This window comes from Nocardiopsis dassonvillei (genome assembly GCF_964273065.1).
GTDB lineage: Bacteria > Actinomycetota > Actinomycetes > Streptosporangiales > Streptosporangiaceae > Nocardiopsis > Nocardiopsis dassonvillei_B.
The window spans coordinates 4,607,571-4,663,218 of record NZ_OZ186815.1 but is presented as its reverse complement, the minus strand read 5'-3'; the positions used below and the strand labels follow the sequence as shown (position 1 = coordinate 4,663,218).

Here is a 55,648-nt window from a genome sequence, read left to right as displayed (position 1 = left end):
AAGTGCGCACCGCCGGAATCCTCCAGCGATGCGCACCGCACCTCTTGTGGCCTGCGGGGTCCGGGGGCGTCAGGCGGCCTGGCCGCCGTCCTTGCCCTCCCCGTCCTTCTTCTCGGCCTCGCGCTTCTTCTTGGCCTCCTCGGCCTTCTTGCGCTTGGCGATCTCGGCCTTGGTGTCCTCGTTGTAGGCGGCCAGCGCGGCCTCGATGTCGGTGTCCAGCGCCAGGGACCCGCCCTTGATGTACAGGCCGCGGTTGCAGAACCGGCGCAGGTCGCCCTCGTTGTGGGAGACCAGGACCATCGTGCGGTGGTTGGCCAGCATCCGCTCGATGGCCTCGTAGCACTTGCGCTTGAAGGCCTTGTCGCCCACCGCCAGCACCTCGTCGACCAGCATGATCGGGTGCTCCAGCTGGGAGATCAGGGCGAAGCCCAGCCGCACCTTCATGCCGCTGGAGTAGTGGCGCACCGGGGTGTCCACGAACTTCGGCTTGATCTCGGCGAAGTCGATGATCTCCTCGAAGCGCTCGTCGATCTGCTTCTCGGACATCCCGTGCAGGGAGCCCACCAGGTACACGTTCTCGCGGCCTGTGAGGTTGTCGTTGAAGCCCGCCCGCAGCTCCAGCAGCGGCGCGACCTTGCCCCGGACCTGCACCTCGCCCTCGTCGGGGATGAGCACCCCGGCGATCATCTTGAGCAGGGTCGACTTGCCCGTGCCGTTCTTGCCGACGATGCCGACGCAGTCGCCGCGGGCGACCTCGAAGGTCACGTCGCGCAGCGGCCAGAACTCGTCGCCCTCGGCGTTGGGGTCGCGCTTGGTGCCGTGGATGAACATCTCACGCAGGCTGCGCTTGCGACGGCGGTTGACCGCGAACTTGACACCGAGCCCCTTGGCCTCGATGACCGGGCCCTTCGCCAGGTCGGCGCCGTAGTCGGTCTGCGCCATCACAACTCCTTCAGGACGGACATCTCCAGACGGCGGAACGTCCAGTATCCGATGACGAGCAACAGCAGGGAACCGATCACCGCCGAAGCGATCGCGATCGGACCCGGGGTCAGCTCCTCGAAACCGGCGAACCACACCGCCCGGTGCATTTCGAAGATACCCAGCAGCGGGTTCATCTGGTAGGCGGCCTTGAGCCAGTCCGGCACACGGGCCGATTCCAGGACCATGGCCGCCGGGTACAGGATCGCCGATCCGTAGAACAGGATGCGGGAGGCGATGCGCACGAGCCGCTCGACGTCGCGCACCAGCACGTTGATCGAGGACAGCAGCAGCGTCAGGCCCAGGCCGATGGTGAACTGGAGCAGGATGGCCAGCGGCAGCCAGACCAGCACCCCCTCCCAGGAGGGGCGCCCGCCCAGGAAGACCACGAAGAGGATCAGCACCGGCCAGGTCAGCAGGTACTCGATGAACTTGGTGCCCACCGTGGCCATGGGGAAGATCTCCCGGGGCACCTTCATCGTGGTGATCAGCTTGGAGTGCGTGATCATCGCGCGCGGGGCCTCGCTGAGGATCGCGCCGAAGGTGTTCCACGGCAGGATGCCGGCCACCAGGAAGAGGAGGAAGCCGCCGTACTCCTTCGCGCCCTCGGGCATCCCGCGGTCGGCCCCGAGGATGACCCCGAAGACGAAGAAGTAGACCAGGGTCAGAGCCAGCGGCTCCAACATCGTCCAGGCGTATCCGAGAATCGACTGCTGGTACTTGACCTTCAGGTCGCGTCGGACCAGGAGGCCGACGACCTTCCGGTGCTCCCAGACGGCCAGCGCCCTTGACGCCACCGCCACCTCCAAGGATCGAAAGAATTGCCGTCCGGTCCACGCTCGCGCCACCGGACAGGTGGGTTCTCGTGCCTGCGCGCACCGGTCGACACGCGCGGTCCACGGTCCCGGACGGGCGACGACCGGGCTGACGGGGGAACGTGTCCGGGCGACCGGGGGATTGTCGCGGACCGCGCCCGGCTCGTCGACCGCTGTGAGGCGAGGTCGGACCGGGCACGTTGGTACAGGCGTGCATAGATTACCGCTGCGGCGGACGGGGCGCGCCCACCAACCTGCCGCGCATCCGTGTCCGGACCGTGACCGGGCGTCGCGGAACACGGTCGGCTAGCCTCGTCCCGTAGGAGCCGGGGGCACACGGACGGTACCCGGTACCCCGTGACCACGGACGTTGCCTCCCAGGGCTCGGAACCGTCGCTTGGTCGCGGTTTCACCTCCCGTTCCGTGTGCGGGTGATATCGGTTTCCCTTCAATCGGGGAACCGGGCCATGAGGAGAGAAGGGGAGCGGTGGACGAGGTGGACGGCGCCGGGCGCCCGCGGGTGATCGCGGCGGTCCTGGCCGGAGGGGTCGGGGCCCGCATGGGAGCGGACACCCCCAAGCAGTTCCTGCCGCTGGCCGGGCGGACGATCCTGGAGCACGCGGTCTCCGCGTTCGAGGAGTGCCCGGACGTGGACGAGATCGTCGTGCTCATGGTGGACGGGTACGTGGCCCGGGTCGAGAAGCTGCTGGCCGAGGCCGGGTTCGCCAAGGTGACCCGGGTCCTGCCGGGCGGCGCCACCCGCACCGACACCTCGGTGGCGGCGCTGGCCGCCGTGTCCGGGGCCCGCGACGACGACCTCGTGCTGCTGCACGACGCGGCCCGGCCGCTGGTCTCCCCCGCGACGGTCTCCGCGTGTGTGGCCGCGCTGGCCCGGGCGAACGCCGTGGGCGTGGCCGTGCCCAGCGCGGACACGGTGGTGCGCGTGGTCCCGGGGCCCGGGGGCGAGGCGGTCGCCGAGGTCCCCGCGCGCTCCTCGCTGCGCCGCATGCAGACCCCGCAGGGCTTCCGGCTGGGCACGGTGCGCCGCGCCTACGCCCTGGCGACCGCCGACCCGGACCTGGTCGCCACCGACGACTGCGGCGTGGTGCTCCGCTACCTGCCCGGCGAGGAGGTCCGGATCGTGCCCGGCGAGGAGACGAACATCAAGGTGACCAACCCCGGCGACGTGGAGGTGGCCGAAGCGCTGCTGCGCCGGTCCCGGGACGGTGCCGCGCCGGATGGGACTGCGCCGTGAGCGGGGTCTTCGGCGACGGGACCGAGGTCATCGGCCACCGCGGCGCGGGCCGCGGCGTGGTCGGCGGGGCTCGCGAGAACACCCCCGAATCCTTCGCCGCCGCGGTCGCGGCCGGGGCGGACTGGATCGAGATCGACGTGCGCCGCACCGCCGACGACGAGCTGGTGCTCCACCACAACGCCGCGCTGGACGACGGGCGCGCGGTGGTGGACCTGACGGCGGCCGAGTGCGCGCGGGCCGGGCTGGTGGGCCTGGCCGAGGGGTTGGCCGCCATCCCCGAGCGGGTGGGCCTGGACGTGGACGTCAAGACGGTGATGGAGGACGCGGTCGACGCCCCCGCCCGGCGGACCGCGTCGCTGCTGATGCCGTACCTGCGGCGGGAGGCCGGGCGCCGCCGGGTGTTCGTGTGCTCGTTCGACCCCGGTGTGCTGCTGGCCGTCCGCGAGGGCGCCCCGGAGGTGCCCACGGCGTGGATGCCGTTCGTGCGCAACCCGCTGGACCAGGCGGTGGCGGGCGCCGTGGGGCTGGGCTGCCCGATCGTCGCGGTGGACGTGCGCTCGTTCGGGACGGCCGGCGGCCCCCCGCCGCCGGGACGGCGGTCGGTGGAGTACACCGTGGACCTGGCCCACCGGGCGGGCCTGGAGGTGGCCGCCTGGTGCCCGGCCCCGGGGGACGCGGCGGCGCTGGCGGCCGCGGGGATGGACGCGGTCGTGGTGGACGACGTGCCCGGCGCGGTGGCCGCACTGCGGGAGGCGGAGCCCGGCGCCGCCTGAGCGCCCGCCGGCCGGGCCGCCCCGGTCAGATCCGGTCGAGGAGTTCGGCCTTCTTGGCGGTGAACTCCTCGTCGGTGAGCAGTCCCTTGGCGTGCAGCTCCCCCAGGCGTTCGATCTGGGCGAAGATCCACGCGGTGTCGGGGCCGCCGGCCCCCTCCTGCGGCCCGGCGGCCTGCGGGGCGTCGGCGCCGGGCTCGTCCCCGCCCCCGCGGAACGCCGGTGAGGAGGTCAGCGCGCGGAGGGTGCTGCCGGCGATCTCCCGCCAGCCGCCGCCTGCGGCGGCCCCCTCGGCCGGGCCGCCCCGCGCCCACACGTGCGCGGTGACCGTGGCGGCCATGAGGAAGACCTTGTAGATCTCCCCGTTGTCCTCGGAGGAGCGCAGGATGTTCAGGTCGTTCTTGGGCCGGGCGTCCCCGTGGGGGCCGCCTACGGTGACGACCCGCAGGAAGCCCCACCCCCAGCCGTCCGGGGGTCCCCAGTCCACGGCCGTGACCTCGGAGAGGTCGTACTCGCGGCGGCCCGCACGGCGCTTGGCCGCGCTCGCGTAGTCGCCGGACCACACCAGGCGCAGGGTGGACCCGTCCAGGGTGGCGGTGCCCTCCCGGGTCTTGATGTGCAGGGGCGTGGGGGGAACCAGGCGGGTGGGGGCCCACGGGTCCGGCTCGCCCTCGGCCTGCCCGGCGGCGAACCGGATCTGGTCGGCGAGGTACTCGGCGACCAGCTCGGTCTTGGCCGGGCCGGTGAGGCGGAAGGGCTGGAGGCGGTCCTCGAGCATGGCGCCGACCGCCGCGTAGGGGTCCATGCGCTCGCGCAGGGAGAGCCTGAGCAGCCACCCCTTGCGGCGCCCGCCGCCGGGGGTGAACTCGACCTCGGCGATCGCCCCCACCGGGACGCTCAGGCGGCCGAGCTCCTTGAGGAGTGGACTGCCCGTCCACGACTTCTTGTAGACGATGTCGATCGTCTCACCGTCGAAACCCCAATCCGCCTGATCTCCGCGCAATCCGTCCATGGGGACATCATGCCGGACCGGCGCCCGCTTCAGGAGGCCTCGGCGCCCCGGGAGGCCCGGGCGGTGCGCGAGTCCGCGCCGAGCCCGGGCGGGCTGGTGATGAAGCCCGCCCCCCACGACATGTGCATGGTGGCCAGGGCGACCGGGATGAGCGGGAGGGAGGCGGCGGGCAGTCCGCGGCCCAGGGGCAGCGACGCCGCGACCACCAGTGCCAGGTAGGCGGCGGGCACCAGCCACAGCGGCCACCACAGCAGGCCGCCGAGCAGGCCCAGGACGACGCCGGTCAGGGCGGCCGGCGGGGCCAGGTAGCGCAGGTTGATGGTGCCCTTGTGCTGGCGGGCGACCACGTGCCGCCAGCGGCCGTAGTGGAAGTACTGCTTGGCCAGGAGCCGGACGTTGCGCCGGGGGCGGTAGGAGACGCGCATGCGCGGCTGGAACCACACGACCCCGCCGCTCTCGCGGATGCGGTGGTTCATCTCCCAGTCCTGGGCGCGCAGGAAGGCCTCGTCGTAGCCGCCCACGCGCTCCAGCGCCGAACGCCGGAAGACGCCCAGGTAGACGGTGTCGGCGGGGCCGCCCGCACCGCCGGTGTGGAAGCGGGCGTTGCCCACGCCGACCTTGGAGGTCATGGCGGCGGCGACGGCCTTCTCCCAGGGGGTGGTGCCCTCGGCGGCCATGATGCCGCCGACGTTGTCGGCCCCCGTCTCCTCCAGGGTCTCCACGGCGACGCGCAGGTAGTCGGAGGGCATCATCGCGTGGCCGTCGATACGGGCGACGATGTCGTGCGAGGAGGCGCCGATGGCGGCGTTCAGGCCCGCGGGGGTCTTGCCGGTGGGGTTGTCCACGACCTTCACCCGGGGGTCGGCGGCGGCCAGCCCGTCGGCGACCTCGCGGGTGCGGTCCACGGAGGGCCCCACACCGAGCACGACCTCCAGTTCGCCCGGGTACTCCTGGGCGAGGACGTGCTCCACCGCGGCGGCGAGGTGGCGCTCTTCGTTGAGGACGGGCATGACGACGGAGACCGGCGGCCAGGACACGGGCACTTCCCAAGATCGGACGTGTCGGACGGCGCTGCGGATGCGTGGGGCATCAGCGCTCGCGCGCGTCCAAGGTACTGCACCGCGGACGACGGCCGCGCCGGTCTCCCGGCGCGGCCGACCGGGTCAGGCCTGGTTCTTGATCGGCAGGCCCTCGGAGTCCTCGAACTTGCCGAGCAGCACCATGATGAAGTCGATGAGGGCCCAGACGCCCACGCCGCCGCAGGTGATGAGCATCAGGATGCCCGTGCCGGTCTTGCCCGCGTAGAAGCGGTGGACGCCGAGGTAGCCGAGGAAGAAGGAGAGGAGAACGGTGGTGAGCCAGTTCTTGGGGGAGACGGGGGGATGCGTCATCGGTTTCTCCGGGACGTGAGGGGCGGCGGGCATGAAGGCGCGCGCACCCGGGAAGGGAACCGGTGGCGGGGGCCGGGCGCCGTTGCGACGGCTGTCCGGGACCGGTGAGATCGGCGACAAATTACCACAGAGCAGGGCCTACGGTCCTCAGTGGAAACCTTCACCCCTTTTCCTCCCCCATCCCGCAGGGGAGGAGCAAGCCGAGAACAACACGCCGAGGATCGACATCTCACACCGTGCGGGGGATCGGGTGACAACCTAAGAGATAAGGACACCGTTGACCGGGCTGGGACGGGGACGCCGATGAAGGACGACAACGGGGGACTGGACCGACCGGGCGGCGGGGAGTTCCGGCGCGAGCGGTCGCGGCCGGTCCCGCCCGAGGGCCGGCGCTCCCCGCGGTCCGGCCGGATCACCGTTCCCTCCCGTTCCGTCCGCCGGCGCCGGGCCGGCCTGGTCGTGATGGGCTTCCTGTCCGTCGTGGTCCTGCTGGCCTCGGGCACCTCCTGGGCGCTGACCGGCTGGATGTCGGGCAGCCTCAACCGGTTCGACGTCTTCGGCGACATGGCCGACGGGGACCGGCCCGAGGAGACCGGCGGGCTGACGTTCCTGGTCATCGGCTCGGACAGCCGCGACTCCCTGGCCGAGGAGGACCGCGCGGCGCTGAGCGTGGGCTCCACGCCCGGGCGCCGCTCCGACACGATGATGCTGGTGCGGCTCAACCACGAGCGCGACCGGGTCACCGTGGTGGGCCTGCCCCGCGACCTGTGGGTGGAGATCCCCGGTGAGGGCGAGGACAAGCTCAACGCCGCCTACGCCTACGGCGGACCGCAGCTGGCGGTGCGCACCGTGGAATCGGTCACCGACGTGCGGATCGACCACTACGTGGAGGTCGACTTCTCCGGGTTCGTCGGCGTGGTCGACGCGCTCGGCGGTATCGAGGTGTGCCTGCCCGAGGCGATCAACGACCCCAAGGCGCACCTGGACATGGCGGCGGGCACCCACCGGGTGGACGGCACCGAGGCGCTGGCCTTCGCCCGGACCCGGGCCACCCCGCGCGGCGACCTGGACCGCATCGACCGCCAGCAGCAGGTGCTGGCGGCCATGCTGGACCAGGCGCTCAGCAGCGAGACCCTGTCCGACCCCGGCAAGCTCACCGCGTTCCTGGACAGCGCCCTGTCGTCGGTGACCGTCGACGAGGGGCTGGACACCTCCACCATCAACCAGCTCGCGTACCAGATGCGGAACCTGGACCTGGGCGAGGTGACCTTCGCCCAGGTCCCGATCGCCGACATGGACTTCTGGACCCCGCGCGGCGACGTCGCCCTGGTCTGGGACGAGCCCGCCGCCCGCGACCTGTTCGCCGACATCAACGCCGACCGCCCCATCGCCGAGCCCCCGGCCGGGCCCTCCGAGGAGGAGGGGGAGGGGGAGCCGTCCCCCTCCGACATCCGGGTACGGGTGTTCAACGGGACCGGCACCCCCGGGCTGGGCGCCTCCCTGGACGGGGCCCTGGAGGGCGCGGGCTTCCAGGTGCCCGACGCGGCCTCCGACTGGAGCAGCCGGGACGTGGCCGCCACCCAGGTCCGGTACGGCGCCGACGACGCGGCGGCCGCGGAGTACGTGGCCGGGCTGGTGCCGGGCGCCGAGGCGGTGGAGGACACCACCCTGGACGGCGAGCTCCAGATCGTGATCGGCTTCAACTACACGACGTTCAACGCTCCGGAGGTCGAGGCCCCCGAGCCGGAGGAGTCCCCCTCGGCCGGGGACGCCCCGCTGACCACCTCGACCGCCCGGGACAACATCTGCGGGTGACCCCCGTGAAGGAAGGTGCCCCGTGCTCCGCCACCTGCTCGGCCTGCTGGTCGGCATCGCCCTCGCCCCCGTGCTGTGGATCGCCGTGTCCTGGTCGGCGGGCGGATTCCCCGAGTTGTCGGAGGGAGGGGTGTCGGTCGCGGGGGTCTCGGCCGCGGTGCTGCTGGTCGTCGTGGGCTTCGGCTGCGCGTATCTGGCCGCGGCCCGGGTCTCGCCGCTCACCGCCGGGGCCGCGGGGCTTCCGCTGGCGGGGCTGGCGCTGTGGCCCGCGGTCCACCCGGCGTCGCTGGCGTCGGCGATGTCCTGGCTCGACCCGGAGAGCTTCGTGTACCCGGGCGGTCCGGGGGTTTCCGTGGCGCTGCCGCTGGGCGCGCTGCTGCTGTTCTCGGCCGCGCTGCCGGGCCGCTGGCGCTCCCCGGCCCCGACCGTGCCCGCGATGGTGGCCGCTCCCTGGGAGCGGGTCGACCGGCCGGGCGGGGGGCCGCGGGGCCGGGTCGGCGACACCGTGCCCGAGGCCCCGGGCCGGGCGCCCGCGACCGAGGTGTGGGACCCGCTGGAGGGCGACCCCGACAAGACCACCACCCCGTTCGCCCGCGGTGAGGACGGGTGGACTCCGCTGGAAGGGGAGCCCGAGCGCCGGGATTGAGGGGCTTGCAGGGGCTGTGTCCGGTACGGCGCACGCACCGGTAACCTGAGCGCCTGATGTGTTCACGCCCCGTTCGGGTGTGCGCCACGTCTCGGAGCGTAGGGTGATGCTCCGCGTGCGGGACTCCCCCAACGCCGACTCATGTCCGCCTTTCCGCCCTTCCCCGGGTGTTCACCGCCACCAGCGGGAACAACCATGGGATACGGGCGCGGACGAAAGCGAGGAAGGACTCATCCAGTGATCGAAGCGGACCGTATGCGCGTCTCCGTCATCGGTACCGGCTACCTGGGCGCCACCACCGCGGCCTGCCTGGCCGAGCTGGGGTTCGAGGTGCTGGGCCTGGACGTCGACGAGGCCAAGATCGAGATGCTCCGCTCCGGTCGGGTGCCCTTCTTCGAGCCGGGGCTGGACACCCTGGTGACCGCCGGCCTGGAGTCGGGGAGGCTGCGCTTCACCACCTCGTTCGCCGAGGCCGCCGACTTCGCGGACCTGCACCTGATCTGCGTGGGCACCCCCCAGAAGGACGAGTCGGGCGCCGCCGACCTGAGCTACGTCAACTCCGCGGTGGACCGGCTGGCCCCGCACCTGAAGCGCCCCTCGGTGGTGGTGGGCCGCTCGACCGTGCCGGTGGGCACGGCCGCGACCCTGGCCGCCCGGCTGGCCGCGCTGGCTCCGGTGGGCGAGGAGGCCGAGCTGGGCTGGAGCCCGGAGTTCCTGCGCGAGGGCTTCGGGGTGGAGGACACCCTGCGCCCCAACCGGATCGTGCTGGGCACCGACTCGCCCCGGGTCGAGAAGGCCGTGCGCTCGCTGTGGCAGAAGCAGATCGACGAGGGCATCCCGTTCCTGCTGACGGACCTGCAGACCGCCGAGCTGGTCAAGGTGGCGGCCAACGCCTTCCTGGCGACGAAGATCTCCTTCATCAACGCGATGGCGGAGGTGTCGGAGGTGGCCGGGGCCGACGTCATCCAGCTGGCCGAGGCGCTGTCCTTCGACGACCGCATCGGCGGCAAGTTCCTGGGGCCGGGACTGGGCTTCGGCGGCGGCTGCCTGCCCAAGGACATCCGGGCGTTCATGGCCCGCGCCGACGAGCTGGGCGTGGAGCCCGCGCTGTCGTTCCTGCGCGAGGTGGACGCCATCAACCAGCGGCGGCGGGCGCGCACCATCGACATCGCCCGCCAACTGATCGGCGGCGGTTTCGCGGGCAGCCGGGTGGCGGTGCTCGGTGCGGCGTTCAAGCCCAACTCCGACGACATCCGCGACTCGCCCGCGCTGGACGTGGCCGCGACCATCGCCTCGCTGGGCGCGCAGGTGACGGTGTACGACCCGGCGGCGCTGGAGCGGGCCCGCGAGGCGCACCCGGAGCTGAACTACGCCGACTCCATGCGCGAGGCCGTCACCGACGCCGACGTGGTGCTGCTGCTCACCGAGTGGGCGGAGTTCCGCGAGGCCGACCCGGAGGAGCTGGGCGGCCTGGTGGCGCGCCGGCGCATCGTGGACGGGCGCAACGCGCTGGACCCGACGTTCTGGCGGGCCTCGGGCTGGACCTACCGGGCGCTGGGCCGCCAGTAGGACCCCCTCCTTCACGTACACGCCGATGGCCGGGACCCCGCGGGGTCCCGGCCATCGGCGTCCCCGGAGGTCCCCGACCGTGCTTGACTACTTTTCGTAACCATACGAAGACGCGCGGTCGCGAGGCCGCGCGTCGGTGACGAACGGAGACCGACCGGTGAAGTTCCGCCTGGCCGCGGGGGCCGCCGCCCTGTCCCTGGCGGCGGTGGCCGCCCCCGCCCACGCCGCTCCCCCGCCCCCCGCACCCGGGGGTCCGGCCGCCCCCTCCGGCTGCCCGGTGCTCGACCCGCCGCCCACCGCCGAGGACCTGGAGCGGTACCTGTGCGGGGACCGGAGGCTGGGCCCGGCCGAGCTTCCCGGGCAGGGGCCGGTGGCGGAGCTGCTGGAGGGCTACGACCGGCTGGGCGGACTGACCCCGGCCGGGTTCCTCGACCGCTGGTGGGGGCCGGACGGCTGGGAGTACCCCGAGCACATGGGCTTCGAGGTCGTGGACGGTGAACCGGTCACCGAGAGCGGGGTCCTCCCCGAGGGCCGGATGCTGGACCGGTTCGGTTCGCCCCGGGGCACGTTCCTGGCCCCGGCGGGCGCCCCGTACGCGCGGCGGGCGCTGCCGCCGGACTCACTGAACACCTGGCCCGACGGGCCCGAGAACAACTACACCTGCTTCGAGGTGGCAGAGGAGCTGCCCGTGCTGACCGGCCCGATCGCCCCGCACTTCGAACAGCCGGGCGGCGGCGAGCAGGTACTGGTCCCGGCCGGGGGGCTGCCCGAACCGGTGGAGGGCGAGTACGCCCGCGTGAACGAACTCCTCGACCTGGGCTACCTGGAGTCCCGCCCGGTCGAGGAGTGCGTGGAGTCCCCCGGCTACGCGCTCTCCTGAGCCCGGTCCCCGGGGGCCGGTTCGCCGGTTCCCGGGGGCAGGCGGCGCAGGGAGACCGCGACCGTCGCGGCCATCACGGCCAGGACGGCCGCTCCGGCCAGGGCCGCGGTGGTGAACCCGGCGGTCTGGGCGGCGAAGGCGGCCTCCAGCAGGGCCTGCGGGTCGGGGGTCCCGGCGGCCCCGGACAGGGCCCCGGCGACGGTCTCGGCGGCCGGTCCGGTCACCTGCTCCCGCTCCATGGCGCCGCGGTAGACCGTGGCGGCGGCGGTGCCCAGGACCGCGATGCCCAGGGCGGCACCGAGCTCGGTGCTGGTCTCGGAGATCCCGGCGGCCGCCCCGGCGCGCTCGGGCGGTGCGGCCGCCAGCACCAGGGTGTTGGCCAGGGTGGCGACGGCGCCGATCCCGCAGGTGAGCACCGTGTAACCGCCGATGAGCACCACCAGGGGGCTGTCGGGTTCCAGGGTCGCCACGATCCCGAACCCGGCGGCCCCCAGGCCCAGCCCGGCGGTCATGAGGGGCCCGGGGCGCACCCGGTGGGCGAGCAGCCCGGCCAGGGTCGCCCCGGCCAGGGTCCCGGCGAACGCGGGCAGGGAGTACAGGGCGGCCTCCAGCGGGCTGAGGCCGTGCACGGCCTGGAGGAACGTGAAGGTGAGCAGGCCCAGCCCGGCGGCGGCGAAGGACACCGCCGTGTTGCCCCCGACGGCGGCGGCGAACGCGGGCCGGGCGAACAGCCGCACGTCGATGAGCGGGTGCTCGGCGCGGCGCTGGCGGACCACGAACGCCGCCAGGAAGACCGAGCCGGCGAGCAGGGAGAGCCCGCCCCAGGGGTCGGCACCGTGCTCGGCGAACCGCTTGACGGCGTTGACCAGGCCGAACACGGCGGCGAGCGAGGCGGCCGCTCCCCAGAGGTCGAACATGCCGGGGCGGGGGTCGCGGGACTCCGGGACCAGGAACGGCGCGCCGGCCAGCAGCAGTGCCATGAACGGCAGGTTGACCAGGAACACCGAGTTCCAGGGGAGGAACTCCAGCAGTGCCCCGCCCAGGATGGGGCCCAGGACGCTGCCCCCGGTGAAGGCGACGGTCCATGCGCCGACGGCGGCGGCCCGCTGCCGGGGGTCGGCGAACATCGCCCGGATGAGGGACAGCGTGGAGGGGGCGAGGGTGGCCCCGGCGACACCGAGCAGGACGCGGCCCGCGATGAACCAGCCGGCGTCGGGCGCCAGGGCGAGCAGGGCGGAGGCGGCACCGAAGAGCGCGGCACCGGCGAGGAGCAGCCTGCGGCGGCCGACGCGGTCGCCGAGGCCGCCCATGGCGACCAGGAGTCCGGCCAGGACGAAGCCGTAGACGTCCATCATCCACAGCCACTGGGTGGCGGTCGGGGCCAGGTCCTCGGTGATGGCGGGCGCGGCCACGAACAGGATCGACAGGTCCATGGACACGAGCAGGGCCGGGACGAGCAGGAAGGCCAGGCCTGCGCGGGTGCGGGCGGTGGCACCGGGAGGGCGTGTCGTCGTCATGGCCTTGATCGTACGTACGTCAAAATCAGCCGTCAATATGTACGTACGTTCAAACTGGTAGGCTGCGCCCATGAGTCAACGTGAGGACCTGCTCGCCGGAGCGCGGCGCTGCCTGGTCGAGAAGGGGTACGCCAAGACCACCGCGCGCGACATCGCCGCCGCCTCCGGGGCCCACCTGGCCTCCATCGGATACCACTTCGGGTCCAAGGACGCGCTGATGAACACCGCTGTCCTGGAGGCCAGCAGCGAGTGGGGCGACGTCTTCGCACAGGCGGTCCGCACCTCACGCGCCCAGGCCCCCGAGGACCGGATACGGGCCCTGCTCACCTCGCTGCTGGAGTCCCTGCCCGAGCAGCGGGAGCTGCTGGTCGCCAGCGTCCAGGCCTTCGGCCAGGCCCAGTTCGACGAGGCCATGCGCGCCGAGCTGGCCGCCGGGATCGAACAGGGGCGCCGGGAGCTGGCGGCGCTCGTCCTGGACGTCCGCCCGGAGGAACTCGACCCGGCCGAGGCCGCCGGGGTGGGCTCCATGGTCTACAACCTCGTCGCCGGCTACGTGCTCCAGTACCTGACGGACCCCGGCTCCCTGCCCACGGCCGAGCAGGCGCTGGCCGGCCTGCGCGCCCTCACCGCGCGCCCCTGACCCGCCGGGACGCGGCGGCGCCCCGGCGCCCGCTCGGGCACCGGGGCCTCGGAACGCGCGCCTACAGGCCGAACCCGGTCGGCCGGGAACCCTCGGCGACCTCGCGGCGCAGCCGCTCGCCCTTGGCGTGCGCCTGCTCGCGCAGCTCCACCTGGAAATCCGCCATCCTCCTCGCCAGGTCGGCGTCGTGCATCGCCAGCATCCGCACCGCCAGCAGGCCGGCGTTGCGGGCAGCGCCCACGGCCACCGTCGCCACCGGCACCCCGGCGGGCATCTGCACGATGGACAGCAGCGAGTCCATCCCGTCCAGGTACTTCAGCGGCACCGGGACGCCGATGACCGGCAGCGTCGTCACCGAGGCGAGCATGCCGGGCAGGTGGGCGGCCCCGCCCGCCCCGGCGATGATCGCCTTCAGGCCCCGGCCCGCCGCGTCGGCGCCGTAGGACACCATCTCGTGCGGCATCCGGTGCGCCGACACCACGTCGGCCTCGAAGGGGACGCCGAACTCGCGCAGGGCCTCGGCCGCCTCGCGCATCACGGGCCAGTCGGAGTCCGAGCCCATCACGATGCCCACCACGGGGTCTTTGCTCACTGGTCGTCTCCTCGCAGGTAGTCGGCGGCGGTGCGGGCCCGCTCCAGCAGGTCCCGGTGGTCGTCGCCCGTCACGGTCACATGCCCGATCTTGCGGCCCGGACGCACGTCCTTGCCGTAGAAGTGGATCTTGATCTCGGGATCGGCGGCCATCACGTGCAGGTACCGGCGGTAGACCTCGGGGTCCTCGCCGCCCAACAGGTTGGCCATGACGGTGTAGGGGGCGGTGGTGCGGGGCGAGCCCAGCGGCAGGTCCAGCACGGCGCGCAGGTGCTGCTCGAACTGGGAGGTGCGGGCGCCCTCGATGGTCCAGTGCCCGGAGTTGTGCGGGCGCATCGCCAGCTCGTTGACCACCACGCCGTCGGCCGTCTCGAACAGCTCCACCGCGAGCATCCCGGTGACGTCCAGGGCGTGGGCGATCTCGATGGCCAGCTGCTGGGCGCGGGTGGCCTTCTCCTCCGGAAGCCCGGGGGCCGGGGCGATCACCTCGTGGCAGATCCCGCCGCGCTGCACGGTCTCCACCACCGGGTAGACGGCGACCTGGCCGTGCGGGGAGCGGGCGACCTGTACGGCGAGCTCGCGCTCGAAGGCGACCTTCTCCTCCACCAGCAGCGGGACGTCCTCGGCGGCGGCGCGCTCCACGACCGCGGCGGCCTCGCCGGCGTCGCCCACCACCCACACGCCCCTGCCGTCGTAGCCGCCCCGGGCCGCCTTGAGGACCACCGGCCAGCCGGTGCCGGCCGCGAACGCGGTGACGTGCTCCAGGGCGGCGACGGCGCGCCAGCGCGGGGCCGGGGCGCCCAGCTCGGTGAGCCGGGTGCGCATGCGGAGCTTGTCCTGGGCGAAGCGCAGCGGGTCGCGGCCCGGGCGCAGCAGGCCGCCCTGCTCCTCCACGGCGCGAAGCACCGGCTCGGGGACGTGCTCGTGGTCGAAGGTCACCACGTCGTTGGCCTTGGCGAAGGCCAGGACGTCGTCGAGACCGCGGTCGTTCCCGAGGGTGACGTTCCCGCACACCAGGGCGGCGCTCTCTGCGGGACCGGCGGACAGGACCCCGAAGTCCACCCCGAGTGCGATCGCGGCCTGGTGGGTCATGCGGGAGAGTTGCCCCCCTCCCACCATTCCCACGCGGGGGACGGTGCGGTTACGCTCGCTCACAGTTCCTCAACTCATCTGCTCGAACCGCGGTGACGGGACGGCTCCGCGCACGACGGAGCCTGGCCGGAACGGCTCGGAACCCGCGGCCGGGGTTGCTCCTACCCCCGGCCAGAAGTCTAGGGTGTGCCGACGGCCCCGACCGAGTCGCCCCGTCACCGCAGGTGATCCCCTACCCGGAGGCCCCGTGCGCGCGTTCCTCACCCGGCATCCGCGGCTCGCCGCGCTCATCGCCCAGCTGGGCAAGTTCGGCTCCGTGGGCGCCGTGGCCTACGCGGTGCAGCTGGCCGTCACCAACCTGCTGTGGGAGGCGGCCGGGATGGACACGCTGCCCGGGCAGGTCCTGGGGACGCTGGTGTCGATCGCGGTGGCCTTCGTGGGGAACCGGTTCTGGACGTTCGCCGACCGGGCCCGCACCGGGTACGGGCGGGAGACCCTGCTCTTCCTGGCGATGAACGGGGTCGGGCTGCTCATCCAGCTCGGCTGCCAGGCGTTCTCGGTGTACGTGCTGGGGTTCGACGACCCGCTGTCGCGCAACATCGCGGGCAACGTGGTGGGGGTGGGGCTGGGCTCGCTGTTCCGGTTCTTCTCCTACCGGACGTGGGTGTTCCCCGAGGCGGCCTCGCCCGCCGCCGCACCGGAGGAGCGGGAGGGCACGGCGCGCAGGGAGTAGCTCCGCGGCCCCGCGGCGGGGCTCAGCCCGCCGAGGTGCGGTGCACGCCCGCGCGGCGCGCGGCCCCGCGTACCAGCAGCGCGTACAGCCCGGTCTGGAAGACCGTCAGGACCAGGACCAGGGGGGTCCCGGCTCCCGGGGAGAGCCCCGCGCCCAGGACCGTGCCGGTGCCGATGGCGGTGATGCCGCCCGCCAGGACGGTGAGGGTGAACTGCACCAGGGCGGCGACCACGTGCAGGCCGATCGCGGCCTCCAGTCCGCCGGTGCGCCAGGTCAGCCAGGACAGCACCAGGCCGACCACCGCCAGGGCCGCGATGGTCCACGGCTCGCCCGGGTGGGTGGAGGCGTAGACCGCGGGGAACAGGGTCCCCCCGGCCAGGATCGCCGGCCAGCGCGAGCGCAGGACGCGGGCGCCCGGCCCGGAGCCGCCGCGCTCCCCCGGGCGGGCGCCGAGTGCGCCCACCAGCTGCATGACCAGACCGCGCAGGGTGAGCTCCTCGGCCAGCGACTGGAACGGCACCAGCAGCACGATGACGGCCAGGGCGGCCAACAGGACCCGGCCGCCGCCGGCGGCCCCGGCCGAGACCTGTTCCAGGCCGAACCGGCCGGCCAGCAGGACGTAGGCGGCCGTGCTCAGCGCCACCGGGACGAGCGCCAGGGCCGCGCAGCGCAGCAGCCAGCGCAGGCGTGTGCGCCCCGTCACGGACATGAGCGAGCCGACCCGGCGCCACTGCACGACCCGCACCAGGAAGAAGGTGATGGGGATGAACAGGGCCGCGGTGGTCAGTCTGAAGGCGAGTCCGGCGATCTCGCCGACCCGCACCGACTCCGGTGCCAGGCCGCTGCCGCCGAGTACCGCGACCAGGGTGACGGCCAGGGCCATGGCCACCCACAGGAAGAACACCAGGACGCCGAGCACCGCCAGGGTCAGCAGCGGCGTCCACCAGCGGTACCAGGAGGTCCGGCCCAGTCTGTGATAGGACTCACCCTCCGGTATCACCGCGGGTGCGAACGGGTGGTCCTGCCTGGTCCGCACCGGCCTCGGGGGCGGCCACGCCCACACCCCGCGGTCGGCGTTCACCGCGGGATGCCCCTCGGGCGGGGTCAGCCGCCCTCCCCCGGGCGGCCCCGCCCAGGTCTGCTCCTGGGCATGCGTCCGCGACGCCTGGCCGTCCGGCCCTCCCGGGGCGGCGGGCCAGGACGAACCCGGCGGTGGCGGAACATTTCCCATCGTGCGCTGAGATTACTATCCGGCCATGTATTGCCTGCGTTAAGTCCGTGCCGTTATCGGCCGGTCACGGTGCGGATCCGGCCGGGCCGGCACCGGGACGGACACGGGCCGGGCACGGAATAGCGGAACGGCCGCGCCCCGTTGGAATGAACGGTCCGTTGGGGCAGACCGCGGACCGAGTACCCCGTCCCGCTGACCTACGATTGGGCACATGTCCTCCACACCAACCACCGATCAGGTGCACAAGGCCCTGGCCACGGTGCAAGACCCGGAGATCCGCCGTCCCATCACCGACCTCGGAATGGTCAAGAGCGTCGACATCGGCGACGACGGTTCCGTGCACGTCGGCATCTACCTGACGGTGGCCGGGTGCCCCATGCGTGGCCGCATCGAGAAGGACGTGACCGAAGCGGTGACCAAGGTCCCCGGGGTCGCGTCCGTGCGCGTCGAGCTCGACGTGATGAGCGACGAGCAGCGCAAGGAGCTGCAGACCAAGCTGCGCGGCGGCCAGGCGGAGAAGGAGATCCCCTTCGCCAAGCCGAACTCGCTCACCAAGGTCTTCGCGGTCGCCTCCGGCAAGGGCGGCGTCGGCAAGTCGTCCGTCACCGTCAACCTCGCGGCGGCCATGGCCGCCCAGGGGCACAAGGTCGGTGTCGTCGACGCCGACATCTACGGGCACTCGGTGCCCCGCATGCTCGGCGCGTCGGACTTCCCGACCAAGGTCGAGGACATGATCATCCCGCCGACCGCGCACGACATCAAGGTCATCTCGGTCGGCATGTTCACCCAGGGCAACACCCCGGTGGTGTGGCGTGGGCCGATGCTGCACCGCGCCCTGCAGCAGTTCCTGTCCGACGTGTACTGGGGCGACCTCGACGTCCTGCTCATGGACCTGCCCCCGGGCACCGGCGACATCGCCATCTCCGTGGCACAGCTGCTGCCGACCGCCGAGCTGCTGGTGGTGACCACCCCGCAGCAGGCCGCCGCCGAGGTCGCCGAGCGCGCCGGCTCCATCACCGCCCAGACCCACCAGCGGGTGGCGGGCGTGATCGAGAACATGTCGTACTACGAGCACGGCGGCGAGCGGATCCACCTCTTCGGCGAGGGCGGCGGGCAGGTCGTCGCCGACGCCCTGGGCCGCACCCTGGGCACGAACATCCCGCTGCTGGGTCAGATCCCGCTCGACACGCGCCTGCGCGAGGGCGGCGACGAGGGCAAGCCGCTGGTGCTGACCGACCCCGAGGCCGAGGCGTCCAAGGTCATCGAGTCGATCGCCGACAGCCTGGTGGGCCGCCCGCGCGGACTGGCCGGGATGCAGCTCGGCATCTCCCCGATGCGCCGCTAGGACCGTTCCCGGATCCGGCCCCGGCCGGGCACCGGAGGCCGCAGAGGACGTGAACGAGGGCCCCCGGGTGCGCGCACCCGGGGGCCCTCGCCGTGCCGGCGGGTCAGTCGTCGGTGGAGTCCAGGGTGATCGTGGTGGACCCGCGGTCGCTGCCGCGCTCGTACTCGACCTCCACCTCGTCCCCCGGGGAGCGGTCGCGGATCATCGCCAGCAGCTCCTGGCCGGAGTTGACCGGCCGGCCGTCGAAGAAGGTGATGACGTCGCCCGAGCGCAGACCGGCCCGGTCGGCGGCGCCGCCGGACTCCACGGAGGCGATGACCGCGCCCGCCAGGGGGCGCTCGACGTCGATCTCGGCGCCGAGGTCGGCGTAGGTGGCCTCGCCGTCCTCGATCAGCCGCTGCACGACCCGCTCGACCTCGACCGAGGGGATGGCGAAGCCCAGGCCGATGTTGCCCGCGCTCTCGCCCGCGTAGCCCATGGTCACGATCATCGAGTTGACGCCGATGACCCGGCCCCGCGTGTCCACCAGCGGGCCGCCGGAGTTGCCGGGGTTGATGGCCGCGTCGGTCTGGAGCGCGTAGAACCGGCTGGCGTTGGGGCCGTCGCCGGAGGTCACCGGCCGGTTGACGGCGCTGATGATGCCCTGTGTGACGGTGCCCGTGTATCCCAGGGGGGCGCCGATCGCGATGACCTCGTCGCCCACGATGACCTGCTCGGAGTCGCCGAACTCCAGGGGCTCGACGTCGATGGGGTCCTCCAGGGTGAGCACCGCCAGGTCGGAGCTGGGGTCGGCGCCGACGACGGTGGCCGGGGAGAGGCTGCCGTCGCTGTACTCGACCAGGATGCCCTCGTCCTCCAGCTCGGAGGAGACGTGGTCGTTGGTGACGACGTAGTCGCCCTCGATGATGAATCCGGAGCCGCCGCCCATGACGCGCCGGTCGGCGCTGCGGATGGACACCACGCTGGGGCTGACCCGCTGGGCGACGCCCGCGATGGTGTCGGGGTCGCGCTGGGGTGCCTCCGGCGGGGGCTCGTTCATGGTGGGGCCCTCGGCCTGGGGCGCGGCCTCCTGGACCTCGCCGCCGGCGAGGATCCCGCCCGCCGCGCCGCCCGCGACGCCCGCGGCGAGGCCGACGACCAGCATTCCGCTGAGCGCCATCCAGACGGGGACTCCGCGCCCCTCCCGGCGCTTCGCCCCCGCCGCGGCGTACGCCGCGGTCCCGCCGTACCCGCCCGGGTACGGGCCCGCCGGGTCCCCCTGGACCGCGGGATCGCCGGGCGCCGGGTGGCCGGGCGCACCGGGCGCACCCGGGTCTCCCGCGCCGTGGGAGGACTGTCGGCCGGTCGGCGCGTATCCCGGGCCCGCGTGACCGGAGGGGCCACCGGGTTCTCCGGGGCCGCCGGGGCCGCCGGGATCACCCATACCGTAGGAGGCCTGCTGGCCGGTGGGCGCGTATCCCTGGCCGTGCGGGGGCTGCTGACCGGTGGGCGGGGGCGTGGGCCCGGGGGGACCGGGCGGGGTCGGTTCGGAGGCGCCGAACGGGGGTCGGCCCTGGGGATTGGGGTGCATGGGTTCTCCACTGCCGGGAGGCGAAGCATGGGGGCGGTGAACGGGGAGTGCCCGGCCGGACGTCGGTTCGGGTACGCCGAAGCCGGGCGGCGCGCCGCCCGGCGGGGTCGGCCGTCCCGGGCCGCTCCCCTGTTCCGGACGTCCGTGTTCCTCAGTCAAGACCTGCTCCGTGTGTCGCTGTGGTTCTCGGTCGGACGCCCCGGGCCCCTACAGGAACCCCAGGCGCGCCATACCGCGCTGGACCCGGGACCAGAAACCGGAGTCCTCCGGTCCCGGCAGGGCCGTCACCGCGGAGGCGGTCAGGTCCGCGGGGGCGTCGGCCAGCACGGTGTAGACGAACCCGTCCGCCTGCCACATGCCGTGGTACCGGCCGCCGTCGCCGCCGAAGATCGTGTCATGTTGTGGTGTGACGCCCGCTCCCCCGGTTCCGGTTCCGGCCGATCCGTCACCGGGTCCGGACAGGGTGTCCTCGTCCAGCTTCCCACGCTGCGAGAAGACGGACACCTGGGACAATCCATCCGAATAAACCGCGTGGACGACCTTGTGCCCGGCGTGCACGGTGCCGCGCGCGTCGATCAGGCTCAGGTTCCAGGCCAGGTCCTCGGGCAGGACCCAGCCGTCCGCGCGCAGCTCCTCGCGCTCGGCCGGGGTGAGCACGTCGCCCCACGGGGAGTCGGCGGCGGCCCCCTCCGGCCAGTGCCCGTCGCCGAACTCCAGGTCGGTCAGGCGGAAGCCGAGCACGTTCCGGCCGCCGCGCTCGTACACCGAACCGCCCACCAGGACGCCGGTGTCGACGTCCACCCAGAACCGGCCCGCGACCGTGCCGTTGGCGCGGACCGCCTCCACCGTGTGCGCCGGGCGGCCGTCGACCTCGCCGAGCCCGGCGTCGGAGACCGTGTAGACGCGCTCCAGGGTGGTGAGCAGCCTCTCGTCGAGTTCCTTGAACGGGTCGTCGGACACCACGAAGGGGTACGCGTCCCCGGCCATGGGGATGAGGGCGACGCCGTCCCCCGGGCGGTTGACCACCCGGGTGGGAACGGCTCCGTCGGCGCCCTCCCCGGTCATCTCCCGGACGGCGGTGTAGGCGACGCCGCCCGCGGCCGCGGCCGAGCGGCGCAGGACGGGCATGCCGTCGTCGGGGCCCTCGGCGGGCACGTCGTCGGAGCACGGGTGGGCGGCCCCGGTCAGCAGCAGGCACAGGAGTACCAGGGCCGCGACGGCGGCCGGTACCGGGTGCGCGGAGGATCCCCGCGCGCTCACCGGGTCGGCAGATCCGGTCCGGGCTCGTGAGGAGCCGGGGACGGAAGGGTCTCCACGACCGGTATGACCCGGCTGGTCACGGCGTGCTCGACCGCGAAGTCCGACAGGCGGGGTTCCACCACCGGGGCGTCGCCGGTCTCGCCGCCGGCGACGAACGCGCCGCCCAGCAGGGCCGTGGCGACCGCGACCCCCGCGACCGCGTAGCGGCCGCCGGGAAGGGTGGGGAACAGGTGGGTGAACCGCTCGCCGCGGCGGCGGGTGCGCCGCTCCGGGGCGACCACGGTCTCCTCGGTCGTCATCGGGGGCATCGGCGGGGTGGGCCCCGCGTCCGGGAAGCCGCCGAGGGGGCGGGAGGAGCCCAGAGGCGGGCGGGAACCGAACCCCGCGCCTCCGGACGGCGGCTCAGAAGGGCCCCTGCCGGGACCTCCCGGCCCGTCGCCCCGGGACAGCCCCACGAGCCGCCCCATGAAGTCGAGGTCGGGCTCGGGCTCGCCCAGGCCGTGCAGACGGCGCTTGAGCCGACGCATCATGTCGGCCTCGAACCGGCAGCTCTCGCACTTGGCCAGGTGGATGAGGGCGCTCTCGTGCTCGGCGGGGCCCAGTTCCCCGTCGATGAGCGCGGAGAGCCGCTCTCCCAGGTGTTCTCTGCTCACTCCGCCTCCCCGTTGTTCTCAGCGGCGGCCAGAGACCGTCGGTGCTCCAGGGCGCGGCGCAGCTGGGCGCGGCCCCGGTGGATACGGCTGCGCACGGTGCCGAGTTTGACGCCGAGCGTCGCCGCGATCTCCTCGTAGGAGAGTCCCTCGATGTCGCAGAGGACCACGGGGGCGCGGAACTCCGCGGGCAGCGCGTCCAGCGCGGCCTGCACGTCGGCGTCGAAGTGCCGGTCGTCATAGCGCTGGGCGGGCGAGGGCTCGCGGCCCTCCAGGCGCTCGTCGGCGTTCTCGGCCAGGCCCTCGAAGCGGATGCGGGCCTTGCGCCGGGCCATGTCGAGGAAGAGGTTGGTGGTGATGCGGTGCAACCACCCCTCGAAGGTTCCGGGGGTGTAGTTGGCGAGGGAGCGGAAGACGCGGATGAAGACCTCCTGGGTGAGGTCCTCGGCGTCGTGCTTGTTGCCGGTCAACCGGTAGGCGAGGCGGTACACCCGGGGGGAATGGGTACGGACGACCTCGTCCCAGCTCGGCGGTTCCCATGCCTCGAACTCCGCGGCAGGGCCGGATTCTGGCACCGCTTCTCCCTTCATCCCGTCGATGCGCCCGGACAGTGCGCTCGGGGGGAGTACTGCTTCGTGGCGATCAACGTACGTTCCTCCCGGTTCAACGCCGACCGGTGCCGATTAAGTTCCCGCCGTCAGGCTCGGTCCGTCCACCGGATCGCGTTAGGCTTTCCCGTGGGCCGTGACCCGATCGCGATCATCCTTCCACGGTGGGTGACCCCGTGCCGGTCGGACGCCCCGACCACAGTTCAGACAGACCATCGCAGCGGGAGGGCGTCATCACCGGCGTGGAAGACACAGCGGCCCGGCTCACCTGGGTCCGCACCGAGCAGGCCCGGTTCGAGCAGGAGGCCCTGCGGGACGAGGCGCTCGCCGACGCCTACGACGCGGCGGCGGGATCCCTCGCCCCGGCGGTGGACCCGGCGGCGGGGGCGGCCCTGCGCTTCCTCGCCGCCTCGATCGGCGCGCGGTCGGTGGTGGAGATCGGCACGGGGTACGGCGCCTCGGGGCTGTGGCTGCTGCGCGGTATGGCCCGCGACGGCATCCTCACCACGGTGGACACCGACGCCGTCCACCTGGACCACGCCCGGGCGGTGTTCGCACGCTCGGGGTTCGGCGCGGGGCGGGCCCGGCTTATCCGCGGCACGGCGGCGGAGGTGCTGCCCCGGCTGACGGACGGCGGCTACGACCTGGTGTTCGTGGACGCCGAGCGGCGCTCCTACCCGGCGTTCCTGGACGAGGCGCTGCGCCTGCTGCGGCCGGGCGGCATGGTGGTGCTGCACGGGGTCCTGGCCGGACCGGGCGGGCCGGACGGCCCGCTGCGCGCGCCCGACCCGGACGAGACGGCGGCGCGCGAGGTCATCGGGCGCATCCGCGAGGACGAGGCCTTCATCCCGCTGCTGATGCCGCTGGGCGAGGGCCTGCTCTCCGCCATCCGCCGCTGACCGCCGGACGCCCGGGGCCCGGGGCGGCCGGCCCCCGCCCGTTCCGGGCAGCGCCCGGGGACCGGCGGCCGGTCAGCCCTCGGCGAGCCAGCGCAGCAGGGTGCGGGTGGCGAAGGCGGTGCCGCCCCGGGTGAGGATGCCGCTCTCCTTCGTGGACCGGCCCGGACCTGCGATGTCCAGGTGGGCCCAGGGCAGTCCGCCGGTGAACTCGCGCAGGAACAGGGCCGCGTCGGTGGCGCCCGCCGGGCCGAACTCCTTGCGGGTGCCGATGTTGGCCAGGTCGGCGACCCGGGACCGGGTGGTGGGGACGTACTCCTCGGTGAGGGGCATCCGCCACAGCGGCTCGCCCGCGGCCTCCCCGGCCGCGGTGATCCGGCCGGCGAGGGCGTCGTCGTTGCTGTACAGCGCCGCGATACCGGTGCCCAGGGCGACCTTGGCGGCACCGGTGAGCGTGGCGACGTCCACCAGGGTGTCGGGCGCCAGCCGGTCGACGGCGTACCCGAGGGCGTCGGCCAGGACCAGGCGGCCCTCGGCGTCGGTGTTGAGCACCTCGACGGTGGTGCCGTCGTAGGTGGTGAGGACGTCGCCCACGCGGGTGGCGTCGCCGGAGACGGAGTTCTCGGCCAGCGCCAGCAGGCCGGTGACCCGCACCGGGGCGGACACGGCGGACAGCGCCGACAGCACGGCCAGCACGATCGCCGAGCCGCTCATGTCGGTCTTCATCAGCGCCATGTTGTCGTTGGGCTTGAGCGAGAGGCCGCCGGTGTCGAAGGTGATGCCCTTGCCGACCAGCACCACGTGCGGGGCGCCGGGGTCGTCCTGCGGCGTGTAGGAGAGCCGTACCAGCCGGGGCGGCCGGGAGGAGCCCTGGCCGACGGCGAGGATGGCGCCGAAGCCCTCGTCCTCCAGGTCCCTCTCGTCCCAGACCTCGACCTCGAGCCCGGATTCGGCGGCGACCTCGCGGGCGCGCTCGGCCATCCAGGCGGGGTCCTTGGTCTGGGAGGGGGTGTTGATGAGGTCCCGGGCCAGGGCGGTGGCGCGGGCCAGGACGGCACCCCTGGCCAGGGCGTCGGCGGGGGCGTCTCCCACGACGTCGATGGCGGGGGCCGGGCGCTGGGCGGCGTCCGGCTCGGCGGTCTTCATGGTGAAGGTGTAGGAGGCCAGCAGCGCGCCCTCGGCGAAGGCCGTGGCGGCGGCCTCGCCGGCGAGGGCCGCGGGCCAGGCGAACGCGACGCGCTCGCGGCCCCGAGCGGCCCGGGACAGGGCGGCCCCGGCCTTCCGGAGGTCGTCGGGGGAACCCGAACCGACCCCCAGGAGGGCCAGCCTGGCCAGACCCTGGTCCCGGGACACCGGGAACTGGACCGACTCACCGGCCTTGCCGGTGAGCGAGTAGTGCGCGAACAGATCGGTGAGCGGGGCCGGGAGCCCCCGGCTCAGGCCGTCCGCCTCGACCCCCCCGACCGCCGCCGGTCCTTCGTCCGCCGTCTGCACGGGGAGGACGAGGAGGTCGGCCGCGGTGTCGTCGAGGGTCCCGGTGACGGGGTTGATCTCCGTGGCGAAGGGCACTGGTCGCTCACAATCGTTCACTCGTTGGGAGGTGTGACCACCTCGGGGGTGTCGGGGCCCATCCGGCCCGGGGTGGGGGACGGTGGTACCGGTGTCAGCCGACGACGCCCTCGAGCGCGTCCCGAAGCTCGGTGGCCTCGGCCGGGGTCAGCTCGACGACCAGGCGGCCGCCGCCCTCGAGCGGAACCCGCATGATGATGCCGCGACCCTCCTTCGTGACCTCCAACGGCCCGTCACTGGTCCTCGGCTTCATTGCCGCCATGCCATTCCCCTTTCTCGTGTTCCTCGCGGGTGGCCGGGCCACAGCACCGACGCCGATCCGCTGGGTCCGTCTCGGCTTCGAAACCGTGGGCCGGTTCCGTGCGACTCGCGCCCGTGTGGCTTAAGGGGCGTGAATCACTCTTCGACCATTATCTCGGAGGTTCGCTCCCGTGTGTGCGACGGACCACGGCTGCCGCGGGCGTCGCCACACCGGCCAACGAGGAATCGTCGGTCAGTAAGGTTATATCGGTACTGGCCGAAACGCCGTCAGAGCACGGGAAGCCGACCGGTCTCCTCCCCCTCCCGGGGCGCTTGAACCGCGTCGGGGCCGGTTTTCCGATAACGATGCCGGACCGCGGGGTCAGGCCCCTCCGGAGAGCACGCCGGTGGAGACCATCCGGGTCCCCTCGCGGGTGACGGAGGACCACTCCGCCTTCAGCCCGTCCCCGCCGGGCCACACGGTCAGTTCCGCGTCGTCGACGCACCGCTCCTCGGGGTCGGCGGTCTCGGTGTAGGTGTACACCCGGCGGTCGTTGTCCGCCGCGGACAGCTCGAGCGTTCCCGAGCAGGTGAAGGTCGTCCAGGCGGTGCTGCCGCGCTCGGCGCCCTCCTCGATGCGGACCTCGGCGTGCCAGTCGGCGACGTGCTCGCCCTCGGTGTCGACCTGGGTCATCTCCCCCGCCCACGACCCGACGAACTCCTCGGCCGGAACGCCGGCGCCCGGCACGTCCTCGGCCTCGCCGCCGATCAGCGCCCACGCGGCGGCGGTACCGCCCGCGATGAGCAGGACGGCGGCCGCTCCGACGGCCAGCCCGGTGATCCGGCGGCGGCGCCGGGCGCTGCCCTGGACGGAGCGGGGCGGCGACCACAGGGACAGCTGCTGCACGGGGACGGCGGAGGTCGACGGGGCGGGCGCGCCGTCCCGGTCCCCGGCTCCCGACTCCAGTTCGGCTGCTGCGTCCATCCTCGACATCCTCACAAAGAATGCGCCCGCTCCGGGAGTGGGGCGGGGGTACGTGAGTACAGCGACCGAGAATAGAGCACGCGAACACGACGGATCGGCACGAGAAGGACGGCGCCCGTGTGATGCACGACATACCCGGGCCGCGCGCGGGCGGAGTGCGCGGGTCCGGGGCGCGGGTCACGGGCGGGCGCTGCCGGGCGACGGGAGGGAGCCGTCGTCCGCGGTGCCCCCGCCGTCGGCGCCGGTGTGCCCGCGGGCACCGCCGCGGTCAGCGGTCCCGGTGTCCCCCTCCGGGGTGTCCTCCCCTGCGGGGCGGTCGCCGGCGGGGAGGTCGCCGGGCAGGTGCGAGCCCGGGGTGGGCCCGGTGCCCTGCGGCACGTAGGACGGGTCCAGGCGCGACAGCCGCCACTCCAGGTCCTCGATCCGCGCCTCGCGCTCGCGCAGGGTGGCCGTGAGCCGCAGCAGCAGCTCGTCCACCGCGCGCACGTGGTACCCCCACATGGCCAGGGGGAGCAGCAGGCGGCCCAGTTCCACGGCCTTCACCGGCCGGTCGGAGGGCAGGTCGAGCGGGGGGTGGTCGGCCTCGAACCGGGCGAGGCGCCCGCCCTTGCCGAGCACGACGTAGACGACGCCGACGAGCACGGCCAGCGCGGCCGCGGCGACCAGGAAGAGGATGAGATGGGGCACGGCTCCGATCGTGCCACACCCGGTCGCCCCGTGGGAGCACGCGGGCGACCGGGAGGCGGGCGTCAGGAGCCGTCGTCGCCCCTGACGCGCTCCTGCGCGTCCTGCTCGCGGGCGATGGTCAGGTGCGCCTTCTTGATGATGTCGACCACCTCATCGGGGTCGTCGACCATCTGGACCAGGTCCATGTCGGCCGGTTTGATGAGCTCGTTCTCCAACAAGCTCTCGCGGATCCACTTCTCCATCCCGCCCCAGAACCCGGTACCGACCAGCACCACCGGGAACCGGGTGACCTTGTTGGTCTGCACCAGCGTGGCCGCCTCGAAGAGCTCGTCCAGGGTCCCGAAGCCGCCGGGCAGCACCACGAACGCCTGCGAGTACTTGACGAACATCGTCTTGCGCACGAAGAAGTAGCGGAACGTCATCCCCATGTCGATGTAGGAGTTGAGGGTCTGCTCGAAGGGCAGCTCGATCCCGAGCCCCACCGACAGCCCGCCCGCCTCCTTGGCCCCCTTGTTGGCGGCCTCCATCATCCCCGGTCCGCCCCCGGTGATGGTGGCGTACCCCGCCTCGGCCAGCTTCGCGCCGACCCGGACTCCCAGGTCGTAGTAGCGGGTGCCCGGCTTGATGCGGGCCGACCCGAACACGCTCACCGCCGAGGGCAGCTCGGAGAGCAGGCCGAAGCCCTCCACGAACTCCGACTGGATGCGCAGCACCCGCCAGGGGTCGGTGTGCACCCAGTCCGTGGGGCCGCGCCGGTCCAGCAGCCGCTGGTCGGTGGTGGTGTTGGGGATGGACTCTCCGCGGTAGGTGAGGGGACCCGCGTTCCTCACCTGCTCTTGCCCGTGTGCTTCTTCCGTCATGGCTCAAAACTATCCGCGCCGGAGCGGATCATGCCTGAACCGGATGTGTCACGGCGGTGGCCGACAGCGGCCGTTTCCGGGACGCCGGGCGGGTCCGGCGCAGGTCGGGGCGGCGGGTCAGCGGGTCCCGGTGAGCCAGGCGACCATGCGCTCCTCGGCCTCGCGGATGCGGGGGACCTCGGCGTACTCGCCGCGGGTGTGGGCGAGCGTGGGGTCGCCGGGGCCGTAGTTGACGGCGGGCACTCCCAGCTCGGAGAAGCGCGACACGTCGGTCCAGCCCAGCTTGGCGCGGGCCCGGCCCTCCCCCACCGCCTCGACGAACGCGGCCGCCGCGGGGTGGTCCAGCCCGGGGCGGGCGGGGGCGGCGGCGTCGGCCAGGCGCACCTCGAACCCGTCGAAGACCTCCCGCAGGTGCGCCTCGGCGTCGGCGACGGACAGGTCGGGGGCGAACCGGTAGTTGACCTTGACCACGCACTCGTCGGGGATGACGTTGCCCGCGACCCCGCCCCCGATGAACACGGCGTTGAGGCCCTCGTGGAAGCGCAGCCCCTCCACCTCGGGTTCGCGGGGGGTGTAGGCGCGCAGCGCGTCGAGGATCGCCCCGGCCCCGTGGATGGCGTTGACGCCCATCCAGGAGCGGGCACTGTGGGCGCGCTCGCCCCGGGCGACGACGTCGACCCGCATGGTGCCCTGGCAACCGCCCTCGATGACGCCGTCGGTGGGCTCCATGAGGATGGCGAAGTCCCCGACCAGCCACTCGGGGCGGTTGCGGGACAGGCGCAGCAGGCCGTTGCGCTCGGCGTCGACCTCCTCGTTGTCGTAGAAGACGTACGTGACGTCGTGCACGGGTTCGGTGACCAGGGCGGCCAGCTTGAGCTGGACCGCGACCCCGGCCTTCATGTCGGAGGTGCCGCAGCCGTAGAGGCGGTCGCCGTCCACCCGGGAGGGGACGTTGTCGACGATGGGCACGGTGTCGATGTGCCCGGCGATGACGACGCGGCGCTCGCGGCCCAGGGCGGTCCGGGCGACGACGGCGTCGCCGTCGCGGGTCACGGCCAGGTGGGGCAGCGCCGACAGGGCGCTTTCGATCTCGTCGGCGAGGACCTTCTCGGTGCCGCTCTCCGAGCGGATGTCCACGAGGGCGGCGGTGAGGTCCGCGACGTCCGAGGTCAGGTCGAGCATGAGGGCGTCCCCGTCTTCCATGGTCGTGGTGTGCGGCGCGGATGCGCGCGCCGCACACCACCCTAGAACGCCGACGGGCGCCCTCCGGGCGGGAGGACGCCCGGGGGGCCGGGGTCGCGGTCAGGCGTTGACGCCGTGCTCGCGGAGCAGGTCGTTGAGGGCGAGCTTGTCGTGCTCCTGCCCCTCGGCCAGCCGCTTCAGCACGAGCAGCACCGGCATGCCGAAGTCGCCGCCGGGGAAGCTCTTGACCCGGTTGGCGGTGACGCACACCGACCAGGCCGGGGCCTCGCCGCGCGGGAGCTCCTCGCCGGTCTCGGCGTCGAACACGCGGGTGGAGGAGGTGAGGATGGTGCCCGCGCCGAGCTTGGCGCCGGTGCGCACCCGGGCTCCCTCGACGACCATGCTGCGCGAGCCCAGGAAGGCGTCGTCCTCGATGACGACCGGGGAGGCCTGCGGCGGCTCCAGGACGCCGCCGACGCCCACGCCGCCGGACAGGTGGACGTTCCGGCCGATCTGCGCGCAGGAGCCGACGGTGGCCCAGGTGTCGACCATGGTGCCGGAGTCGACGTAGGCGCCGATGTTGGTGAAGGAGGGCATGAGGACGACGCCCGGGGCCAGGTGGGCGCCCCAGCGGGCGATCGCGCCCGGGACGACGCGGACACCGTCGAAACGGGTCTTCAGCGGCATGCGGTCGTGGTGGTAGAAGTCGCCGACCTGCGACTCCTTCATGTCCAGGACCTTGAAGCCGAGGAGGATCGAGCGCTTGGCGCGCTCGTCGACGACGACCTCGTCGGTGGCCGGGTCGACGAAGGCCACCCGGGCCTTGCCCTCGTCGATCTGGTCGATGGCGGAGGTGATGATCCCGCGCGCCTCGGTGTGTCCCGGGGTCAGTTCGGAACGCTGCTCCCAGAGTTCGTCGATCCGGTCGGGCAGCGGGCTGGAGTAGGAGCTGGTCATGTGGTCCACGTTAGTAGTTCCCCGGGGATCTCCCGGCCGCGGGCTCCCCGGTCGGCGTGCCCGGCCGTCCGCCGCGGGAGCACACCCGGGTCGGTGTTGACTACAATGCGCCCGAAGCGCCGCACGGCACGCCCTCCGGGACGGCGCGCCCCACCGTTCCCTATCCGATGGTCGTCCGTTGCCAAAGCGCCGTAGATTCTCAGCCTTCGTCAAGATCCTGTTCGCGCTGTTCCTCGTCTGCGGCGTCCTGGTCGCCGTGGGCTACTACGTGATGACCACCGTCGACCCGATCACGAGGGAGCCCGAGCCCGAGACCGGGTGCCGGGTGGACCTGTCCGACGGCAAGTACTCGTTGAAGGTCGAGCAGGCCATGAGCGCGACCACCGTCGGCGGTGTCGCGTTCGGCATGGACCTGCCGCCGGAGGCCGTGACCGTGGCCTACGCCACGGTGTGGCAGGAGACCGCGTTCTACAACCTGGAGTACGGCGACCGGGACTCCCTGGGGCTGTTCCAGCAGCGGCCGTCCCAGGAATGGGGCTCCCCCGAGGAGATCCTCGACCCGGTGTACTCCAGCCGCGCCTTCTACGAGGCGCTCGTGGAGGTCGACGGCTGGGAGGACAGGCCGGTGTTCGAGGCCGCCCAGGCGGTGCAGCGCAGCGCCGACGGCTACGCCTACGACCAGCACGAGAAGCTGTCGGCGCGGATGAACGAGGTGTTCACCGGCACCCGCGGGCCCGCTCTGACCTGCTGGTACGACCGCGAGACCCTGGCCTCGCTCACCTCGGGCGAGGCCGACGTGGCCGGCGCGGAGCAGGAGCTGGCGCGGGTGTTCGGGGTGGAGCCCGCGGCGCTGACCGACACGCCGGGGTCGCCCACCGGGGACCGCGGCTGGGCGATGGCCCTGTGGGCGGTGGCGCACGCCGAGCAGTACGGGCTGACCACGGTCGCCTACAACGACCGCGTGTGGCGCGCTTCCGACGGCACCGAGGGCACCGCCGAGTGGCAGACCTACGTCGACGACACCAGGGGCGCCCTGGTCCTGTCCTGAGCGCCACTTCCGGAGCACCGGGAGGGACGCCCCCGGCGGGTCCCGCCGGGGGCGGGGGCCGGGGGCTCCGGCGGGCGGGACGTCAGGCGGACAGGCGGGCGGCGGCCGCCTCGACGCGCTCGTCGGTGGCGGTGAAGGCCACCCGCACGGCGCCGCCGCCCGCGGGCCCGTAGAACTCGCCGGGGGCCACGAGGATGCCGCGCTCGGCCAGGTGCTCCACGGCCCCCCAGGCGTCGTGCCCGGGGTGGGAGGCCCACAGGTACAGCCCGGCCTCGGAGTGCTCGATCCGCCAGCCCGCGCCGGTGAGGACGCCCCGCAGCCGGTCCCGGCGGGCGCGGTAGCGCTCCTTCTGCTCCTCGGCGTGCGCGTCGTCGTCCAGCGCGGCGCCCATGGCGGCCTGGACCGGGGCGGGCACGATCATCCCGGCGTGCTTGCGCACGGCCAGCAGCTCCTGCACCAGGGCGGTGTCGCCGGCGACGAACGCGGCGCGGTACCCGGCCAGGTTGGAGCGCTTGGACAGGGAGTGCACCGCGAGCAGCCCCTCGTGGGAGCCGTCGCACACGGACGGGTGCAGGATCGACACCGGCTCCCCGCCCTCCCAGCCCAGGTCGAGGTAGCACTCGTCGGACGCGACGATCACACCGCGCTCGCGGGCCCAGGCGACGACCTTGCGCAGGTGCGGCACGCCCAGCACGCGGCCGGTCGGGTTGCTCGGCGAGTTCACCCACAGCAGCCGCACCGGGGCGGGGCCCAGGGCGGTCAGGCCGTCGGCGGCCACCGGGGTCGCCCCGGCGAGGCGGGCGCCGATGTCGTAGGTGGGGTAGGCGAGCTCGGGGTGGACGACGGTGTCGCCCGGACCCAGGCCGAGCAGGGTCGGCAGCCAGGCGACGAGCTCCTTGGAGCCCACCGTCGGCAGCACGCCCTCCTCCGGGACGCGCACCCCGTGGCGGCGCTCCAGCCAGCCGGTGATGGAGGCCCGCAGAGCCGGGGTCCCCCAGGTCATCGGGTAGCCCGGGCTGTCGGCGGCGGCGGCCAGAGCGGCGCGCAGGCCCGGCGGGACCGGGTCCACCGGTGTGCCCACCGACAGGTCGACGATGCCGTCGGGGTGGTCCGCGGCGATCTTCTTGTACGGGGTCAGCCGATCCCACGGGAAGGTGGGGAGCCGGTCCGTCACGGGCCGCCGGGTCATCGTGTCTCCATCGGGTCGTCCGGGCCGGCGCGGCCCGGGGCGTCGTACTGGTGTCCTCACACCGATCGCGCCGACCCTCCCGGTGCGGGGGGATCGGCGCGATGGCGGTGGGATCGCACGCAGGGGCGCCCTCTGCGCCACGGAGGCGCACCGGCGGGCGATCGGAAGGGCCCGGGCTACTCCGCCTGCGGCGGCAGCTTGGCGATGAGGGGGTGGTCGCGGTCGATCTTGCCGACCTTGGAGGCGCCGCCCGGGGAGCCGAGGTCGTCGAAGAACTCGACGTTGGCCTTGTAGAAGTCCGACCACTGCTCGGGCAGGTCGTCCTCGTAGTAGATGGCCTCGACCGGGCAGACCGGCTCGCACGCACCGCAGTCAACGCACTCGTCCGGGTGGATATACAGGCTGCGCTCGCCCTCGTAGATGCAGTCCACGGGGCACTCGTCGATGCACGCCTTGTCCATCACATCAACACAGGGCTGCGCGATGACGTAGGTCACGTCGTACTCCTTGATCTCACCCCCGCGTTCCCACGGGGGAGGCGGGGACCTCACAGAGACGTGCGGGAGCAGGTCCGGCGTGCGGGCGCCCGGGTCCCTGCCCCGGCCTCTGCAGTGATTGGCACAGATGTCGTACTCCTAGTATGGCGGCGAAGGGGAGTCGTCGCACAATCGGGGGGCGCGTTGCACATGGCGGGGCGCCTGGTCCACCGGATCACCCGGGGGGACACGGGCAGCAGGGTCTCCATCCGAATCCACCTCCCGGAGGGGGGGTTCACCGATATCGTCGGGGTGCTGGAGTCATGGGACGACGGCGTGCTCACCGTGCGTCGGCGCGACGGCCGGGAATCGCGTGTGGCGGAGTCGTCCATCGCCGCCAGCCGCGTCGTCCCCGACACTCCCCCGCGCCGGGGCGGGGCGGCCCCCGGCCGCACCCCGTGACCGGCGCGGCCGCCGCGGACGTCCTGCGTGTCCGCGGTGTTCGGCGGGCGCACGGATGTGCAGGTCGCGTCCGCGGGAAGGCATTGTTCCGCTCCACCGGGGTAGGAGAGGCTCGACTCCGGCGGTCGCCCTCCTAACAGCCGGTGACCACGCAGGACCGCGAAGTACCGCGCCCCCGACGGCACCCCCCGGCGGACACGTGGGCGTCAACCACGGGGTTTCGGGGAGGTCGGCGCCGTCCATGGGTGAAGCAGTAGCGTCCGCGCTCGCCGAGCTGGCCCGGCGCGACGGGCGGTCGGCGGAGATGGCCAGACAGGCCCTGGACATGCTGGCTCCGGGCGACGACCTGGAGAACCTCAACCAGCACGCCGTCCAGCGGTTCTGCTGGTTCGAGCTGCCCGCCCGCTTCTCCCGGGACGACCGGACGGCCGCGCTCCGCGCCCTGGACACCCTCTTCTCGCTGCTCCAGCTGTACCGGTACGCGCAGATCTGCTCGTCCCCGGCGACCATCGACCTGGTCTCGGTCCACGGCGAGGACCACGGGGCCGGGGTGGCCGTGTACGAGCGGCTGATGTGGGAGTCCGGGGTGGAGCCGCCGGACCTGCCCGAGCTGACCTGGGGCACCGTGGTCGGCGACGCCGAGATCCGGGCCCGGCAGGAGACCGCGTCGGCGCTGGAGCTGGCGATCGTGCTGGGCGACGTACGACCCGGAAAGCAGGGCTGGCGGCAGGCCCAGGAGAAGTTCACCCGGTCCTTCCTGACCCGGCCCGACGACCGGGGGATCAGCCACCTGGACCGGATCCGCGAGGAACGGGTGCGGGCCTGGCTGTCCTCGCCCGCCCACCCGCACCGCCGGCACCTGTGGCCGCTGGTCGGCCGGATCATCGCGGGCGCCGACGTCCCGCGCACCGCCGACGCCGCCATGGCGCCCCTGCAACGGCTGCTGGACCTGGCCGAGGACGGGATCGCGCTCACCCAGATCGGCTACATCTCCCCCGGCGTGGTGCGGTCGATGTGCGAGGACTTCGGCTGGCGCACCTCCCCCGAGCCGCCGCGCAGCGAGACCGACGCCACCCAGCTCATCGCCCTGCACCAGATGATGCGGGGCATGCGGGTGGTGCGCCGCTCCGGCCGCCGCCTGGTGCTGACCCGGCGCGGGCGCCAGCTGCGCGCCGACCCGGAGGAGATGTGGCGCGCCGCCACCGAGACCCTGTGCCGCACCGGCGGGGCGGAGCAGGCGGCCGCGGAGACGCTGCTGGGCATGCTGCTGTCGCGCACCCCGCAGGGCAGCGGATCGCACTCCCGGCGCGGGGAGTCGGACATGATCGCCGCCGAGCACCTGCTCACCGGCTCCGGGTGGACGCCGCCCGAGCCGCAGAGCCCGTCGGGGCGGCACGCCGCCTCGCACCGGCGCACCGCCGAGGCGGCCTCCGACCAGCTGCGGGCCATGGTGATGTCGGTGAGCTGGCTCCTGGACGCACTGGGCCTGCTCACCGAGGACGACGGGGACGGGCACCGGGAGCTGACCCCGGCCGGACGGGCGTTCGCGCTGGCCTGCCTGCACAAGTCGGCGGTGGCGCCGCGCGCGGTGGTCTGAGCGGGGCGGCCCGCCGCTGCCGGGCACCCGCTGCGGACCGGTGCCCGACAGGGCCTAACCTGGAGCGCGGACAACCCCGCGCGACCAGCAGGAGCACCATGCCCACGCCCGACCCGGCCCCGAAGTCGGAGACGACCGACGCGCCCGACGCCCCGCGCACGGACGCCGCCGACCCCTGGGAGCGCATGCCCGAGGACGCCCTGAACCGCCCGGGGCTGGCCGGCCGGGGGCCCGGCACCGGGGCGCGGACCGCCCCGGACGAGGAGTCCGGCGGGGCGGGGAAGGGCCGCAGGGGCGGAGAGCGCGGGGCCGCGGACGGCGCGGACGGCGCGGACGGCGCGGACGGCGCGGACGGCGCGGACGGCGCGGACGGCGCGGACGGCGCGGACGGCGGCGAACGCGCCGGGGGCGTGTTCGACTTCCTGCCCAGCCCCGTGTTCGTTCTGGTCCTGGGCCTGACCGTGTTCGCCGGGTGGCTGTCCTGGCGGGCCGTGGAGATGGACTGGGCGCCCGAGAACACCAGCGTCACCCCGCTGATCCCACCGCTGTTCATCCTGCTGGGCTGGATCGTCTCCTGCGCGGTGCACGAGTACGCCCACGCGCTCGCCGCGCACCTGGCCGGCGACGGTTCCCAGCGCGGCGGCGCCTACCTGCGGCTCAACCCGTTCGGGTTCGGGCACGCCTTCGCCGGGACCGTGCTGCCCGCCCTCTACCTGGGCCTGGGCGCCTTCGGCCTCAACGGGCCGCCCGCCTTCGTGGACTGGGAGCGGATCCCCCGGGGGCGGCGGGTCGCGGTGGCGCTGGCCGGGCCGCTGGCGAGCCTGGTGCTGGCGGCCGCCCTGGCCGTCGCCGTGTCGGTCCTGGTACCGCCGGGCAACGACACCACCAACTGGGCGATCTCGGCGCTGGCGTTCCTGGCCTTCCTCAACCTGACCTCCGCGGTGATCAACCTGCTGCCGGTCCCCGGCCTGGACGGCTTCGAGGTGCTCGCCGCAGCCCTGCCGGGCCGGCCGTGGGTGTCCGCCGTCCGGCTGAACGCGCTGTTCGGCTCCGTGGCGGTGTTCGCCGTCCTGTGGTTCCCGGTGCTGCGGGACCTCTGGGTGGGCCTGTTCTACGCGCTGTTCCGGACCGTCATGCCCAACCCGACGTTCGAGGGCACCGTGTTCCTCGGCGAGCTGCTGCTCCAGTTCTGGAACGCCTGAGCCGCCGCCCGGACCGTGGACGAGGGCCCCCGCCGTACCCGGCGGGGGCCCTCGTCCGCTCCCTCAGGCCCGGTCGGTCCCGGAGACCGGGGGCAGCCCGGCCAGGAAGGGGTTGCGGCCCCGGGAGGCGCGCACCACAGCGACCGCCAGCACCACCATGGACCCGAAGAGGAAGCCGTAGTGGAGCAGGTGGTCGGTCAGCACGATGTCGCCGCCCGGCAGGTACGCGGTGAACACCATGGTCGCGGCCACGAAGCCCAGCGCGAAGGCGAGACCGCCCGACAGCCCGCGGGTGCCCCACGAGCACAGGCGGCACAGGCCGTACAGGGCGCCCAGCAGCAGCGCCAGCCCCGCCACGCCCAGTACCTGGGCCGGGGCCCCCGCCTCCCAGTAGCGGGTGAGCCAGCCCGCGGCGACCGCCGACAGCACGCCGGCCGCCAGTCCCGCCAGCAGCAGCACCGGGAAGGTGACCGCGGTCAGCACCGCCGAGGCCACCGGGTCCTGCCGCCCGGGCGCCTCGTAGCGGGCCGGGTCGGCCTTCTCGGCCGGGGCCCGCCCGGCTCGGGCGCCGCCGCCCCCGGGCGCGCTCACAGGCCCTCGAAGAGGTCGGTCTCGAACTCCCCGGCCGCACGGCGCCGGGTCGGTCCGAGCAGCAGGGTGAAGTACTCCACCGCGTCGATCTCCTGGGCGATGCCGTTGGACAGGGCGAAGCGCTCGCCGTCCACGGTGATCTGGGTGGCGTGGGCGCGCATCGCCAGGGCCTTGGCCGCCCAGTGGTCGGTGGCGTCGATCCGGGTGGTGACCAGCTCGTCGGGGGTGCCCCGGGCGATGTCGGACACCGCGCGCGGCGGGGTGAACGGCCCCGCCTCCTCGCTCAGCCGGGCGATGGACGCCTCGATCACCGACACCGGCTGGGCGATCGCGTACAGCTTGCGGACCTGCCAGGGCGTGCCCGGCATGGACCGCTCCCCCGCCCTGACACAGGCGCGCCGGGTGATCCGGTGGGCCTGGACGTGGTCCGGGTGGCCGTAGCCGCCGTGCTCGTCGTAGGAGACCACGACGTGCGGGCGGACCTCGCGGACGATCTCCGCGAGCAGGTGGGCGGCCTCCTCCGGGTCGGCCCCCAGGAACGCCTTCGGGTGGCCGTTGGAGGGGGCGCCCGACATGCCGGAGTCGCGGTAGCGGCCCGGTCCGCCCAGGAACCGGTGGTCGCGCACCCCCAGGGACACGCAGGCCTTGTCCAGCTCGCCGATCCGGTGGTCGCCGAGGGTGTCGTCGCGGTCGGCCGCCAGGTGTGCGAGGTCGGCGGGGATGACCTCGCCCTCCTCGCCCAGGGTGCAGGTCACCAGGGTGACCCCCGCACCTTCGGCCGCGTACTTCGCCAGCGTGGCCCCGGTGACGATGCTCTCGTCGTCGGGGTGGGCGTGCACCATCATCAGTCGTCTGTCGGTCAGCACGTGGTGAACAATACCGGCCGGATGCCCTCGATCCCGCCTGAACGGCCAGGTCGCGCGTCGGCCGGGTCGGACTCCGCGGTCCGCGGCGTCCGGTCGTCCACAGGGGTCGAACGGGGAGCGGGGATGTGGGCCACAATCGGATCCATGAGTTTTCCTCGCCAACAGGCCCGTACCCAGCGATTCACCATCGGTGTGCCGCGATCCTTCGAGATCTCCCCGGACGGACGGCGCGTCGCCTTCCTGAGGGGACGCGACGGCACCGACACCGCCACGTGCCTGTGGGTGCACGAGGCGGAGGAGGGCACCGAGCAGGTGGTCGCCGACCCCCGCGCGCTCGGCGCCGACGACGAGAACCTGCCCCCCGAGGAGCGGGCGCGCCGGGAGCGGCTGCGCGAGAGCGGCGGCGGGATCGTGTCGTACACCGTGGACCGGGCGTTCACCCGCGCCGTGTTCACCCTGTCCGGCCGCCTGTTCTACGTGGACCTGGTGGGCGACCGCACCGAGCCGCGCGAGCTGCCCGCCGCCACCCCCGTGGTGGACCCGCGGATCAGCCCGGCGGGCGACCGGGTCGCGTACGTCAGCGGCGGGGCGCTGCGGGTCATCGACATCGCCGACGCCGAGCCCGACCACGGCGACCGGGCTCTGGCCGTCCCCGACGGCGAGAACGTCACCTGGGGCCTGGCCGACTTCATCGCCGCCGAGGAGATGGGCCGCTACCGCGGGTTCTGGTGGGCGCCCGACGGCTCGGCGCTGCTGGCCGCCCGGGTGGACGAGTCCCCCGTGGGCCGCTGGTACGTGGACGACCCGGCCGCCCCCGAGCAGGAGCCCACCGCGCTGCGCTACCCCGCGGCGGGCACCGCCAACGCCGAGGTGCGCCTGGCCGCGCTGGCCGTCACCCCGTCCTCCGTGTTCCGCGCCGACGGCGCCCCCGAGCCGGTGTGGATCGACTGGGACCGGGAGGCGCTGCCCTACCTGGCCACCGCCGGGTGGACGACCGGCCCGGACGGCTCCCCCACCGTGGTGTTCACGGCGCAGAGCCGCGACCAGCGCACCCTCACCCTGTTCGGCGCCGACCCGGCGACCGGGCTGAGCATGGAGACGCGCACCGAGACCGACCGCGTGTGGGTCGAGCTGATGCCGGGCGTGCCCGCCCACACCGACGGGGGGCACCTGGTGTGGATCGGCCGCGAGGGCGGCACCGGCCCGCGCCGGGTGTTCGTCGGCGGACGCGCCGTCAGCCCCGCCGACGTGTACGTGCGCGGAGTGGTGGACGTGGACGGCGAACGGATCCTGTACTCCGGCTCGCCCGAGGGGCGGCCCGGCGACGTCTCGCTGTGGCTGGCGGACCCGGTCTCCGGGCTGTCCGCCCCGGTCGAGCCGCCCGGGCACGGCGACCCGGCTCCGGCCGACGCCGACGCGCACGGCGGGCTGCGCTCGGGGCGGCTGCGCGGCGACACCCTGGTGGTGCAGCACCGGTCGATGGAGTTCGCGGGGGTGCGCACCCTGGTGGTCCGCGGGGCGAGCACCGAGACCCGCCGCGGGTACGGGACCATCGAGAGCTTCGCCGAGGCACCGGACCTGCCCGAGCCGAGGGTGGAGTTCTGGCGGGCGGGCGAGCGGGGCATCCCGTGCGCGCTGGTGCTGCCCTCCTGGTACCGGGACGACCTGCGCCCGCTGCCGGTGCTCATGGCCCCCTACGGCGGCCCGCACGCCCAGCGGGTGCTCCACACGCGCGGGGCGTTCCTGACCGCCCAGTGGTACGCCGAGCAGGGCTTCGCGGTGCTCATCGCGGACGGGCGCGGCACCCCCGGCATCAGTGTGGAGTGGGAGCAGGAGATCCACCTGGACCTGGCCTCGGGGGTGCTGGAGGACCAGGTCACCGCCCTGCGCGACGCCGCCGGGCGGTTCGGCTTCCTGGACACCTCCCGGGTGGGGATCCACGGGTGGTCGTTCGGCGGCTACCTGTCGGCGCTGGCGGTGCTGCGCCGCCCGGACGTGTTCCACGCCGCCGTGGCGGGCGCCCCGGTCATCGACTGGCGCCTGTACGACACCCACTACACGGAGCGCTACCTGGGCCTGCCCCAGGACGACCCGGAGGTGTACGGGCGCAGCTCGCTGCTGGAGGACGCGGCCGGGCTGGAGCGGCCGCTGATGATGATCCACGGCCTGTCCGACGACAACGTGGTGTTCGCCCACACCCAGCGGATGTCCTCGGCGCTGCTGGCGGCGGGGCGCAGGCACACGGTGCTGCCGCTGTCGGGGGTGACCCACTCCCCGTCCGACCCGACGGTGTCGGAGAACCTGATGCTGCTCCAGGTGGAGTTCCTCAAGGACTCCCTGCGCGGCGACGCCTGACCGCCCGGTGCCGTGCGCGCCGCGCGCACGGCACCGGCCCGGGTCAGTAGGACACGGCGGGGACGTCGGTCCCCTCCTCGGGCACCGGCAGGTCCACCGGCTCGCCGAAGTGGACGAAGATGATCTCGAAGGTGTGGACGCGGAAGGGCTCGCCGGTGTCCGTGGGCCCCCAGTCGGGGAAGTCCTGCGTCGTCCGGTATCGGAGCGGGTATCCGTCCTCACCGATCCACAGGTCGAAGACCACGTCCTCTCCCACGGGCTGCTCATCGCTCGTCGGCGGGTCGGGGGGGAAGGTCCCCGAGTACCGGTGGCCCCGGAGGGAGGCCATGTCCCGCTCGGCGGCGATGTCCTCCGGGACGAACTCCGTGGGGACGGGTGTGAGCCCCGCGTACTCGGCCGTCGCGCCCTCGCGGCCGGTCCTCTCCAGGATGCCGTTCATCTCCGCCTCCCATCCGGAACGGGGGCCCTGCAGCTGCGGGGCACCGGCCGGATCGACGGTGAGCATGTCCGAGGACATTCCGTCCGCGCCGCCCTGGCGCAGGGGGATGACCCGCTCCGCGTCGGGTCCGACCTCCATGTGCCCGCTCATGAGGGCCCCGTAGTACCGGACCTCCATGTAGCGGGGTTCGGGGTTCCGGGTGTAGGCGTAGTCGGCGGACGCCGGGTCGCCGACGTCGTTGGTGTGGAAGCGGCTGTAGGTGAGGAAGCTCGGAGCCTCCATGGCGAGCCGGACGGCCTCCCCGATCGCCTCGGAGGGGTCCTGCGCCGCGGTCGCGGTGGAGGCCGACTCCTGCGGGGCCGGGTCGGCCTGGGGCTCCCCGCCGTCGGGGCGCAGGAAGGTCAGCCAGACCCCCAGCAGGGCCGTCACGAGCACGGCGGACACGGCCGGGACCAGGAGCGCGGCCCGCGGTCGGCGGCGCACCCGCCGGGGCGCGGGCGCCGACACGCCGCGCCACTCGACCGCGAGCATGGTGGGCACCGCCCGGTCGGGATCCGGGAGGGCCGGCTGCTGGACGCGGGTGGCGCTCCACGCCGCGGTCACCTCGGCGAGGGCCTGCGCGGCGGTCGGGCGGTCCTGCGGGTTCTTGGCCAGGGCGCGGCGCACCGTCGGCACCAGTTCCGGCGGCATCCCGGTGAGGTCGGGCTCCGCCGTGCGGGTGCGGTGGACCACCACGTCCAGCGGCCCCCCCGCGAAGGGGTCGCGCCCGGTGGTCCCGAAGGCGACCAGGCAGCCCCAGGCGAACATGTCGGAGAACTCCGAGGCCGGGACCCCGCCGTACTGTTCGGGCGCCATCCAGCCGGGGGTGCCGAACAGGCCGCCGGTGCGGGTCAGCGCCGTGCCGTCGGCGGCCCTGGCGATGCCGAAGTCGAGGACTTTGGGCCCCGACGGGGACAGGATCACGTTGCCGGGTTTGAGGTCGCGGTGGACGACCCCCTCCGCGTGGATCCCGGTGAGTGCCTCGGCCAGGCCCGCGGCCAGGGAGATGCCGAGACCCCCGGTGAGCGGTCCGTTCTTCCTGACGTAGGCGCGCAGGGTGTCCCCCGGCACGTACTCGGTGGCCATCCAGGGGCTCTCGGCGGCGGTGTCCGCGCCCAGGAAGGCGGCGGTGCAGGAGGCCCTGACGCGGGCGACCATGGCCACCTCGCGGGCGAACCGGGCCCGGAAGTCGGGGTCGGCGGCGTAGTGCGGGTGCACGACCTTGACGGCGGCGTGTCCGGCCTCGGCGGAGACGCCCGCGTACACGGCGCCCATACCGCCCGCGCCGATCCTGCCGACGATGTCGTAGGGGCCTATCCGGGACGGTTCCCGGTCGGTGATCGGCCGTACCCCCTCCGGGAGGAGGCCTCGGGCGAACGGCGGTGACTCGGCGTGGGGCATGGTGCTCCTGGTAGGGGTGGGGTCGTCAGGGGGAGACGAGGCAGTCCGGGTCGAGCGGTGCCAGGGAAAGGCCGGGGAAGGTCTCGGGCCCCTCTTCGTCGAAGAAGCAGAATCCGCCCGTCCGGTCTCGGGGGAAGCGCTCCTGCCCGTCCACCGTCTCGGTCAGGGCCGAGGGCAGGTAGTAGACGGCCCGGGGGGACGCGAGGCCCTCCGCGAATCCGGGAATGAGCTGCTCGGGGGTGTCCGGGCTCAGTACGAACAGCCCGCCCTGGTGGCGGGCGGCGACGGTGAGGTGGTCCTGCCCGGCGGGATCCCCGTCGGTCCAGGCGAAATCGCTGGTGCGGAACTGGATCTCACCGAAGTCGAGCAGGTACTCCACCCGCCACTCGACCCCCCAGCGGGTGTCCCCCACCGTCTCGAACACCCCCACCGGAGTGACCCGGAGCTGGTCCAGTGAGGTCCCGTCCGGGCCCACCAGGGAGCGGACGACGGCCGGTTCGCCGCCGGGGGCCGCCTCGATGACCACGGTCCCGTTCTCGTAGAGGTCGCGGTACTCCTCGGGAACGCCGGCGGGGACCTGCTCCCCGCCGGCTGTGCCGGACTCCGGAGCGGTCCCGGCCGGGGCGTCCTGCGCCGTCGGCCCGCCGTCCCCGGGGCCCGGCGGGGGGAGCAGTGCGGAGGCGGTGGCGACGCCCACGGCGAGCGCGGTCGCGGCGGCGGCCGCCGCGAGGACGCGGCCGTGGCGGCGCGCCCAGGACCGGCGCGGCGGTGCGGCGCGCGCCCAGGAGCCCGGGTCGGCGTCCACCGGGGGCAGGACGGCCGCCCAGGGGGCCGGGACGGGGAGGGCGGGCAGGGCCGCGGCCGCCTCGGCGGCGGAGGGCCGCCGGGCGGGGTCCTTGTCCAGGGCGGCGGCCAGGACCGGCCGCAGCGGCGCGGGGACGCCGTCGAGGGCGGGCGGGGCGGACAGCACCGCCGAGACGACGCCCTCCGTGGTGCCCGAGCCGAACGGCCCGCGGCCGGTGGCCGCGAACACCACCATGCACGCCCAGGCGAACACGTCCGAGCGGTCGGTGGCGGCCTCCCCCCGGTACTGCTCCGGGGAGATCCACCCCGGGGTGCCCACCAGGGCGCCGGTCCGGGTCAGCGCGGTCTCCTCCGCTGCGCGGGCGATGCCGAAGTCCAGGATCCGCGGGCCGTCCGGGGACAGGATCACGTTGCCGGGCTTGAGGTCGCGGTGCACCACCCCCGCCGCGTGGACGGCGGCCAGCGCCCGCGCGGTGACACGGGCGAAGTCGGCCAGGTGACCGGGGGGCAGCGGGCCGCCGCCGCGCACCCGGGCGTCCAGGGTGGGGCCGGGCACGTACTCGGTAGCCAGCCACGGGATGTCGGCCCGGGTGTCGGCGGCCAGGAAGCCCGGCACCCCCTCGGCCCGGACCCGGCGCACCAGCCGGACCTCGCGGGCGAAGCGGTCGCGGAAGTCGGGGTCGGCGGCGTACATCGCGTGGACCAGCTTGAGCGCGGCGCGCCGGTCGCGGTCGTCCAGGGCCGCGTACACGGTGCCCATGCCGCCGGCGCCGAGGCGGCCGGCGATCCGGAAGGGGCCGACGGTCCGGGGGTCCCCGGCAGGCAGGGGGGTCACGCCGGAGGGCGCGCCCGGCGGGTGGGTCGGGGGATGGTTCACGGGGACGACGATCCTCGCTCGTTCCAGGGGGTGGAGGTCACCTTCCGTGACCGCCCCTTACGATACCGAGTGCCCGAAAAAGGTTCCCGGGGCCGCCCGGGGGTCCGGGGAGCACGGCCGTAGCCTGGGCCCATGCGTTCGTATGCGGTTCCCCTGGCCCTGGCGGCCGACCTGCTGTGCGTCCTGGTGTTCGTGGTGGTCGGGAAGACCGACCACGGGACCGGTACCGCGGTCGGGGCGGTGCTGTCCACCGCGTGGCCGTTCCTGGCCGCCGCCCTGCTGGGCTGGGCGGTGTCGCGGGCGTGGCGCGCCCCGGCCGCGCCGTGGCCGACCGGGGTGCTCGTGTGGGCGGTCACCGTGGTCGGGGGCATGCTGGTGCGGCGGGTCATCGGCGAGGGGACCCCGCTCTCCTTCGTCATCGTCACCTCGCTCTTCCTGGGAGCGGTGATGCTCGGCTGGCGGGCGGCGGCCCTGCTGGTCTCCAGGAGGCGACAGCGCGCCGCCTGATCGGCCAGACTGGGGGGAGTTCCGCCCCCGAGCGCGAAGGAGCCCCCGTGGCCGACCCCATCACCCTCGCCCTGGCCAGCGCCCTTGTCGGCGGCGCTTCCTCCAAGGTCGCCGAGCAGGTGAGCGGAGCCGTCGGCGAGGGGCTGAAGCGGTTGCGGCAGGCCGTCCTCACGTGGTTCCGAGGCGACCCGCAGGCCCAGGAGGCCCTGGACCGGGCGCGTGCCTCCGCGGACGACCCGGCGGCCCTGGAGGCGCTGGCCGGGCACCTGGAGCGGGCGGCAGCCCAGGACCCGGAGATCGGCGCCCTCGTACGCGAGCTGGGCCCGGGGATCGAGGTCGGCCAGGAGGGCGAGGGGAACGTCGTCAACCAGGTCCACGGGGACGTGGGCGGCGGCGCCAAGGTCGTCCAGGGGCGGGACTTCCACGGGGACATCCACCTGTAGGGGGTACCTAAGCTGGGGTGCGATGAACGAGAACCCCGACACCCCCGGTGAGGACGAGGCGCGCGAGGTCGGCGTCGGGCCCTGGGCGGGGCCCTGGCCCGAGGGCGACCACTACGACCCCGAGCTGCTGGCGGGCGGTGACCGGCGCAACGTCGTGGACCGCTACCGCTACTGGCGGCGGGAGGCGATCGTCGCCGACCTCGACACCGTCCGGCACCCCTTCCACGTGGCGGTGGAGAACTGGTCCCACGACTTCAACATCGGTTCGGTGGTGCGCACCGCCAACGCGTTCGGCTGCGCCGCCGTGCACATCGTGGGGCGGCGCCGGTGGAACCGGCGGGGGGCGATGGTCACCGACCGCTACCAGCACGTGCACCACCACCCGGACACGGGGGCGCTGGTGGCGTGGGCGGCGGAGCGGGACCTGCCGCTGATCGGCATCGACAACCTGCCCGGCGCGGTTCCGCTGGAGACCTACCCGCTGCCGCGCGACGCGGTGCTGGTGTTCGGCCAGGAGGGCCCGGGGCTGTCGGAGGAGGTGCGGTCGGTGTGCCGGGCGGTGCTGTCGATCGCGCAGTTCGGGTCCACCCGGTCGATCAACGCGGGGGCGGCTGCGGCGGTCGCGATGCACGCGTGGGTACGGGCGCACGTCTTCGACCAGAAGGTGCCGGAAACGGTCATGCCCCCGAGGGTTCCGTGACGCATTCGTGATCTACCATGGCCGGGTACGGCCCCCTAGTTGGAGAGCGAACCGCATGACTGCGACTGTGACCGCCGGTTCCCGGACCGCGACCCCGGACGACGTTCCCGGGGTGGCGCGCGTGCTGAGCCGCGCCCTCTACGACGACCCCCTCTTCCAGTGGTTGTTCCCCGAGCCGGAGCTGCGGATGGCCCGGGCCCGCCGCCTGCTGGCACTGACCGCCGGATTCGGCTACGTGCCCTTCGGCGACACCCGGGTCGTGGAGGTGGCCGAGGACGACTCGGCGCCGGTGATCCGCGGCGCCGCCCTGTGGGCGCCGTACACGACCAACCCCGAGGGGCGCCTGGTGTCGCTGCGCATGTGGCCGCACTGGGGCCAGCTGCTGGGGCGCGCCCGGACGGCGGGGTTCGTGCGGGTCTTCGCGGAGTGGAAGATGGCCGCCCCGCAGGAGCCGCACCTGTACCTGGCGGCGCTGGGCGTGGACCCGGCCATGACCGGGACGGGGCTGGGCGGCGGGCTGCTCACCTCGGGCCTGGACCGGGCGGACTCCCAGGACCTGCCGGTCTTCACCCAGACGCTCAACGAGAAGAGCCTGGGCTTCTACGAGCGCTTCGGTTTCCGGGTGGTCGGCGAGGCCGCCAACCCGGAGGCGGGCACCAGCTGGTTCCTGCGGCGCGACCCCTCCTGAAGTCCTCAGGGGCCGGGCGTGCGGCTCCCCGGTGACATTTCCGTGATCTAGCATGGTGACGCCGAGGGAGAGGGGTTCCACCATGACCGGCACGCTCGCGCGCACAGTGCGCACCGCCACCATGGACGACCTGCCGGGCGTGGCGCGCGTCCTGGGCCGGGCCTTCCACGACGACCCCCTGTTCCGGTGGCTGTTCCCCGACGCCATGCTGCGCATGTCCCGGACGACCCGGGCCAGCGCCCTGATGGCGGGCTTCGTCCACGTCCCCCTCGGGTACTCCGCCCTCGTCGAGGCCCGCGAGGACCCCGAGCGCGGCCCGGTGGTCCGCGGCGCCGCGCTCTGGTCCCCGCCGGGCGGGGAGGAGGGCGGCGCGGCCGCCGCGCTGCGCTCCCTGCCGCACTGGCTGGAGATGGTCGGTCCGGCCCGCTTCCCCCGGGTGCTCCGCTACTTCGCCGCTCTCGCGTCGCACGCCCCCAGGGAGCCCCATTGGCACCTCCAGGTGCTGGGTGCCGATCCGGCGGTGGGGCGGTCGGGGATCGGGACCCTGCTGCTGCGCGCCGGCCTGGACCGGGCCGACGCCGACGGGGTTCCCGTGTACCTGGAGACGATGAACCCGGCCAACGTCCGCTACTACACGCGTTTCGGGTTCGAGACCATCGACACCCTGGCCGAACCGGGCACCCCGCTCACCCACCTGATGCTCCGCCCGCCCGCCTGATGGACGTCCGCGGGATCTCGCACCACGTCGACCACCTGAGCCCGGAACGCACCGCCGCCGACATGCGCGCCATCCGGGAGGAGCTGCACTGCACGGCGGTCATGCCCATCGGCTCCGACCCGGCGCTCCTGCGCGCCGCCGCGGAGGCCGCGCTGGCGGTCGGCCTGGAGGTGTGGGTGCGACCGCGGTGCGCGAACCTGCCGGTCGCCGGGCACATGGAGCACCTGGCGGCGGCCGCGGCCCTGGCCGAGGAGCTGCGCGCCGCCCACCCGGGGCGGGTCACCCTGCTGGTGGGGACCGAGTTCTCGCTGATCGCCCCGGGCCTGCTGCCGGGGCCGGGCGAGTTCTCCCGGCTGCAGATCATCCGGCGGCCCCGGCTGCTACGGCTCTTCCGGCGGCGGATGAACCGGCGGCTGCGCGCACTGCTGGAGCTGTCCCGCGAGGTCGCCCGGGAGCGCTTCTCGGGACCGCTCACCTACGGCGCGGGGCCGTGGGAGGACGTGGACTGGTCGGGGTTCGACGTGGCGGGGGTGAACCTGTACCGCCAGGGCACGGACGTCGGGGGGTACGCCCGGCGCCTGCGGGACCTGCTCGCCTGCCTGGACAGGCCGCTGGTGGTCACCGAGTTCGGCTGCGGCGCCTACCGGGGCGCCGAGGTGCGCGGCGCAGGGTCGTTCTTCGCGGTGAACTGGTTCGCCGACCCGCCCCGGCTGCGCGAGGGGACCGTGCGCGACGAGTCCGTGCAGGCCCGCTACCTCACGGAGCTACTGGACCTGTACCGGGAGAGCGGTGTGCGGGGCGCGTTCGTGTTCACGTTCGCCATGCCGGGTTTCCCCGCCTCGGAGGAGGCGGAACTGGACCTGGACACCGCGGGCTTCGGCGTGGTGCGCCCCTCCGCCGACCTCGCCTCCTGGGAGCCCAAGGAGGCCTTCCACGCCGTCGCGAAGCACTATGCCTCCTACGGGGAGCCCCGATAGCCTCCGGGCATGAACCTCACCCTGGACCTCCCTCCGGAGCTGTGGGAGCACCTGCACGAGCTGGCCGGCGCCGAGGGCACCGACCCGGCCACGGCGGCCGCGGCGGCCCTGCGCGCCCACCTGGACCGGCGCCGTGCCGAGGTGCGGCGGTGCGCCGAGGAGATCGCGGCGGAGGATGCCGAGCTGCTGGCGAGGCTGGGCGAATGACCCGCCATCTGACGCGCGGCGACGCGCTGGAGATCGCCGACGTGATCCTGCCGCCCGTGGTGGCCGTGCGCGACGCCGCCCTGCTGGACGCGGCCCTGGCCCGGCCGCGGGACACCGCCTTCGGTGAGGAGGCGTATCCGGATCCGTGGCTCAAGGCGGCGGCCCTGCTGCGCTCGGTCCTCATCGGGCATCCGCTCTCGGATGGAAACAAGCGGCTGGCCTGGACCTCGGCCAAGGTGTTCCTGCGGCTCAACGGGGTCGACTGGGGACCGGTCGACCAGGACGCCGCCTACGACCTCGTCATCGCGGTGACCACGGGGGAACTGGTGGACGCCGAGGAGATCGCCGGGCGGATGCGGGGGCTGCCCGGGCGGGGGTGAGAGGGGGCCCGGCCCGGCCGGCCCGGGGACGCGGGGCGTCCCCGGCCGCTCGGGGACGGCCGGGGAACGGCGAAGGGGCCGCACCCCCGGGAGGGGTGCGGCCCCGGGCCTCGCGGCGGGTGTCGGCTAGCCGACGCCCTTGGCGAGGGAGCCCAGCAGGTCGCGGTTGAGCTGGGAGATGGTGTCCAGCGGGATGCCCTTGGGGCAGACCGCCGCGCACTCACCGATGTTGGTGCAGCCGCCGAAGTCCTCTTCGTCGTGCTGGTTGATCATGTTGACCACGCGCGAGGCCCGCTCCGGCTGCCCCTGCGGGAGCATGCCGAGGTGGGTGACCTTCGCGGCGGTGAACAGCATGCCGGAGGCGTTCGGGCAGGCCGCAACGCAGGCGCCGCAGCCGATGCAGGTCGCGGCGTCGAACGCGCGGTCGGCGTCCGGCTTCGGGATCGGGTTGGCGTGGGCGTCCGGGGCGGTACCCGTCGGGGCGCTGATGTAGCCGCCCGCCTGGATGATCCGGTCGAAGGCGCCGCGGTCCACGACCAGGTCCTTGATGACCGGGAACGCCTTGGCGCGCCACGGCTCCACGGTGATGGTGTCGCCGTCCTTGAAGCTGCGCATGTGCAGCTGGCAGGTGGTGGTGACCTCCGGGCCGTGGGCCTCGCCGTCGATCACGACACCGCAGGCACCGCAGATGCCCTCACGGCAGTCGTGGTCGAACGCGACCGGCTCCTCGTTCTCCAGCGTGAGCTTCTCGTTGAGAACGTCGAGCATCTCCAGGAACGACATGTCCGGGGAGACGTCGGTGAGCTTGTAGGTGACCAACCGGCCCTGGTCGTCCCGGCCCTTCTGGCGCCATACGCGCAGGGTGATGTTCACTTGTAGCTCCGCTGCTTCATCTCGACGTACTCGTACTCCAGGGCTTCCTTGTGGAGTACGGGCTTGTTGCCATCGCCACCGAACTCCCAGGCCGCCACGTAGGCGAACTCGTCGTCGTGGCGCAGCGCCTCGCCGTCCTCGGTCTGGCTCTCGGCGCGGAAGTGACCGCCGCAGGACTCCCGGCGGTGCAGGGCGTCGATGCACATGAGCTCGCCCAGCTCCAGGAAGTCGGCGACGCGGCCGGCCTTCTCCAGGGCCTGGTTGAGCTCGTCGTTGGTGCCGAGCACCTTGACGTCGCGCCAGAACTCCTCGCGCAGGTTGCGGATGAGCTCGATGGCCTTGGTGAGGCCCTCCTCGCTGCGCTCCATGCCGCAGTACTCCCACATGATCTGGCCGAGCTCCTTGTGGAAGGAGTCGACGGTGCGGGAGCCCTGCAGGGACAGGAACGTGTCGATCCGGGAGGTGACCTGCTCCTTGGCCGCGACGGCCTCGGGGTGCGACTCGTCGATCTTCTCGAACGGGCCGGCGGCGAGGTAGTCGTTGATGGTGTTGGGCAGGACGAAGTAGCCGTCGGCCAGGCCCTGCATCAGCGCGCTCGCGCCCAGGCGGTTGGCGCCGTGGTCGGAGAAGTTGGCCTCACCGGTCACGAACAGGCCCGGGATGGTGCTCTGCAGGTCGTAGTCGACCCACAGTCCGCCCATGGTGTAGTGGACGGCCGGGTAGATGCGCATCGGAACCTCGTACGGGTTCTCGCCGGTGATGCGCTGGTACATGTCGAACAGGTTGCCGTACTTGGCCTCGACGGCGGCCCGCCCCATGCGCTGGATCGCGTCGGCGAAGTCCAGGTACACGCCCAGGCCGCCGGGGCCGACGCCGCGGCCCTCGTCGCAGACGTTCTTGGCGGCTCGGGAGGCGATGTCGCGCGGCACCAGGTTGCCGAAGGACGGGTAGATGCGCTCCAGGTAGTAGTCGCGCTCGTCCTCGGGGATCTGGCGGGGGTCGCGGGTGTCCCCGTGCTCCTTGGGCACCCAGATGCGGCCGTCGTTGCGCAGCGACTCGCTCATCAGGGTCAGCTTGGACTGGTAGTCGCCGCTGACCGGGATGCAGGTCGGGTGGATCTGCGTGTAGCAGGGGTTCGCGAAGAGCGCGCCCTTGCGGTGCGCCCGCCAGGTGGCGGTGACGTTGCAACCCATCGCGTTCGTCGACAGGAAGAACACGTTGCCGTAGCCGCCGGAGGCCAGGACGACGGCGTCGGCGAAGTGCGTCTCGATCTCGCCGGTGACCATGTCGCGGGCGATGATGCCGCGGGCCTTGCCGTCCACCACGATCAGCTCGAGCATCTCGTGGCGGGTGTTCATCTCGACGGTGCCGGCCGCGATCTGCCGCTCCAGCGCCTGGTAGGCGCCGATGAGCAGCTGCTGCCCCGTCTGGCCGCGGGCGTAGAAGGTGCGGGAGACCTGCACGCCGCCGAAGGAGCGGTTGTCGAGCAGGCCGCCGTACTCGCGCGCGAAGGGCACGCCCTGGGCCACGCACTGGTCGATGATCTCGACGCTGGTCTGGGCCAGGCGGTACACGTTCGACTCGCGGGAGCGGAAGTCGCCGCCCTTGACGGTGTCGTAGAACAGCCGGTAGATGCTGTCGCCGTCGTTGCGGTAGTTCTTGGCCGCGTTGATGCCGCCCTGCGCCGCGATGGAGTGGGCGCGGCGCGGGCTGTCCTGGTAGCAGAACGAGGTGACGTTGTAGCCCGCCTCGCCCAGGGTCGCGGCCGCGGAGGCGCCGGCGAGACCGGTGCCGACGATGATCACGGAGAGCTTGCGCCGGTTCGCGGGGTTGACCAGCTTGGCGGAGAAACGGCGCTTGTCCCAGCGCTCGTTGATCGGCCCCTCGGGGGCCTTCTCGTCCCGGATCGGGTCGCCGACGACGAAGTAGTCGGTGTCAGACATTACTTACTCACCAGTCCAAAGGTGACCGCCAGAGGCGGGAGCAGGAAGCCGATGGTCACGATCAGCGAGAAGGCCACGGCCACCGCGTTGATCTTGCCCTGGCGGGACGCCTTGTTCACGCCGAGCGTGGCCATGGCACTCCAGATGCCGTGCCGGAGGTGGAAGCCGACGGCGATCACGGCGGCGACGTAGAACAGGGTCACGTACCAGAACTCGGGCTGGAACCCGTTCACGAGACGCTCGTAGGGGCTGTCGGACTTGCCGCCGGGCGCGATGGCGTTGACGGTCAGGTGCAGGATGTGGAAGACCACGAAGAGCGCGATGAGGACGCCGCCGTACCGCATGGTGTACGAGGCGTAGGTGCGCTGGACGCGCTTCTTCACCTGGTAGCGGTTCTGCCGGGCGCGGCCGGCTCGACGCCACAGGCTGATCACAGCGTAGATGTGGATGAGGATGCTCGCGAGCAGGACGACGCGGGCGATCCACAGGAAGCCGCTCTCGGGCAGGAGCGGGTAGCCGAGCTCGCGCAGGCTGTGCGCGTAGCCGTCGAACGCCTCCTGGCCCGAGAAGACCTTCAGGTTGCCGTACATGTGCGCGATCAAATACAGCGCGAGGATCGCCCCGGTGACAGCCATCGCTGACTTGAGTGCCACCGTGGACCCGTAGGCCGTAGACCGCTTCTTGGTCAAGGTACTGTTCGCCACAGCCTGCCACTTTAAATTCGAGTTAAGTCCGACGTCTAAGGCATCAGGACTCTGGACTCCATAGCCGTAGGCTATGGATCATGCAGTTCCAGCAGCTGGCCTACTTCGTCGCCGTCGCCCGTACCCGCCATTTCACCCGCGCAGCAGAGCTTTCCCGCGTCGCCCAGCCGAGCTTGAGCAAACAGATCCGCAGCCTTGAGAGGGAGTTGGGCGCGCCGTTATTCAGTCGTGCCCGGGGGAATATCACACTCACGCCGGCCGGCGAGGCGCTGCTCCCGCTGGCCCAGCGCATCCTCACGGACCTGGAGACGGCCCGGCGCGAGGTGGCCGAGCTGGCCGGGGTGCGCCGGGGCCGGGTCCGCCTGGGGGCGACCCCGTCGCTGTGCGCGGGGCTGCTGGCGGACGTGCTCGCCGACTTCCACACCCGCTACCCGGGGATCGAGCTGAACGTGGAGGAGAGCGGGTCCCGCGACCTCATCCGGGAGCTGGGGCGGGGCGAGCTGGACCTGGCGCTGATCATCCTGCCGCTGCAGAGCAGCGACCCGGACCTGTCCACCATCCCGATCCTGCGGGAGAACCTGGTGGTGGCCAGCCCGATGGCTCGCCCCTCCCCCAACGGGCGGGCGTCGATCCGGATCACGGAGCTGCGGGAGCGGCCGCTGGTGATGTTCCGGCGGGGGTACGACGTGCGCGAGGCGACGCTGCGGGCCTGCCGTGCGGCCGGGTTCGAGCCGGAGCTGGCGGTGGAGGGCGGCGAGATGGACGCCGTACTGCGGTTCGTGGAGGCGGGGCTGGGGCTGGCCGTGGTCCCGAGCATGGTGCTCAAGAACCGACCCGGCCTGCGGGGGACGCCGCTGGCCCGTCCGCGGCTGCTGCGGACGGTGGCACTGGCACGGCGCAAGGACGTGGAGCCCTCCCACTCGGCGGACGCGTTCCGCCGCCACCTCAACGGGTACCTGCTGGGGATGTCCCCGCAGGAGCTGGGCCCGGACCTGGAGGTGCTCATCTCCGACGCGGAGGCGGGGGGCCGGGAAAAGGACGGCATTTGACCCCTACCACTTCCGCCGCTTCCTTACCAAAAGAGCCTTACATCACAAAAGGCTCTTTCATTCTGTTCTCAGGACATAAGCACACAAAAAACGGAAAAAGAGTGGCGCATTTCACATCCTTTTCTTCGGGGTTTCGGGGAACCTGAGATGTGACCGTCATCACAGGCACCTAACGTGGCGTGACAGAGCGGTTCCCATCCGGCCACCCCAGGCCGGCCGGCACTCACAGGAGGCGCCACGGCGCAGGCGCGGCCACCCCGCGGTCCGCCCCGCCCGGGGCCCTCCGCAGGAGGTGGAGACAACGGTGACCCCGCCCGACCGCGCGGCCCCCGCACGCGCCCGGATACGCATCCCGCAGCGCACCCTGCGCACCGACCGATGGTGGATCGGACCCCTGCTCACCACGCTGGGCCTGGCCACCTTCGTCGTCTACGCGACCCTGCGGGTCTTCCAGCAGGACCACTACTGGGTCCAGGAGCACCACTACCTGACCCCGTTCTACTCGCCCTGCCTGGCGGGGCAGTGCGCGCCCGACGCGGCCCTGTTCGGGCGGCTGCCGGTGGAGTTCCCCCCGCTGGTCCCCTACGCCCTGCTCAGCCTGCCGTTCCTGCTGCTCTTCCGGCTGACCTGCTACTACTACCGCAAGGCCTACTACCGCTCGATCTGGCAGGCGCCCACAGCCTGCGCCGTGCGGGAACCGCACCGGTCCTACACCGGCGAGACCCGGCCGCTGATGCTCCCGCAGAACGGGCACCGGTACTTCTTCTACGTCGCCTTCGCCATCACCGTGATCAACACCTGGGACACCCTCGTCCCCTTCTTCCACGGGACGGACGGCGGCTTCGGCATCGGCCTGGGCAACGTGATCATGGTCGTCAACGTGCTCATGCTGTGGGGCTACACCCTCAGCTGCCACTCCTGCCGCCACATCATGGGCGGTCGGCTGCGCAGCTTCGGCCGCCACCCGGTCCGCTACCGCCTGTGGACGGGCGTCTCCCGGCTCAACCACCGGCACATGCACTTCGGCTGGGCCAGTATCGCCACCCTCATCGCCACCGACGCCTACGTCGCTCTCATGGCGAGCGGAGTCATCTCCGACCTGCGCTTCTTCAACTGACCTCTGGGCACCGAGGCCGACCCGGAAAGGCAAACGATGGCTCCTTCGAGAGCACCCGGCGTCACCCGCCACACCTACGACGTGGTGGTCATCGGGGCGGGCGGCGCGGGACTGCGCGCCGCGATCGCGGCCCGCGAGCAGGGCATGCGCACCGCCGTCATCTCCAAATCGCTGTTCGGAAAGGCGCACACCGTGATGGCAGAGGGCGGCGCCGCGGCCGCACTCGGCAACGCCAACCCCGACGACGGGTGGCGGGTCCACTTCCGCGACACCATCCGCGGCGGCAAGTTCCTCAACGACCCCCGCATGGCCGAGCTGCACGCCCGCGAGGCGCCCGACCGCATCCTGGAGCTGGAGTACTGGGGCGCCCTGTTCGACCGGACCCCCGACGGCCGGATCAGCCAGCGCAACTTCGGCGGGCACGAGTACCCGCGGCTGGCGCACGTCGGCGACCGGACCGGCCTGGAGATGATCCGCACCCTCCAGCAGCGGATCGTGGCGCTCCAGCAGGCCGACGCCGCCGAGCTGGGCGACCCCGACGCGATGCTCCGGGTGTTCGCCGAGACCGCGGTCACCGAGCTGCTGCTGCACGACGGCGCGATCGCCGGCGCGTTCGGCTACCGCCGCGAGGACGGCGGGTTCGTCGTGTTCGAGGCGCCGGCGGTGGTGCTGGCCACCGGCGGCATCGGCAAGATGTTCCGGACCACCTCCAACTCCTGGGAGTACACCGGCGACGGCCACGCGCTGGCGCTGCGGGCCGGGGCGTCGCTCATCAACATGGAGTTCGTGCAGTTCCACCCCACCGGGATGGTCTGGCCGCCGTCGGTGCGGGGCATCCTCGTCACCGAGTCCGTGCGCGGCGACGGCGGGGTGCTGCGCAACTCCGAGGGCCGCAGGTTCATGTTCGACTACGTCCCCGACGTGTTCCGCGCCCAGTACGCGGAGACCGAGGCGGAGGCGGACGGCTGGTACGACGACCCGGCGAACCACCGCAGGCCCCCCGAGCTCCTGCCCCGCGACGAGGTGGCTCGGGCGATCAACAGCGAGGTCAAGGCCGGGCGGGGCTCCCCGCACGGCGGCGTGTTCCTGGACGTGTCCACCCGGCTGCCGGCGGAGGAGATCCGCCGCCGCCTGCCGTCCATGCACCACCAGTTCAAGGAGCTGGCGGACGTGGACATCACCGCCGAGCCCATGGAGGTGGGTCCCACCTGCCACTACGTGATGGGCGGGGTGCGGGTGGACGCCGAGACCGCCGCCTCCGACGTGCCCGGGCTGTTCGCCGCCGGCGAGGTGGCGGGCGGCATGCACGGCTCCAACCGGCTGGGCGGCAACTCGCTGTCGGACCTGCTGGTGTTCGGCCGGCGGGCCGGGGCGGGTGCGGCGGAGTACGTCGCCGGGCTCTCCGGGCGCGTGCCCTACGCGAGCGTGGAGGACCAGGCGTCCGAGGCGGCGGCCCACGCCCTGGCGTTCCTCAAGCAGGGCACCGGCGAGAACCCGTACACGCTCCACTCCGACCTCCAGGACACGATGAACGACCTGGTCGGGATCATCCGGCGGGGTCCGGAGCTGGCGCGGGCGCTGGAGCGGCTGGACGCGCTCCAGGAGCGCTCCGCCGGGCTGAGCGCTCCCGGGGACCGGGTGTACAACCCGGGCTGGCACCTGGCGATGTCGCTGCCCAACATGCTCGTGGTGTCCCGTGCGATCGCCGCGGCGGCGCTGGAGCGGGAGGAGTCGCGCGGGGGGCACACCCGCGACGACTTCCCGGAGATGTCGGCGCGGTGGCGGCGGATCAACCTGGAGGTCCGGGCCGCCGGGGACGGCGGGGTGGAGGTGGCGCACCGCCCGGTTCCCGACATCCCCGAGGGGCTGATGTCCCTGTTCGGGCCCGAGGAGCTCGTGAAGTACCTGACCAAGGAGGAGCTGCCCGAGGCGGCCGACGGCGCGAACGAGGAGGAGCGGGCATGAGCGAGCGGGTGTTCCGGATCTGGCGCGGCGGTGCCGACGGGGAGCTGTCCGAGTACCGGGTCGAGGTGAACGAGGGCGAGGTGGTGCTGGACGTGCTGCACCGCCTCCAGGCGACCCAGGCCCCCGACCTGGCGGTGCGCTGGAACTGCAAGGCCGGCAAGTGCGGCTCCTGCTCGATGGAGATCAACGGGATGCCGCGGCTGTCGTGCATGACCCGGATGAGCGTGTTCACCGAGGACGAGACGGTCACGGTGACGCCGCTGCGCACGTTCCCGGTGGTCCGG

Annotated in this window: 56 protein-coding genes (1 of these 56 running past the window's edge); 27 read left to right on the top strand and 29 right to left on the bottom strand. The window is 73.4% G+C overall.

The features are described from left to right. Positions 1-69 precede the first annotated feature (69 nt). Positions 70-942, bottom strand: a complete 873-nt coding sequence (locus ACSUPR_RS20915) for an ABC transporter ATP-binding protein (RefSeq protein ID WP_436886398.1) — start codon at positions 940-942, stop codon at positions 70-72. Next, positions 942-1,790, bottom strand: a complete 849-nt coding sequence (locus tag ACSUPR_RS20910; protein ID WP_436886397.1) for an ABC transporter permease — start codon at positions 1,788-1,790, stop codon at positions 942-944. Before ACSUPR_RS20910 ends, ACSUPR_RS20915 begins: the two co-directional genes overlap by 1 nt. A gap of 565 nt (positions 1,791-2,355) precedes the next feature. Between ACSUPR_RS20910 and ACSUPR_RS20905 the strand changes: the two genes are divergently transcribed. Next, a complete protein-coding gene (locus ACSUPR_RS20905) occupies positions 2,356-3,051 on the top strand; it encodes an IspD/TarI family cytidylyltransferase (RefSeq protein ID WP_436892084.1) in 696 nt (231 codons plus the stop codon). Continuing rightward, positions 3,048-3,824, top strand: a complete 777-nt coding sequence (locus ACSUPR_RS20900; protein WP_436886396.1) for a glycerophosphodiester phosphodiesterase — start codon at positions 3,048-3,050, stop codon at positions 3,822-3,824. The genes ACSUPR_RS20905 and ACSUPR_RS20900 overlap by 4 nt, the downstream gene beginning before the upstream one ends. A gap of 25 nt (positions 3,825-3,849) precedes the next feature. Here the strand turns inward: ACSUPR_RS20900 and ACSUPR_RS20895 are convergent, their stop codons facing one another. The 3 genes from ACSUPR_RS20895 to ACSUPR_RS20885 all read right to left on the bottom strand — a co-directional run bounded on the left by ACSUPR_RS20895 (position 3,850) and on the right by ACSUPR_RS20885 (position 6,224). Further along, positions 3,850-4,833 (bottom strand): DUF4429 domain-containing protein, encoded by a 984-nt coding sequence (locus ACSUPR_RS20895; protein ID WP_436886395.1) that lies wholly within the window; start codon positions 4,831-4,833, stop codon positions 3,850-3,852. A gap of 29 nt (positions 4,834-4,862) precedes the next feature. Continuing rightward, the gene (locus tag ACSUPR_RS20890; protein WP_436886394.1) at positions 4,863-5,870 is read right to left on the bottom strand and encodes a glycosyltransferase family 2 protein; all 1,008 of its coding nucleotides are present in this window, start codon (positions 5,868-5,870) and stop codon (positions 4,863-4,865) included. A gap of 126 nt (positions 5,871-5,996) precedes the next feature. Continuing rightward, positions 5,997-6,224, bottom strand: coding sequence for a TM2 domain-containing protein (locus ACSUPR_RS20885; RefSeq protein ID WP_436886393.1), 228 nt, complete (start codon positions 6,222-6,224; stop codon positions 5,997-5,999). A gap of 303 nt (positions 6,225-6,527) precedes the next feature. Here ACSUPR_RS20885 and ACSUPR_RS20880 point away from each other — a divergent pair, with 303 nt between their 5' ends. The 4 genes from ACSUPR_RS20880 to ACSUPR_RS20865 all read left to right on the top strand — a co-directional run bounded on the left by ACSUPR_RS20880 (position 6,528) and on the right by ACSUPR_RS20865 (position 11,134). Then, positions 6,528-8,039 carry an LCP family protein gene (locus tag ACSUPR_RS20880; protein WP_436886392.1) on the top strand — a complete coding sequence of 504 codons (1,512 nt, stop codon included), beginning with the start codon at positions 6,528-6,530 and terminating at the stop codon, positions 8,037-8,039. Between the two features lie 22 nt (positions 8,040-8,061). Further along, entirely contained in the window at positions 8,062-8,685 is a 624-nt protein-coding gene (locus ACSUPR_RS20875; RefSeq protein WP_436886391.1) for a YIP1 family protein, read from the top strand. A gap of 237 nt (positions 8,686-8,922) precedes the next feature. Continuing rightward, on the top strand, positions 8,923-10,254 hold the full coding sequence (locus tag ACSUPR_RS20870; protein WP_436886390.1) for a UDP-glucose dehydrogenase family protein: 1,332 nt from the start codon (positions 8,923-8,925) through the stop codon (positions 10,252-10,254). A 157-nt stretch (positions 10,255-10,411) separates the two neighbouring features. After that, positions 10,412-11,134 (top strand): TNT domain-containing protein, encoded by a 723-nt coding sequence (locus ACSUPR_RS20865; RefSeq protein WP_436886389.1) that lies wholly within the window; start codon positions 10,412-10,414, stop codon positions 11,132-11,134. On the opposite strand, the gene ACSUPR_RS20860 is transcribed toward ACSUPR_RS20865, so the two are convergent. Next, positions 11,119-12,651 carry an MFS transporter gene (locus ACSUPR_RS20860; RefSeq protein ID WP_436886388.1) on the bottom strand — a complete coding sequence of 511 codons (1,533 nt, stop codon included), beginning with the start codon at positions 12,649-12,651 and terminating at the stop codon, positions 11,119-11,121. The two genes, ACSUPR_RS20865 and ACSUPR_RS20860, sit on opposite strands and share 16 nt — an antisense overlap. A gap of 70 nt (positions 12,652-12,721) precedes the next feature. Between ACSUPR_RS20860 and ACSUPR_RS20855 the strand changes: the two genes are divergently transcribed. Next, positions 12,722-13,291: a TetR/AcrR family transcriptional regulator gene (locus ACSUPR_RS20855; RefSeq protein WP_436886387.1), complete on the top strand. Its 570-nt coding sequence runs from the start codon at positions 12,722-12,724 to the stop codon at positions 13,289-13,291. 61 nt (positions 13,292-13,352) lie between these two features. On the opposite strand, the gene purE is transcribed toward ACSUPR_RS20855, so the two are convergent. Further along, on the bottom strand, positions 13,353-13,853 hold the full coding sequence (gene purE / locus ACSUPR_RS20850; protein ID WP_436892082.1) for a 5-(carboxyamino)imidazole ribonucleotide mutase: 501 nt from the start codon (positions 13,851-13,853) through the stop codon (positions 13,353-13,355). A gap of 26 nt (positions 13,854-13,879) precedes the next feature. Beyond that, entirely contained in the window at positions 13,880-14,974 is a 1,095-nt protein-coding gene (locus tag ACSUPR_RS20845; protein WP_436886386.1) for a 5-(carboxyamino)imidazole ribonucleotide synthase, read from the bottom strand. A gap of 247 nt (positions 14,975-15,221) precedes the next feature. Here ACSUPR_RS20845 and ACSUPR_RS20840 point away from each other — a divergent pair, with 247 nt between their 5' ends. Beyond that, positions 15,222-15,707: a GtrA family protein gene (locus ACSUPR_RS20840; protein ID WP_436886385.1), complete on the top strand. Its 486-nt coding sequence runs from the start codon at positions 15,222-15,224 to the stop codon at positions 15,705-15,707. A 22-nt stretch (positions 15,708-15,729) separates the two neighbouring features. Here the strand turns inward: ACSUPR_RS20840 and ACSUPR_RS20835 are convergent, their stop codons facing one another. Then, positions 15,730-16,788 carry a CPBP family intramembrane glutamic endopeptidase gene (locus ACSUPR_RS20835; RefSeq protein WP_436886384.1) on the bottom strand — a complete coding sequence of 353 codons (1,059 nt, stop codon included), beginning with the start codon at positions 16,786-16,788 and terminating at the stop codon, positions 15,730-15,732. Between the two features lie 361 nt (positions 16,789-17,149). Between ACSUPR_RS20835 and ACSUPR_RS20830 the strand changes: the two genes are divergently transcribed. Continuing rightward, positions 17,150-18,283: an Mrp/NBP35 family ATP-binding protein gene (locus ACSUPR_RS20830; protein ID WP_436886383.1), complete on the top strand. Its 1,134-nt coding sequence runs from the start codon at positions 17,150-17,152 to the stop codon at positions 18,281-18,283. A 103-nt stretch (positions 18,284-18,386) separates the two neighbouring features. Here ACSUPR_RS20830 and ACSUPR_RS20825 read toward each other — a convergent pair whose 3' ends face one another. The 4 genes from ACSUPR_RS20825 to sigE all read right to left on the bottom strand — a co-directional run bounded on the left by ACSUPR_RS20825 (position 18,387) and on the right by sigE (position 22,353). Beyond that, on the bottom strand, positions 18,387-19,442 hold the full coding sequence (locus ACSUPR_RS20825) for a S1C family serine protease (RefSeq protein ID WP_436886382.1): 1,056 nt from the start codon (positions 19,440-19,442) through the stop codon (positions 18,387-18,389). Positions 19,443-20,060: 618 nt separating this feature from the next. After that, complete coding sequence (locus tag ACSUPR_RS20820; protein WP_436886381.1) at positions 20,061-21,113, bottom strand: transcriptional regulator; 1,053 nt, start codon at positions 21,111-21,113, stop codon at positions 20,061-20,063. Beyond that, a complete protein-coding gene (locus ACSUPR_RS20815; protein ID WP_436886380.1) occupies positions 21,110-21,766 on the bottom strand; it encodes an anti-sigma factor family protein in 657 nt (218 codons plus the stop codon). The genes ACSUPR_RS20820 and ACSUPR_RS20815 overlap by 4 nt, the downstream gene beginning before the upstream one ends. Continuing rightward, positions 21,763-22,353 (bottom strand): RNA polymerase sigma factor SigE, encoded by a 591-nt coding sequence (gene sigE / locus ACSUPR_RS20810; RefSeq protein WP_073376798.1) that lies wholly within the window; start codon positions 22,351-22,353, stop codon positions 21,763-21,765. Before sigE ends, ACSUPR_RS20815 begins: the two co-directional genes overlap by 4 nt. Before the next feature lie 326 nt (positions 22,354-22,679). Here sigE and ACSUPR_RS20805 point away from each other — a divergent pair, with 326 nt between their 5' ends. Continuing rightward, positions 22,680-23,270, top strand: a complete 591-nt coding sequence (locus ACSUPR_RS20805; RefSeq protein WP_436892081.1) for an O-methyltransferase — start codon at positions 22,680-22,682, stop codon at positions 23,268-23,270. A 72-nt stretch (positions 23,271-23,342) separates the two neighbouring features. Here the strand turns inward: ACSUPR_RS20805 and ACSUPR_RS20800 are convergent, their stop codons facing one another. The 7 genes from ACSUPR_RS20800 to ACSUPR_RS20770 all read right to left on the bottom strand — a co-directional run bounded on the left by ACSUPR_RS20800 (position 23,343) and on the right by ACSUPR_RS20770 (position 29,747). Beyond that, complete coding sequence (locus tag ACSUPR_RS20800; RefSeq protein ID WP_436886379.1) at positions 23,343-24,836, bottom strand: leucyl aminopeptidase; 1,494 nt, start codon at positions 24,834-24,836, stop codon at positions 23,343-23,345. Between the two features lie 94 nt (positions 24,837-24,930). Next, a complete protein-coding gene (locus tag ACSUPR_RS20795) occupies positions 24,931-25,098 on the bottom strand; it encodes a DUF3117 domain-containing protein (protein ID WP_436886378.1) in 168 nt (55 codons plus the stop codon). A 360-nt stretch (positions 25,099-25,458) separates the two neighbouring features. Continuing rightward, on the bottom strand, positions 25,459-26,061 hold the full coding sequence (locus ACSUPR_RS20790; RefSeq protein ID WP_436886377.1) for a hypothetical protein: 603 nt from the start codon (positions 26,059-26,061) through the stop codon (positions 25,459-25,461). 177 nt (positions 26,062-26,238) lie between these two features. Next, a complete protein-coding gene (locus tag ACSUPR_RS20785) occupies positions 26,239-26,748 on the bottom strand; it encodes a hypothetical protein (protein ID WP_436886376.1) in 510 nt (169 codons plus the stop codon). Positions 26,749-26,810: 62 nt separating this feature from the next. Continuing rightward, positions 26,811-27,608, bottom strand: coding sequence for a TIGR00730 family Rossman fold protein (locus ACSUPR_RS20780; RefSeq protein ID WP_436886375.1), 798 nt, complete (start codon positions 27,606-27,608; stop codon positions 26,811-26,813). Between the two features lie 117 nt (positions 27,609-27,725). Then, positions 27,726-28,790 (bottom strand): succinyl-diaminopimelate desuccinylase, encoded by a 1,065-nt coding sequence (dapE, locus tag ACSUPR_RS20775; protein WP_436892080.1) that lies wholly within the window; start codon positions 28,788-28,790, stop codon positions 27,726-27,728. A 120-nt stretch (positions 28,791-28,910) separates the two neighbouring features. Next, on the bottom strand, positions 28,911-29,747 hold the full coding sequence (locus tag ACSUPR_RS20770) for a 2,3,4,5-tetrahydropyridine-2,6-dicarboxylate N-succinyltransferase (RefSeq protein WP_436886374.1): 837 nt from the start codon (positions 29,745-29,747) through the stop codon (positions 28,911-28,913). Positions 29,748-29,925: 178 nt separating this feature from the next. On the opposite strand from ACSUPR_RS20770, the gene ACSUPR_RS20765 reads away from it, so the two are divergent. Next, complete coding sequence (locus tag ACSUPR_RS20765) at positions 29,926-30,795, top strand: hypothetical protein (protein WP_436886373.1); 870 nt, start codon at positions 29,926-29,928, stop codon at positions 30,793-30,795. Positions 30,796-30,877: 82 nt separating this feature from the next. Here the strand turns inward: ACSUPR_RS20765 and dapC are convergent, their stop codons facing one another. Together dapC and fdxA are read right to left on the bottom strand one after the other, a co-directional pair. Then, entirely contained in the window at positions 30,878-31,984 is a 1,107-nt protein-coding gene (gene dapC, locus ACSUPR_RS20760) for a succinyldiaminopimelate transaminase (protein ID WP_436886372.1), read from the bottom strand. Positions 31,985-32,160: 176 nt separating this feature from the next. After that, positions 32,161-32,481, bottom strand: coding sequence for a ferredoxin (fdxA, locus tag ACSUPR_RS20755; protein WP_436886371.1), 321 nt, complete (start codon positions 32,479-32,481; stop codon positions 32,161-32,163). Between the two features lie 183 nt (positions 32,482-32,664). On the opposite strand from fdxA, the gene ACSUPR_RS20750 reads away from it, so the two are divergent. The 3 genes from ACSUPR_RS20750 (at position 32,665) to ACSUPR_RS20740 (ending at position 35,721) form a co-directional block, all read left to right on the top strand. Then, the gene (locus ACSUPR_RS20750) at positions 32,665-32,922 is read left to right on the top strand and encodes a putative acetyltransferase (protein ID WP_436886370.1); all 258 of its coding nucleotides are present in this window, start codon (positions 32,665-32,667) and stop codon (positions 32,920-32,922) included. A gap of 241 nt (positions 32,923-33,163) precedes the next feature. Next, the gene (locus tag ACSUPR_RS20745; RefSeq protein ID WP_436886369.1) at positions 33,164-34,519 is read left to right on the top strand and encodes a hypothetical protein; all 1,356 of its coding nucleotides are present in this window, start codon (positions 33,164-33,166) and stop codon (positions 34,517-34,519) included. Positions 34,520-34,617: 98 nt separating this feature from the next. Continuing rightward, complete coding sequence (locus tag ACSUPR_RS20740) at positions 34,618-35,721, top strand: site-2 protease family protein (RefSeq protein ID WP_436886368.1); 1,104 nt, start codon at positions 34,618-34,620, stop codon at positions 35,719-35,721. A gap of 63 nt (positions 35,722-35,784) precedes the next feature. Here the strand turns inward: ACSUPR_RS20740 and ACSUPR_RS20735 are convergent, their stop codons facing one another. After that, the gene (locus ACSUPR_RS20735; RefSeq protein WP_436886367.1) at positions 35,785-36,312 is read right to left on the bottom strand and encodes a hypothetical protein; all 528 of its coding nucleotides are present in this window, start codon (positions 36,310-36,312) and stop codon (positions 35,785-35,787) included. Then, positions 36,309-37,175 (bottom strand): N-acetyl-1-D-myo-inositol-2-amino-2-deoxy-alpha-D-glucopyranoside deacetylase, encoded by an 867-nt coding sequence (gene mshB, locus ACSUPR_RS20730; RefSeq protein WP_436892078.1) that lies wholly within the window; start codon positions 37,173-37,175, stop codon positions 36,309-36,311. The genes ACSUPR_RS20735 and mshB overlap by 4 nt, the downstream gene beginning before the upstream one ends. A gap of 147 nt (positions 37,176-37,322) precedes the next feature. On the opposite strand from mshB, the gene ACSUPR_RS20725 reads away from it, so the two are divergent. Beyond that, positions 37,323-39,533, top strand: coding sequence for a prolyl oligopeptidase family serine peptidase (locus tag ACSUPR_RS20725; protein ID WP_436886366.1), 2,211 nt, complete (start codon positions 37,323-37,325; stop codon positions 39,531-39,533). A gap of 43 nt (positions 39,534-39,576) precedes the next feature. Here the strand turns inward: ACSUPR_RS20725 and ACSUPR_RS20720 are convergent, their stop codons facing one another. Then, on the bottom strand, positions 39,577-41,412 hold the full coding sequence (locus ACSUPR_RS20720) for a serine/threonine-protein kinase (protein ID WP_436886365.1): 1,836 nt from the start codon (positions 41,410-41,412) through the stop codon (positions 39,577-39,579). 25 nt (positions 41,413-41,437) lie between these two features. Next, on the bottom strand, positions 41,438-43,093 hold the full coding sequence (locus ACSUPR_RS20715) for a serine/threonine-protein kinase (RefSeq protein WP_436886364.1): 1,656 nt from the start codon (positions 43,091-43,093) through the stop codon (positions 41,438-41,440). 132 nt (positions 43,094-43,225) lie between these two features. Here ACSUPR_RS20715 and ACSUPR_RS20710 point away from each other — a divergent pair, with 132 nt between their 5' ends. The 8 genes from ACSUPR_RS20710 to ACSUPR_RS20675 all read left to right on the top strand — a co-directional run bounded on the left by ACSUPR_RS20710 (position 43,226) and on the right by ACSUPR_RS20675 (position 47,713). Further along, a complete protein-coding gene (locus ACSUPR_RS20710; RefSeq protein WP_436886363.1) occupies positions 43,226-43,600 on the top strand; it encodes a DUF3054 domain-containing protein in 375 nt (124 codons plus the stop codon). 47 nt (positions 43,601-43,647) lie between these two features. Next, positions 43,648-44,043 (top strand): hypothetical protein, encoded by a 396-nt coding sequence (locus tag ACSUPR_RS20705; RefSeq protein WP_436886362.1) that lies wholly within the window; start codon positions 43,648-43,650, stop codon positions 44,041-44,043. Positions 44,044-44,065: 22 nt separating this feature from the next. Further along, positions 44,066-44,743 carry a TrmH family RNA methyltransferase gene (locus ACSUPR_RS20700; protein WP_436886361.1) on the top strand — a complete coding sequence of 226 codons (678 nt, stop codon included), beginning with the start codon at positions 44,066-44,068 and terminating at the stop codon, positions 44,741-44,743. Between the two features lie 55 nt (positions 44,744-44,798). Beyond that, positions 44,799-45,431 (top strand): GNAT family N-acetyltransferase, encoded by a 633-nt coding sequence (locus ACSUPR_RS20695; RefSeq protein ID WP_436886360.1) that lies wholly within the window; start codon positions 44,799-44,801, stop codon positions 45,429-45,431. Between the two features lie 82 nt (positions 45,432-45,513). Further along, on the top strand, positions 45,514-46,149 hold the full coding sequence (locus tag ACSUPR_RS20690) for a GNAT family N-acetyltransferase (RefSeq protein ID WP_436886359.1): 636 nt from the start codon (positions 45,514-45,516) through the stop codon (positions 46,147-46,149). Continuing rightward, positions 46,149-47,126: a hypothetical protein gene (locus tag ACSUPR_RS20685; RefSeq protein WP_436886358.1), complete on the top strand. Its 978-nt coding sequence runs from the start codon at positions 46,149-46,151 to the stop codon at positions 47,124-47,126. The genes ACSUPR_RS20690 and ACSUPR_RS20685 overlap by 1 nt, the downstream gene beginning before the upstream one ends. Positions 47,127-47,135: 9 nt before the next feature. Continuing rightward, entirely contained in the window at positions 47,136-47,333 is a 198-nt protein-coding gene (locus tag ACSUPR_RS20680) for a hypothetical protein (RefSeq protein WP_436886357.1), read from the top strand. Next, positions 47,330-47,713, top strand: a complete 384-nt coding sequence (locus ACSUPR_RS20675) for a type II toxin-antitoxin system death-on-curing family toxin (protein WP_436886356.1) — start codon at positions 47,330-47,332, stop codon at positions 47,711-47,713. Before ACSUPR_RS20680 ends, ACSUPR_RS20675 begins: the two co-directional genes overlap by 4 nt. A gap of 126 nt (positions 47,714-47,839) precedes the next feature. Here the strand turns inward: ACSUPR_RS20675 and ACSUPR_RS20670 are convergent, their stop codons facing one another. From ACSUPR_RS20670 to ACSUPR_RS20660, 3 genes are read right to left on the bottom strand one after another with little or no spacing between them, the layout of a single operon-like run. After that, positions 47,840-48,586, bottom strand: coding sequence for a succinate dehydrogenase/fumarate reductase iron-sulfur subunit (locus ACSUPR_RS20670; protein ID WP_436886355.1), 747 nt, complete (start codon positions 48,584-48,586; stop codon positions 47,840-47,842). Further along, the gene (locus ACSUPR_RS20665; RefSeq protein WP_436886354.1) at positions 48,583-50,529 is read right to left on the bottom strand and encodes a fumarate reductase/succinate dehydrogenase flavoprotein subunit; all 1,947 of its coding nucleotides are present in this window, start codon (positions 50,527-50,529) and stop codon (positions 48,583-48,585) included. The genes ACSUPR_RS20670 and ACSUPR_RS20665 overlap by 4 nt, the downstream gene beginning before the upstream one ends. Further along, entirely contained in the window at positions 50,529-51,164 is a 636-nt protein-coding gene (locus ACSUPR_RS20660) for a succinate dehydrogenase cytochrome b subunit (protein ID WP_436892077.1), read from the bottom strand. Before ACSUPR_RS20660 ends, ACSUPR_RS20665 begins: the two co-directional genes overlap by 1 nt. 149 nt (positions 51,165-51,313) lie before the next feature. Here ACSUPR_RS20660 and ACSUPR_RS20655 point away from each other — a divergent pair, with 149 nt between their 5' ends. From ACSUPR_RS20655 to ACSUPR_RS20640, 4 genes are all read left to right on the top strand, one after another. Continuing rightward, complete coding sequence (locus tag ACSUPR_RS20655) at positions 51,314-52,282, top strand: LysR family transcriptional regulator (RefSeq protein ID WP_436886353.1); 969 nt, start codon at positions 51,314-51,316, stop codon at positions 52,280-52,282. A 292-nt stretch (positions 52,283-52,574) separates the two neighbouring features. Then, positions 52,575-53,399 carry a hypothetical protein gene (locus ACSUPR_RS20650; RefSeq protein WP_436886352.1) on the top strand — a complete coding sequence of 275 codons (825 nt, stop codon included), beginning with the start codon at positions 52,575-52,577 and terminating at the stop codon, positions 53,397-53,399. A 36-nt stretch (positions 53,400-53,435) separates the two neighbouring features. Then, positions 53,436-55,364, top strand: coding sequence for a fumarate reductase/succinate dehydrogenase flavoprotein subunit (locus ACSUPR_RS20645; protein ID WP_436886351.1), 1,929 nt, complete (start codon positions 53,436-53,438; stop codon positions 55,362-55,364). Beyond that, on the top strand, positions 55,361-55,648 hold the start of the coding sequence (locus ACSUPR_RS20640; protein WP_436886350.1) for a succinate dehydrogenase/fumarate reductase iron-sulfur subunit. The gene runs 501 nt beyond the window's last position; the window shows 288 of its 789 coding nt (coding positions 1-288); it begins with the start codon at positions 55,361-55,363; the stop codon falls past the right edge of the window. The genes ACSUPR_RS20645 and ACSUPR_RS20640 overlap by 4 nt, the downstream gene beginning before the upstream one ends.

Coding starts and splice junctions, on each gene's coding strand:
- ACSUPR_RS20685 (WP_436886358.1), top strand. CDS start 46,149: ATGGACGTCCGCGGGATCTCGCACCACGTCGACCACCTGAGCCCGGAA.
- ACSUPR_RS20845 (WP_436886386.1), bottom strand. CDS start 14,974: ATGACCCACCAGGCCGCGATCGCACTCGGGGTGGACTTCGGGGTCCTG.
- ACSUPR_RS20675 (WP_436886356.1), top strand. CDS start 47,330: ATGACCCGCCATCTGACGCGCGGCGACGCGCTGGAGATCGCCGACGTG.
- ACSUPR_RS20680 (WP_436886357.1), top strand. CDS start 47,136: ATGAACCTCACCCTGGACCTCCCTCCGGAGCTGTGGGAGCACCTGCAC.
- purE (WP_436892082.1), bottom strand. CDS start 13,853: ATGGGCTCGGACTCCGACTGGCCCGTGATGCGCGAGGCGGCCGAGGCC.
- ACSUPR_RS20720 (WP_436886365.1), bottom strand. CDS start 41,412: ATGCCCCACGCCGAGTCACCGCCGTTCGCCCGAGGCCTCCTCCCGGAG.
- ACSUPR_RS20700 (WP_436886361.1), top strand. CDS start 44,066: ATGAACGAGAACCCCGACACCCCCGGTGAGGACGAGGCGCGCGAGGTC.
- ACSUPR_RS20740 (WP_436886368.1), top strand. CDS start 34,618: ATGCCCACGCCCGACCCGGCCCCGAAGTCGGAGACGACCGACGCGCCC.
- ACSUPR_RS20780 (WP_436886375.1), bottom strand. CDS start 27,608: ATGACGGAAGAAGCACACGGGCAAGAGCAGGTGAGGAACGCGGGTCCC.
- ACSUPR_RS20825 (WP_436886382.1), bottom strand. CDS start 19,442: ATGGCGCTCAGCGGAATGCTGGTCGTCGGCCTCGCCGCGGGCGTCGCG.
- ACSUPR_RS20645 (WP_436886351.1), top strand. CDS start 53,436: ATGGCTCCTTCGAGAGCACCCGGCGTCACCCGCCACACCTACGACGTG.
- ACSUPR_RS20710 (WP_436886363.1), top strand. CDS start 43,226: ATGCGTTCGTATGCGGTTCCCCTGGCCCTGGCGGCCGACCTGCTGTGC.
- dapC (WP_436886372.1), bottom strand. CDS start 31,984: ATGACCCGGCGGCCCGTGACGGACCGGCTCCCCACCTTCCCGTGGGAT.
- sigE (WP_073376798.1), bottom strand. CDS start 22,353: ATGAAGGGAGAAGCGGTGCCAGAATCCGGCCCTGCCGCGGAGTTCGAG.
- ACSUPR_RS20690 (WP_436886359.1), top strand. CDS start 45,514: ATGACCGGCACGCTCGCGCGCACAGTGCGCACCGCCACCATGGACGAC.
- ACSUPR_RS20725 (WP_436886366.1), top strand. CDS start 37,323: ATGAGTTTTCCTCGCCAACAGGCCCGTACCCAGCGATTCACCATCGGT.
- ACSUPR_RS20665 (WP_436886354.1), bottom strand. CDS start 50,529: ATGTCTGACACCGACTACTTCGTCGTCGGCGACCCGATCCGGGACGAG.
- ACSUPR_RS20860 (WP_436886388.1), bottom strand. CDS start 12,651: ATGACGACGACACGCCCTCCCGGTGCCACCGCCCGCACCCGCGCAGGC.
- ACSUPR_RS20880 (WP_436886392.1), top strand. CDS start 6,528: ATGAAGGACGACAACGGGGGACTGGACCGACCGGGCGGCGGGGAGTTC.
- ACSUPR_RS20745 (WP_436886369.1), top strand. CDS start 33,164: ATGGGTGAAGCAGTAGCGTCCGCGCTCGCCGAGCTGGCCCGGCGCGAC.
- ACSUPR_RS20895 (WP_436886395.1), bottom strand. CDS start 4,833: ATGGACGGATTGCGCGGAGATCAGGCGGATTGGGGTTTCGACGGTGAG.
- ACSUPR_RS20790 (WP_436886377.1), bottom strand. CDS start 26,061: ATGGACGCAGCAGCCGAACTGGAGTCGGGAGCCGGGGACCGGGACGGC.
- ACSUPR_RS20770 (WP_436886374.1), bottom strand. CDS start 29,747: ATGACCAGCTCCTACTCCAGCCCGCTGCCCGACCGGATCGACGAACTC.
- ACSUPR_RS20915 (WP_436886398.1), bottom strand. CDS start 942: ATGGCGCAGACCGACTACGGCGCCGACCTGGCGAAGGGCCCGGTCATC.
- ACSUPR_RS20905 (WP_436892084.1), top strand. CDS start 2,356: ATGGGAGCGGACACCCCCAAGCAGTTCCTGCCGCTGGCCGGGCGGACG.
- ACSUPR_RS20885 (WP_436886393.1), bottom strand. CDS start 6,224: ATGACGCATCCCCCCGTCTCCCCCAAGAACTGGCTCACCACCGTTCTC.
- dapE (WP_436892080.1), bottom strand. CDS start 28,790: ATGCTCGACCTGACCTCGGACGTCGCGGACCTCACCGCCGCCCTCGTG.
- ACSUPR_RS20855 (WP_436886387.1), top strand. CDS start 12,722: ATGAGTCAACGTGAGGACCTGCTCGCCGGAGCGCGGCGCTGCCTGGTC.
- ACSUPR_RS20795 (WP_436886378.1), bottom strand. CDS start 25,098: ATGGCGGCAATGAAGCCGAGGACCAGTGACGGGCCGTTGGAGGTCACG.
- ACSUPR_RS20830 (WP_436886383.1), top strand. CDS start 17,150: ATGTCCTCCACACCAACCACCGATCAGGTGCACAAGGCCCTGGCCACG.
- ACSUPR_RS20655 (WP_436886353.1), top strand. CDS start 51,314: ATGCAGTTCCAGCAGCTGGCCTACTTCGTCGCCGTCGCCCGTACCCGC.
- ACSUPR_RS20660 (WP_436892077.1), bottom strand. CDS start 51,164: ATGGCTGTCACCGGGGCGATCCTCGCGCTGTATTTGATCGCGCACATG.
- ACSUPR_RS20695 (WP_436886360.1), top strand. CDS start 44,799: ATGACTGCGACTGTGACCGCCGGTTCCCGGACCGCGACCCCGGACGAC.